At 44.3% G+C, this 57,671-nt stretch carries 51 protein-coding genes, 3 tRNA genes and 1 rRNA gene (1 of these 55 running past the window's edge); 11 read left to right on the top strand and 44 right to left on the bottom strand.

Annotation, left to right across the window (positions count from 1 at the left end):
• The 3 genes in view from HC026_RS08160 to pth are tightly spaced (at most 13 nt apart) and all read right to left on the bottom strand, a layout consistent with a single transcriptional unit that may run on beyond the window.
• Positions 1–519, bottom strand: the beginning of a protein-coding gene (locus HC026_RS08160) for a polysaccharide biosynthesis protein (protein ID WP_168925496.1). It extends 1,068 nt beyond the left edge of the window; only the first 519 of its 1,587 coding nucleotides appear in the window; the start codon lies at positions 517–519; the stop codon falls past the left edge of the window.
• Between the two features lie 7 nt (positions 520–526).
• On the bottom strand, positions 527–4,042 hold the full coding sequence (mfd, locus tag HC026_RS08155) for a transcription-repair coupling factor (RefSeq protein ID WP_408640991.1): 3,516 nt from the start codon (positions 4,040–4,042) through the stop codon (positions 527–529).
• A 13-nt stretch (positions 4,043–4,055) separates the two neighbouring features.
• On the bottom strand, positions 4,056–4,613 hold the full coding sequence (gene pth, locus HC026_RS08150) for an aminoacyl-tRNA hydrolase (RefSeq protein ID WP_168925495.1): 558 nt from the start codon (positions 4,611–4,613) through the stop codon (positions 4,056–4,058).
• Positions 4,614–5,031: 418 nt separating this feature from the next.
• Between pth and HC026_RS08145 the strand changes: the two genes are divergently transcribed.
• The 3 genes from HC026_RS08145 to cbpA all read left to right on the top strand — a co-directional run bounded on the left by HC026_RS08145 (position 5,032) and on the right by cbpA (position 8,459).
• Positions 5,032–5,985, top strand: a complete 954-nt coding sequence (locus HC026_RS08145) for an L-lactate dehydrogenase (protein WP_168925494.1) — start codon at positions 5,032–5,034, stop codon at positions 5,983–5,985.
• A gap of 128 nt (positions 5,986–6,113) precedes the next feature.
• Positions 6,114–7,493 (top strand): L,D-transpeptidase family protein, encoded by a 1,380-nt coding sequence (locus HC026_RS08140; RefSeq protein WP_168925493.1) that lies wholly within the window; start codon positions 6,114–6,116, stop codon positions 7,491–7,493.
• Positions 7,494–7,817: 324 nt separating this feature from the next.
• Entirely contained in the window at positions 7,818–8,459 is a 642-nt protein-coding gene (gene cbpA, locus HC026_RS08135; RefSeq protein ID WP_168925492.1) for a cyclic di-AMP binding protein CbpA, read from the top strand.
• A gap of 126 nt (positions 8,460–8,585) precedes the next feature.
• On the opposite strand, the gene HC026_RS08130 is transcribed toward cbpA, so the two are convergent.
• The 6 genes from HC026_RS08130 to HC026_RS08105 all read right to left on the bottom strand — a co-directional run bounded on the left by HC026_RS08130 (position 8,586) and on the right by HC026_RS08105 (position 14,899).
• Positions 8,586–8,972, bottom strand: coding sequence for a type II toxin-antitoxin system PemK/MazF family toxin (locus HC026_RS08130; protein WP_168925491.1), 387 nt, complete (start codon positions 8,970–8,972; stop codon positions 8,586–8,588).
• 291 nt (positions 8,973–9,263) lie between these two features.
• Positions 9,264–10,373 carry an alanine racemase gene (gene alr / locus HC026_RS08125; protein WP_168925490.1) on the bottom strand — a complete coding sequence of 370 codons (1,110 nt, stop codon included), beginning with the start codon at positions 10,371–10,373 and terminating at the stop codon, positions 9,264–9,266.
• Positions 10,370–10,732 (bottom strand): holo-ACP synthase, encoded by a 363-nt coding sequence (gene acpS / locus HC026_RS08120; RefSeq protein ID WP_168925489.1) that lies wholly within the window; start codon positions 10,730–10,732, stop codon positions 10,370–10,372. The genes alr and acpS overlap by 4 nt, the downstream gene beginning before the upstream one ends.
• Before the next feature lie 176 nt (positions 10,733–10,908).
• Complete coding sequence (locus HC026_RS08115; protein WP_168925488.1) at positions 10,909–12,450, bottom strand: DEAD/DEAH box helicase; 1,542 nt, start codon at positions 12,448–12,450, stop codon at positions 10,909–10,911.
• A 183-nt stretch (positions 12,451–12,633) separates the two neighbouring features.
• Positions 12,634–14,004 carry a UDP-N-acetylmuramoyl-tripeptide--D-alanyl-D-alanine ligase gene (locus HC026_RS08110; RefSeq protein WP_168925487.1) on the bottom strand — a complete coding sequence of 457 codons (1,371 nt, stop codon included), beginning with the start codon at positions 14,002–14,004 and terminating at the stop codon, positions 12,634–12,636.
• A gap of 109 nt (positions 14,005–14,113) precedes the next feature.
• Entirely contained in the window at positions 14,114–14,899 is a 786-nt protein-coding gene (locus HC026_RS08105) for a hypothetical protein (protein ID WP_168925507.1), read from the bottom strand.
• 169 nt (positions 14,900–15,068) lie between these two features.
• Between HC026_RS08105 and HC026_RS08100 the strand changes: the two genes are divergently transcribed.
• The gene (locus tag HC026_RS08100) at positions 15,069–15,527 is read left to right on the top strand and encodes a low molecular weight protein-tyrosine-phosphatase (RefSeq protein WP_168925486.1); all 459 of its coding nucleotides are present in this window, start codon (positions 15,069–15,071) and stop codon (positions 15,525–15,527) included.
• A 68-nt stretch (positions 15,528–15,595) separates the two neighbouring features.
• On the opposite strand, the gene HC026_RS08095 is transcribed toward HC026_RS08100, so the two are convergent.
• On the bottom strand, positions 15,596–16,297 hold the full coding sequence (locus HC026_RS08095; protein WP_168925485.1) for a class A sortase: 702 nt from the start codon (positions 16,295–16,297) through the stop codon (positions 15,596–15,598).
• 166 nt (positions 16,298–16,463) lie between these two features.
• Between HC026_RS08095 and HC026_RS08090 the strand changes: the two genes are divergently transcribed.
• On the top strand, positions 16,464–17,702 hold the full coding sequence (locus HC026_RS08090) for a multidrug efflux MFS transporter (protein ID WP_269814114.1): 1,239 nt from the start codon (positions 16,464–16,466) through the stop codon (positions 17,700–17,702).
• A gap of 227 nt (positions 17,703–17,929) precedes the next feature.
• Here HC026_RS08090 and HC026_RS08085 read toward each other — a convergent pair whose 3' ends face one another.
• From HC026_RS08085 to HC026_RS08065, 5 genes are all read right to left on the bottom strand, one after another.
• A complete protein-coding gene (locus HC026_RS08085) occupies positions 17,930–18,187 on the bottom strand; it encodes a type B 50S ribosomal protein L31 (RefSeq protein ID WP_168925484.1) in 258 nt (85 codons plus the stop codon).
• 104 nt (positions 18,188–18,291) lie between these two features.
• Positions 18,292–19,572, bottom strand: coding sequence for a UDP-N-acetylglucosamine 1-carboxyvinyltransferase (locus HC026_RS08080; protein WP_168925483.1), 1,281 nt, complete (start codon positions 19,570–19,572; stop codon positions 18,292–18,294).
• A gap of 206 nt (positions 19,573–19,778) precedes the next feature.
• Positions 19,779–21,389: a CTP synthase gene (locus HC026_RS08075; RefSeq protein ID WP_168925482.1), complete on the bottom strand. Its 1,611-nt coding sequence runs from the start codon at positions 21,387–21,389 to the stop codon at positions 19,779–19,781.
• A gap of 245 nt (positions 21,390–21,634) precedes the next feature.
• Positions 21,635–22,273: a DNA-directed RNA polymerase subunit delta gene (gene rpoE, locus HC026_RS08070; RefSeq protein WP_168925481.1), complete on the bottom strand. Its 639-nt coding sequence runs from the start codon at positions 22,271–22,273 to the stop codon at positions 21,635–21,637.
• Positions 22,274–22,317: 44 nt separating this feature from the next.
• Positions 22,318–22,761: a DUF1934 domain-containing protein gene (locus tag HC026_RS08065; protein WP_168925480.1), complete on the bottom strand. Its 444-nt coding sequence runs from the start codon at positions 22,759–22,761 to the stop codon at positions 22,318–22,320.
• A gap of 236 nt (positions 22,762–22,997) precedes the next feature.
• Between HC026_RS08065 and HC026_RS08060 the strand changes: the two genes are divergently transcribed.
• The 3 genes from HC026_RS08060 to yidA are packed head-to-tail and all read left to right on the top strand — an operon-like array spanning position 22,998 to position 26,017.
• Positions 22,998–23,822: a lipoyl protein ligase domain-containing protein gene (locus tag HC026_RS08060; protein WP_168925479.1), complete on the top strand. Its 825-nt coding sequence runs from the start codon at positions 22,998–23,000 to the stop codon at positions 23,820–23,822.
• A gap of 23 nt (positions 23,823–23,845) precedes the next feature.
• Positions 23,846–25,195, top strand: coding sequence for an HD domain-containing protein (locus tag HC026_RS08055; RefSeq protein ID WP_168925478.1), 1,350 nt, complete (start codon positions 23,846–23,848; stop codon positions 25,193–25,195).
• A 15-nt stretch (positions 25,196–25,210) separates the two neighbouring features.
• Positions 25,211–26,017 (top strand): sugar-phosphatase, encoded by an 807-nt coding sequence (yidA, locus tag HC026_RS08050; RefSeq protein ID WP_168925477.1) that lies wholly within the window; start codon positions 25,211–25,213, stop codon positions 26,015–26,017.
• 65 nt (positions 26,018–26,082) lie between these two features.
• Here the strand turns inward: yidA and HC026_RS08045 are convergent, their stop codons facing one another.
• From HC026_RS08045 to trpS, 25 genes are all read right to left on the bottom strand, one after another.
• Positions 26,083–26,433, bottom strand: coding sequence for a DUF3899 domain-containing protein (locus HC026_RS08045; protein ID WP_168925476.1), 351 nt, complete (start codon positions 26,431–26,433; stop codon positions 26,083–26,085).
• An 82-nt stretch (positions 26,434–26,515) separates the two neighbouring features.
• The gene (locus HC026_RS08040; protein WP_168925475.1) at positions 26,516–28,387 is read right to left on the bottom strand and encodes a DUF2207 domain-containing protein; all 1,872 of its coding nucleotides are present in this window, start codon (positions 28,385–28,387) and stop codon (positions 26,516–26,518) included.
• Between the two features lie 160 nt (positions 28,388–28,547).
• Entirely contained in the window at positions 28,548–30,881 is a 2,334-nt protein-coding gene (locus tag HC026_RS08035; RefSeq protein ID WP_168925474.1) for an ABC transporter ATP-binding protein/permease, read from the bottom strand.
• 317 nt (positions 30,882–31,198) lie between these two features.
• A complete protein-coding gene (locus tag HC026_RS08030) occupies positions 31,199–31,948 on the bottom strand; it encodes a glucose 1-dehydrogenase (RefSeq protein WP_168925473.1) in 750 nt (249 codons plus the stop codon).
• A gap of 154 nt (positions 31,949–32,102) precedes the next feature.
• Positions 32,103–33,080 (bottom strand): ribose-phosphate diphosphokinase, encoded by a 978-nt coding sequence (locus tag HC026_RS08025; RefSeq protein WP_168925472.1) that lies wholly within the window; start codon positions 33,078–33,080, stop codon positions 32,103–32,105.
• Between the two features lie 59 nt (positions 33,081–33,139).
• Positions 33,140–34,519: a bifunctional UDP-N-acetylglucosamine diphosphorylase/glucosamine-1-phosphate N-acetyltransferase GlmU gene (glmU, locus tag HC026_RS08020; protein WP_168925471.1), complete on the bottom strand. Its 1,380-nt coding sequence runs from the start codon at positions 34,517–34,519 to the stop codon at positions 33,140–33,142.
• A gap of 40 nt (positions 34,520–34,559) precedes the next feature.
• Complete coding sequence (purR, locus tag HC026_RS08015) at positions 34,560–35,399, bottom strand: pur operon repressor (protein ID WP_168925470.1); 840 nt, start codon at positions 35,397–35,399, stop codon at positions 34,560–34,562.
• A 212-nt stretch (positions 35,400–35,611) separates the two neighbouring features.
• Positions 35,612–36,403, bottom strand: a complete 792-nt coding sequence (locus tag HC026_RS08010; RefSeq protein ID WP_168925469.1) for a metal ABC transporter permease — start codon at positions 36,401–36,403, stop codon at positions 35,612–35,614.
• Complete coding sequence (locus tag HC026_RS08005; protein WP_168925468.1) at positions 36,396–37,091, bottom strand: metal ABC transporter ATP-binding protein; 696 nt, start codon at positions 37,089–37,091, stop codon at positions 36,396–36,398. The genes HC026_RS08010 and HC026_RS08005 overlap by 8 nt, the downstream gene beginning before the upstream one ends.
• Positions 37,092–37,196: 105 nt before the next feature.
• Positions 37,197–38,120 carry an alpha/beta hydrolase gene (locus HC026_RS08000; RefSeq protein WP_168925467.1) on the bottom strand — a complete coding sequence of 308 codons (924 nt, stop codon included), beginning with the start codon at positions 38,118–38,120 and terminating at the stop codon, positions 37,197–37,199.
• A gap of 12 nt (positions 38,121–38,132) precedes the next feature.
• On the bottom strand, positions 38,133–38,984 hold the full coding sequence (gene ispE / locus HC026_RS07995; protein WP_168925466.1) for a 4-(cytidine 5'-diphospho)-2-C-methyl-D-erythritol kinase: 852 nt from the start codon (positions 38,982–38,984) through the stop codon (positions 38,133–38,135).
• A 197-nt stretch (positions 38,985–39,181) separates the two neighbouring features.
• Positions 39,182–39,607, bottom strand: coding sequence for a hypothetical protein (locus tag HC026_RS07990; protein WP_168925465.1), 426 nt, complete (start codon positions 39,605–39,607; stop codon positions 39,182–39,184).
• A 27-nt stretch (positions 39,608–39,634) separates the two neighbouring features.
• A complete protein-coding gene (locus tag HC026_RS07985; RefSeq protein WP_168925464.1) occupies positions 39,635–40,714 on the bottom strand; it encodes a hypothetical protein in 1,080 nt (359 codons plus the stop codon).
• Between the two features lie 228 nt (positions 40,715–40,942).
• Positions 40,943–41,200: a Veg family protein gene (locus HC026_RS07980; RefSeq protein ID WP_168925463.1), complete on the bottom strand. Its 258-nt coding sequence runs from the start codon at positions 41,198–41,200 to the stop codon at positions 40,943–40,945.
• 201 nt (positions 41,201–41,401) lie between these two features.
• Positions 41,402–42,286 (bottom strand): 16S rRNA (adenine(1518)-N(6)/adenine(1519)-N(6))-dimethyltransferase RsmA, encoded by an 885-nt coding sequence (gene rsmA, locus HC026_RS07975; protein ID WP_168925462.1) that lies wholly within the window; start codon positions 42,284–42,286, stop codon positions 41,402–41,404.
• A complete protein-coding gene (gene rnmV, locus HC026_RS07970) occupies positions 42,283–42,852 on the bottom strand; it encodes a ribonuclease M5 (protein WP_168925461.1) in 570 nt (189 codons plus the stop codon). The genes rsmA and rnmV overlap by 4 nt, the downstream gene beginning before the upstream one ends.
• 1 nt (position 42,853) lies before the next feature.
• A complete protein-coding gene (locus HC026_RS07965; RefSeq protein WP_168925460.1) occupies positions 42,854–43,630 on the bottom strand; it encodes a TatD family hydrolase in 777 nt (258 codons plus the stop codon).
• A 92-nt stretch (positions 43,631–43,722) separates the two neighbouring features.
• Positions 43,723–45,774, bottom strand: a complete 2,052-nt coding sequence (gene metG, locus HC026_RS07960; RefSeq protein WP_168925459.1) for a methionine--tRNA ligase — start codon at positions 45,772–45,774, stop codon at positions 43,723–43,725.
• Positions 45,775–45,938: 164 nt separating this feature from the next.
• Entirely contained in the window at positions 45,939–46,784 is an 846-nt protein-coding gene (locus HC026_RS07955) for a DUF72 domain-containing protein (RefSeq protein ID WP_168925458.1), read from the bottom strand.
• Positions 46,785–46,799: 15 nt separating this feature from the next.
• Positions 46,800–47,405: a TMEM175 family protein gene (locus HC026_RS07950; protein WP_168925457.1), complete on the bottom strand. Its 606-nt coding sequence runs from the start codon at positions 47,403–47,405 to the stop codon at positions 46,800–46,802.
• Positions 47,406–47,467: 62 nt separating this feature from the next.
• Positions 47,468–48,166: an NAD-dependent protein deacylase gene (locus tag HC026_RS07945; RefSeq protein WP_168925456.1), complete on the bottom strand. Its 699-nt coding sequence runs from the start codon at positions 48,164–48,166 to the stop codon at positions 47,468–47,470.
• 24 nt (positions 48,167–48,190) lie between these two features.
• Positions 48,191–49,150, bottom strand: coding sequence for an IpaB/EvcA family protein (locus tag HC026_RS07940; protein WP_168925505.1), 960 nt, complete (start codon positions 49,148–49,150; stop codon positions 48,191–48,193).
• A gap of 3 nt (positions 49,151–49,153) precedes the next feature.
• Positions 49,154–50,422, bottom strand: coding sequence for a hydroxymethylglutaryl-CoA reductase, degradative (locus HC026_RS07935; protein WP_168925455.1), 1,269 nt, complete (start codon positions 50,420–50,422; stop codon positions 49,154–49,156).
• A gap of 20 nt (positions 50,423–50,442) precedes the next feature.
• On the bottom strand, positions 50,443–51,369 hold the full coding sequence (locus tag HC026_RS07930; protein ID WP_168925454.1) for a Ppx/GppA family phosphatase: 927 nt from the start codon (positions 51,367–51,369) through the stop codon (positions 50,443–50,445).
• Positions 51,370–51,401: 32 nt separating this feature from the next.
• Positions 51,402–52,418: a tryptophan--tRNA ligase gene (gene trpS / locus HC026_RS07925; protein WP_168925453.1), complete on the bottom strand. Its 1,017-nt coding sequence runs from the start codon at positions 52,416–52,418 to the stop codon at positions 51,402–51,404.
• Positions 52,419–52,800: 382 nt separating this feature from the next.
• Between trpS and helD the strand changes: the two genes are divergently transcribed.
• The gene (gene helD / locus HC026_RS07920) at positions 52,801–55,110 is read left to right on the top strand and encodes an RNA polymerase recycling motor HelD (protein ID WP_168925452.1); all 2,310 of its coding nucleotides are present in this window, start codon (positions 52,801–52,803) and stop codon (positions 55,108–55,110) included.
• Between the two features lie 62 nt (positions 55,111–55,172).
• Here the strand turns inward: helD and HC026_RS07915 are convergent, their stop codons facing one another.
• Positions 55,173–56,360, bottom strand: a complete 1,188-nt coding sequence (locus tag HC026_RS07915) for a cation:proton antiporter (protein WP_168925451.1) — start codon at positions 56,358–56,360, stop codon at positions 55,173–55,175.
• Between the two features lie 84 nt (positions 56,361–56,444).
• Between HC026_RS07915 and HC026_RS07910 the strand changes: the two genes are divergently transcribed.
• The gene (locus tag HC026_RS07910) at positions 56,445–56,996 is read left to right on the top strand and encodes an NUDIX hydrolase (RefSeq protein ID WP_168925450.1); all 552 of its coding nucleotides are present in this window, start codon (positions 56,445–56,447) and stop codon (positions 56,994–56,996) included.
• Between the two features lie 53 nt (positions 56,997–57,049).
• Here the strand turns inward: HC026_RS07910 and HC026_RS07905 are convergent.
• Together HC026_RS07905 and HC026_RS07900 are read right to left on the bottom strand one after the other, a co-directional pair.
• Positions 57,050–57,134 (bottom strand) — tRNA-Leu (locus tag HC026_RS07905).
• Positions 57,135–57,187: 53 nt separating this feature from the next.
• Positions 57,188–57,261, bottom strand: a tRNA-Pro gene (locus HC026_RS07900).
• A 130-nt stretch (positions 57,262–57,391) separates the two neighbouring features.
• Between HC026_RS07900 and HC026_RS07895 the strand changes: the two genes are divergently transcribed.
• Positions 57,392–57,464: transfer RNA gene (locus tag HC026_RS07895), tRNA-Thr, on the top strand.
• A gap of 108 nt (positions 57,465–57,572) precedes the next feature.
• Here the strand turns inward: HC026_RS07895 and rrf are convergent.
• A 5S ribosomal RNA gene (gene rrf, locus HC026_RS07890) occupies positions 57,573–57,671 on the bottom strand; the annotation flags it as partial.

Below are 57,671 nucleotides of genomic sequence, written 5' to 3'. Positions count from 1 at the left end.
CCAGTAGGCCACGCACAGAATCACGCCTACCCGGATAGCTTGCTCAACCAGCTGGGATAAAGCCGTGGGTCGCATCTCGTATTGGCCCTGAAAATAACCACGGCTCACGGCCAAAAATGGTGAAAACAAAAATAACCAACTCACGGATCGAATAATCGGGGTTAAGCCGGGATCACCCATTGCCCCAGCAATAGGTAACGCAAAGACTTGCAGTCCCAAAAACACCACTAATGAGAAACCAGCTAAAATAATGAAGATTCTGGAAATCAACGACCGCTTAACTTCACCGCTATCACTTTCGGCCACCAATTTAGAAATAAACATTGGTAGGCCACTCAGCGCGAAGGTCATCCCGATTCCATAAATAGGATAAATTTGTTGATACACGTAAAAACCGGTGTTGCCGACCATGTTCTGGAAGGGAACCCGATATATTGCACTCAAAATTTTTGCAATCAACGATGCCACCGAAAGTAAAAGTGCACCTTGCATCACTGTTTTCATCGTTTTACGTTGCATAATCCACCTATTTTGTCGTTGCCTCAGCAGCCATTTCACTTAGTGCCTTCACAAATTGATCCAGTTCATCCATCCAATTCTTAGGCGTCATCTTAGGCTGAATGACCAACTTAACAACTAATTTATCATTAGACAAGCCCACACTTGCCTTCAACTTGGTATCGGATAGCGCCTTAAACACGTTTTCACCGCTGAACCGTTCCGTTCCCTTACTTGAGAAGGTGACTTCAATCTGGTCTTTAATGCGGTGAATCTTTTCAATCAATGCGTCATCCGCTTGAAGTTTCACCTGACTGATTGCCAATAAGTTTGTCACTTCAATTGGATATTCACCAAACCGATCAATTAAGTCATCCTGAACTTCAGTGATGTCATCTGGTCCTTCAATCTGGCGAATTCGCTTATACATTTCGATTTTTTGCTGCTGATCACCAATGTACGTATCTGGGAGGTAAGCTTCTAGGCCAAGTTCAACTGTCGTGTCAGTCTTTGGCTTAGCCTTTTTACCCTGCTTCTTCGAGACTGCCTCTGTCAGCATTTGAGTATACAAATCATACCCCACCGAATCAATAAAGCCACTTTGCTGCTTACCCAGCAAGTTACCTGCCCCACGAATTGACAGGTCTCGCATGGCAATTTTGAACCCAGAACCTAATTCGGTAAAGTCTTTGATGGCCTCCAACCGTTTTTCACTCACTTCTGTCAGCACCTTGTTCGGCTGATACATAAAGTAGGCGTAAGCCACCCGGTTGCTTCGGCCAATTCGACCACGCAACTGATAGAGCTGTGACAATCCCATATGATCAGCATCTTCAACAAACAGCGTATTGGCGTTTGGAATATCCATCCCGGTTTCAATAATCGTCGTGGTTACCAGCACATCGTATTCACCACGAATGAAGTCGTATAAAATACCTTCCAGCTGCGCTTCAGTCATCTGTCCGTGAATATAGGCCACTTCAGCATCCGGCACTAGCGCTTTGATCTGACTGACCGTCTCTTCAATGTCGCCAACCCGATTATGCAGGTAAAAGACTTGACCACCACGCTGCATTTCACGCCGAATACCATCCTGAAGCGCGCCGGCGTTTTGTTCCATCACATAGGTCTGAATAGGAAACCGGTTTGCTGGTGGGGTTTCAATAACGGAAAGGTCTCGAACACCAAGCATTGACATGTGCAACGTTCTTGGAATTGGCGTGGCAGTTAACGTCAAAACATCCACTTGTGACTTCATCTGCTTCAGCTTCTCCTTATGCTTTACACCAAACCGTTGCTCCTCGTCGACTAACAAAAGGCCAAGATCTTTAAACTTCACGTCTTTAGATAATAAACGATGTGTGCCAACGACCACGTCAATACTGCCGTCCTCTAGGCCATGGATAATCTGATGAACTTCTTTAGTCGTCTGGAACCGTGACAGGATTGCTACATTGACGGGGAAACCTTCGAAACGGTTGGTCATGGTATCGTAGTGTTGTTGTGCCAAAATCGTCGTGGGCACCAAGAAAGCAACTTGCTTACCAGCTTCAATTGCCTTAAAAGCGGCTCGTAATGCCACTTCGGTTTTACCGTAGCCAACGTCACCAACTAACAGGCGATCCATTGGTTTGTTTTTTTCCATGTCATGCTTTATTTCTTCAATACTGCGTAATTGGTCGGGTGTTTCGGAATACGGAAACTCATCATCGAACTCTTTTTGATAGCTGTCATCACGAGGGAAAGCATAACCCTTTTCTGAATCCCGCTTAGCATAGAGTTCAATCAAGTCGTCAGCGATATCTTCAATCTTAGCGGCGACCTTCTTCTTCGTCTTGGCCCAGTCGGCACCACCAAGTTTGTTAATATGCGGTTTCTTATCTTCTGACGAAACGTATTTTTGAATCAGGTTGAGTTGCGTCACCGGAATGAAAAGTTTGGCATCACTCTGATAAGCAATTGTCATGTAGTCTTGGTGAACACCGTCCACTTCTAGCGTCTGCATCCCCTCAAAGCGACCGATCCCGTGGTTAACGTGAACCACGTAGTCACCTGGTTTCAAGTCTGTATACGACTTTAACCGTTCAGCGTTTTGCATCGTTTGCCGACGACGATGATGTTTCGTCACCTGCTTGAACATTTCCGATTCGGTAATGATCACTAATTTAGCATCCGGTAACTCGAAGCCGCTTTGACTAGAATCCGGAATAATTTGGACCACGCCGGGTTGGATATCACTGGCTTTTGTCATCACGGCATTGATACCGAAATCATCCAGCGTCTGTGACACCTTGTTCAATCGTTCCTCGTTTGCCATCATCATCACGACGGTTTGCTTAGATGCCTGCCAGCGGTTGATTTCCTGCTTCAATAAAGGCATCTGGCCAAAGAACTGTTGCATCGCTCGCGTTTTGATTTCAACCAATTGATCAAAACGCATGTTACCCATGCCCTTTTGGAAGAGCGCAAAGAACACCTCAGCGTGCTGGTCGCGTTTCAGTACGTCTTGAAAATGCAAGCCAAATTGCTGGTCACTAAAAACTTGATGAGCTCTTAGCTTATCAACCATCCAGTTTGCTTCATCCGTTTCCAGCTGCTTATTGGCATCCCGCAATCTCGGGTAATCATCAATCAGCAACAACCCGTTGTCGCTTAAATAGTCCAAGAGGTTCGTTTTGCCAAAAAAGTCGTTGGCAAACAATCTCAATTCAGCTGAAACATCCCCCTTGGTTAAAGATTCAATCAGGGGGGTGATGCTATTGGCTAATAAATCGCCATCATCATCGGATAGTTTTTTTCGTTCCTTGGCTAACTTCTTATTTAATTCGTCGGCCGCTGTTTGACGTTGTTCTGGTGTCATTAACATGTCGCTAACGGGATGAATGGTGACGGAATCCACATTTTCAACGCTTCGCTGCGTGCTGGCATCAAAATAACGTAATGAATCGATTTCAGTATCAAATAAGTCCACTCGAACGGGGTATTCTGTATCCAACGGGTAAATGTCGATAATCGACCCTCGAATGGCAAAATCGCCCGGAGCGTCAACCAGCTTTTGCCGGACATAACCCATCCGCTGCAGCCTTGCAGCAAGGTCTTCTAGGTCAACTTCACCATCGGTCTTTAGTGGGATTTGCGCCTGACTAAATAACTCAGGTTGAGGCAACTGTCGGCGCAAACCGGAAACTGACGTCACAATGACCGCTGGCTTTTGTTGCGTCAATGCACTTAACGCCTGAATCCGCTGACTTTGAAAATCGGGCGAACTGGTGGCAATTTCCGCTGCTAATAGCTCCTCAACTGGAAATTCATACAACTGATCATCAGTCAGTTGCCCGCTTAATTCGTCGGTCAGCTGATCGGCATGATACATCGTGTCAGTCACAAAAATCATCGGCCTTTGTTCCTTTTGCAACAGGGTCGAAATTAGCAGTGATCGAGCTGAGCCCGCAATGCCAGTCAATAGTGACCGGTGTGACCCATCAAAACCAGCAACTATTTTCTGATACTGTGGCATATTTGCAAAAAAATCTGCAAGTTGCACTTAACCTCACTCCTTAATTGTATTGATTCTCTAAATCGGGAATTGATTTCCCATCGACCCAATCAAATAATGCAGCAACCGCGTGGTCAGCTGCAACGTTGAAGTCGACTTGCTGTTCCTCCGTGAATTTGCCCAGAACGTAGTTGACCACCGTACTCTTTTGAGGGTGTTGAATGCCCACCTTAATCCGGTTAAATTCACTTGTTCCTAATGCTGCAATAATGCTTTTAATGCCATTGTGACCACCAGCAGAACCCTTTGGCCGAATCCGGATCTTTCCTAACGGCATGTCCATATCATCGTGAACCACGATTAAATCATCAATATCCAGTTTGTAAAAGTGCATCAATGCACCAACTGCCCGACCGGATTCATTCATAAACGTCGTGGGCTCAACGAGCATGACTTTTTCACCATTCACTTGGCCAGTCGCCAGTTTCGCTTCCATCTTCCGACTAGTAAACTCGAGCCCGGCCTTCTGTGCAAACTGCTCTACGACCATAAACCCAGTATTATGCCGGGTTTTCTTATATTGTGGCCCAATATTTCCAAGGCCAACGATCATCTTCATCTCTAAATTCGCTCCCTATTTCTCTTCGTCTATACATTAAAACATGCAAAATAGCTGAACGGTAGTCTCAACCGTTCAGCGTAAAAAATTCTTACGAACTAATTTATCACTCAATATCATGTCAAAGTATAGCATATGTCCCTCGCGGATGCATGCCATCTTACTCTGAAAGAAGTGGGTTAAGTTCAGCCATGTATTTGATCAGCCTTATTATAATCAGCTTATTATGAGTTTGTGCAATGAAAATTAACTAGTTGGTCTATCCTTTTAATAGTAGCAGTTCCGTACCACACCTGCTTTCACAAATCAGCCCAATGAAAGTTCCAATTTCATAATGTTAAACAGTTGTAAGCGCTTCCCATTTCATGATAAACTATCTTATGGTAACAGTTTAATATTCTGAAAGAGGTGGGTACTAATGACAAAGAGTCATCAAAAGGTTGTTCTTGTTGGCGACGGTGCCGTAGGATCGGCATACGCTTTTGCATTAATGCAACAAGGATTAGCTGAAGAACTGGTTGTTGTCGATGTCATCAAGGAACGAACCCGTGGGGATGCGCTTGATCTTGAAGATGCACAAGCATTTACAGCGCCCAAAAAAGTCTATTCAGGCGAATACAGCGACGCAAAGGATGCAGACCTGGTTGTCATCACGGCTGGCGCACCACAAAAACCTGGTGAAACCCGACTTGACCTCGTCGACAAAAACCTGAAAATTCTAAGCTCGATTGTCAAACCAATTGTGGATTCTGGTTTTAACGGGATTTTCTTAGTTGCTGCTAATCCAGTAGATATCCTGACATATGCTACCTGGAAATTCTCAGGTTTCCCAAAGAACCGTGTCATTGGTTCCGGAACTTCTCTCGATACTTCTCGTTTACGGGTTGCTATCGGTAAAAAACTCAACTTAGACCCACGTAGCATTGACGCCTACATTTTGGGTGAACACGGTGATACCGAATTTGCTGCTTATGATGAAGCGACAATTGGTTCGAAACCGCTTCGCCAAGTTGCAAAGGAAAATGGGATCACTGATGCAGATCTTGACGAAATTGAAGATCAAACCATGCATAAGGCATACGAAATTATTAACTCCAAGGGCGCGACCTATTATGGTGTTGCTACCAGCCTGATGCGGATCACAAAAGCAATCTTCCATGATGAAAATGCGATTCTGCCAGTTGGTGCAGCCTTAGATGGTGAATATGGTCTTGATGACATCTTCATTGGAACACCAGGAATTATTAACGCATCTGGCCTAGCTGGCGTCATTGAAGTACCACTAAGCGAAGCAGAACAAGCAAAGATGAAAGCATCTGCAGAGACTTTAAAGAAAGTTACGAAAGATGGTTTGGCAGCTCTCAATAACTGATAGCTCGCTAAAACACGCAGCATCAAGTCTGGCGCCTCCTATTTAGGGGGTGCTTTTTTGACTAAGATAAATTGAGTTTTGGCCGAATATGCCTTATCCTTATAGATGACCATAAGGAGGATCAGAACATGACACATCGTTCACGTTGGGTCTCCGCGGGCTTAACTGTAATTGCAATTCTTGCGATTGGTTACGGTTGGCGAACGGCCCATTATAATAGTCACTTCTTGAGCGACACCCAAATTGGTGGCATTCAAGTTGGTGGCCAGACCGCTGAACAAGCAGCCCAAACATTAAAAACAAAACTGTCTAATCAAACTTATACAGTCAAGGAACATTCAAAATCACTAGCTCAATTTACTTCACGTGAAGCCGGTGTGAAGGCTTATTCGACAACTCAGCTTAAACAAATGATTGCCAAGCAAAATGCGTTTAGTTGGCCAGCCCATATCATCAGCGCTTCAGCTGATGATAAACGACTGAGCGCTAGTGCACTAAACGATGCCGATTTAACCACTTTGGCAACTCGAATCGTGCAAACTGCGGGCACAAATCGGACGTCAACTCATAACGCCAAGCTGGCTTACAAAGGTCATCAATTTACCATTCAAAAACCAGTTTATGGGACTGAAGTTTCGCAAGCATCTGTTAAGTCTGCACTTGCAGATGCCATTGAAAAACACCAATCAACCATCAACTTGGCTCGGGCTTACGTCAAACCAACTGTAACTGAGAAGAGTAAGGCACTGGTCAAAGCGAAAAATCAGGCAGAAAAATTAGCTAAAAATCAGATCACCTATCACATTACCAACCACTCTATCAAAGTTCCAAGCGACACAATTGCCAGTTGGTTAACCAGCAAAAATGGCAAGATTGCTGCTTCAAATAGTAAAATTGAAGCCTATTTAACCAAACTAAGTTATCAGTATGGCACCATTCACAAGACTCGTCATTTTAAAGCTCACGATGGTAAAACAGTAAAAGTGCCAGCCGGTATCTATGGCTGGAGCATTAAAGTTGCCTCTGAAACGCCGATCCTTGCTAAAGCAGTTTTGGCTGGCAAGTCAATGACGCGAACACCAGTCATTCAAGGCACGGGCTACCACAAAGATGGTTCCGACCTTGGCAGTACCTACATCGAAGTTTCGAAGTCTGCTCAGCACATGTGGGTTCATAAGAACGGCAAAGTCATTATCTCCACGGCTGTTGTCACCGGTAAACCGGTTTCTGGAACTACGCCATCAGGGGTCTTTGACGTTTGGAGTAAGCAGCGAAATGCCACCTTGCGTGGAAAAAACGATGATGGTTCCAACTATGCATCACCAGTGAAATACTGGATGCCTATTGACAACACGGGTGTCGGCATTCACGATTCACCATGGCAACCTCGCTACGGTGGTAACTGGTATTTAACTCATGGCTCACATGGTTGTGTGAATACCCCGCCTTCTGTTGTTAGCAAAGTGTTTGCTGCGGTACCATTACACACACCGGTTGTCATTTATTAGTGATCCTGTAACAAACAGTATTTAAAACAAAACATGCCTATTTCAACGATCTTTGTTGGGATAGGCATGTTTACGTTAAACGACTGGAATTCGTGTTTGGACGCCCAATTTCTAGCAAAAGGCCAGTTCCTCGGCGGTTAAAGATAAGTAGTTCTCCATCGCCATTAACTTGTTATGCTGACCAGCAAAAATTCGGCGGATTTTAATTTACCAAATTGTTGTTTTTCCTTAATAACTCGGTATTCATATTGTTTATCGGGTAAATTTTATGTTATGATATTTTTAGTTTATTAGAGAGTTCTAATTATTAGGAGGTTACACTCAATGTTGTTGAAATCCTTGATTAAGCCCAAAGAGCGATTGGTGACAGTCCAAGAAAACGTCACTTTAGAAGAAGCTCTGAAGGTGCTTGAAGATTCCGGTTATCGCTGTGTACCAATTTTAGATGAAACCGGGACGATTTTCCGGGGTAATATCTATAAGATGCACATTTATCGACACAAATCTCGTGGTGGTGATATGCAACTGCCAGTGACGACGTTATTGAAAAACGCCACCAAGTTCATCAAAATCGACGCCGCGTTTTTCAACGTCTTTTTCTCAATCAAGGATCTTCCGTATATCGCGGTCCTGGATGCAGAAAATAAATTTTACGGTATCTTAACCCACACTCGATTAATGGATATGCTTTCGCAATCATGGAACGTCAACATTGGTTCCTACGTGTTAACCGTTGTTTCACCAGGTACTCGTGGCGACTTAGTTGGTATCGCTAAGATCATCACCAAGTACACCAACATCGCCAGCGTTATCAGCCTTGATGCCCAGGATGGTGAACTCGTTCATCGGATCATGTTCACCCTACCTGCTGATGTGGACAAGAATAAACTCGATCGCATTGTTCATGCATTAGAACGAAAAGAATTTAGAGTGCCAGAAATTGAAAATTTAAACAATGAAATCTAGTTGTTAAACGTCAACTTAGTATAAATAAACGAGTCTCATTCCGAATGCTAATCGGAACGAGGCTCGTTTGTTTTGGTTAAAAGTAATAGAATCAGTCGTACTCTAAATTATGTAAGTTAACAAAAATTAAGCTCGTTTATGCTGCTTATGGTCATTTTTCTTAGTTAAACCGATGCTCACTTCTAATGCGTGATCAACCTGTTGCATGGTTGCATCGTCTAACTGCGCCACGTGATCCTTCAATCGCTGCTTATCGATTGTGCGAACCTGCTCCAACAGAATCACCGAATCTTTTTCGATGCCTGTATGATGGGCTTTAATCGGCACGTGAGTTGGCATTTTGGGCTTAGATATTCTGGCCGTTATCGCAGCCACAATCACTGTAGGACTGTAATGATTACCAATATTGTTCTGAACGATCAATACCGGCCGGACACCACCCTGTTCCGACCCAACCACTGGGGATAAATCGGCATAGTAAATATCTCCCCGTTTGATCTCGTCATTCGCCATCCATTCATCCCCTGTCATTCGTCACTATCAGTTATGAATCCTCCTACTATAGCTGAGTGGCTTATTATTCGTAGCCGGTGATCAAAGATTCCGTCAGATCCGTTAAGCCGATAACAATCGGTACTTGAAAAGTTAATACTTAGACAACTTTCCCACTAATTATACTTAGTAAGTTATAACTTTCCTTGATAGACTCCTATTTCTCCGTTACTCATTCTTATAATTCTACCATTGCAATCATAAAAAAAGAACCCCTTGCCCGGTTTTGGTCAGGCAAAAGATTCGTACGAGTTACTTATAAGTTCGCTTCAAACGCTGTGTGAAACCGCAGGCAATTTCATAATGAATCGTACTGCAATAGTCTGCCACGTCCTGCAAACTAATTGTTTTTCCATGATTCTCACCAACTAATGTCACTATGGTTCCTACCGGATATTCGTGAGGTAATCGAATCATCATCTGATCCATGCAGACCCGGCCAATGATTTCGCAATACTCGCCGTTAACGAGCACATGAAAGCCTTGCAATCGTCTCTCATAGCCGTCTGCATAACCAATTGGTAACGTGCCTACCCACTCATCTTGTTGTGCAGTGTAGGTCGCACCGTAACTCACAGAATAACCTTTGGGCAACTCTTTGACAAACGTCATTTTGGTGGTCAAGCTCATGGCCGGTTTCAAATCAAATGGGACGGTCAATTCAGTGCCTGAAGGATTCAACCCATACGCCGCCACTCCGTAGCGAATCATATTGCCATTGCAAGCGTCGTGCCAAAGACTAGTGGCTGAGTTAGACACGTGAACATATTTTGGCCGGGTAGGTAAAACGGCCATGAAAGCTTCCCACCGGCCAATCTGCTGCTGAAAATAAGCGGTATCCGCAGAGTCGGCTTTGGAAAAATGGGTAAAGATCCCCTCGAAATCAAACTGGTTCTTGCCCTCAAGGTACTCAACGGCTTGGCTTAACTCTGCAGGGTGCTGAAATCCAATCCGTCCCATACCAGTATCTAGGGCTAAATGAACGGCTAATTGATGTGCATCAGCCAAATACCTTGTTGCTTCTTCCAACCACTGAATTGACCCAACAGTGGCCGAAATATGCTGAGCTGCCATTATATCGGCATACTGTGGTTCCATAATGCCCAATACTAAAATTGGCTGCATAAAACCAGCCTCTCGCAGCGTTAATGCCTCGTCTAAAATGGCAACACAAAAACCAGTGGCACCAGCTTTTTCCGCTACTCTGGCAACTTGGATGATGCCGTGACCATAACCATTAGCTTTAACAACTTGAAACAGCTCAACCCCGGGCTTTAGCCGGGACTTTTCAGTGGCAATATTTTGAAAAATAGCTGACTGATCAATGACCAACTGAGTCGGCCGATGAATACCAATTGTCATTTCACTGCATCTCCTTCTAGCAGAACTTGAGCCATCACTAATTCACGAGTGTGCGAGATTGAGACGAAGCCATGGCCATTAAATGGGTGTTTAACTAGTTCTGGCTTACCCGTAGCATCATCTAATATCTCCACATCTTGAAACGAAACCGCCACACCAATACCAGTTCCCAATGCCTTACTATAGGCTTCCTTAGCAGACCAACGACCAGCAAGAAATTCTGCGGCATGCTTTCCGCTTAAAGTCTGATACACCGCAGTCTCTTTTGGGGTCAGTACCTTCTTTACGAACCGTTCTTGATCGGATACCTCACAAATCCGGCTAATTTCTTCAATATCTACTCCAATTCCGTATATCAAGCCGTGGCCTCACTTTCGCACTGTTTTCGTGCTCTAATTTTAACACATTCACTTAGCTGGTAACATGATACCTACTCACGCTGAGTTGATGCATTTTCACTCGCTAATTTTTAATAAAAAAGACCAAAAAAAGATTCTTCAGCTCACTGACTGAAGAATCTCCATTTGTTTTAAAATTAGTCTTTTTTACGGATCGTAAAGCCGTGCTTGGTACCTGAACCAGCGCTGCTCTTACGACGATCACGACTACCACCATGATCCCGATGATCCTTGTTAGAACCACCAAAGCGACGGTGATTGTCATTACTCTTGCCGTAACGACGGTTGTTACCGCCACGACCATGGCCACCGCCATGACCGCCACGATAGTTCCGGTTACCGCCGCCACCCTTGTGACGAGGTAATGGCCGTTCTGGCGTAATCTTAACGGGTACTTGATTAGAGTTATCCTTGGTTAAGTCGTTCAAGAGTGCAGCAACTAAGTCCACTGCTTCGTACTGATCAAGCAGCTTCGAAGCAACGTCAGCGTACTTTTCAGTATCAGTCTTTTCAACCAAGTTCTTAACAGTCTCTTCAGCATTGCTTAATTGACCGTTAAAAGCTTCGGCTTCCGAAGGTGGCTTCAATGGCAACATCCGCACCTTAGTTAACTTCTCGATCTCACGCAAGTAATCCATTTCGTTTGGTGTCACGAATGTTAATGAAACACCATGGTGTCCGGCACGGCCAGTACGACCGACACGGTGCACGTAACTATCTGGATCTTGAGGAATATCGTAGTTAAAGACATGTGTCACATCTTCAACATCGATCCCACGAGCGGCAACATCGGTTGCTACTAAGATATCTAACTTACCGTGCTTGAAACGGTTTAAGATTTGTGAACGACTCTTTTGAGTCAAGTCACCATGAATTCCAGCAGCATTATAACCACGGGCTTCAAGGCCACGAGTAATCTCATCTACCCGACGTTTTGTCCGGGTGAAAACAATACTCAGGTCAGGTGCTTGGACATCAAACATCCGAGTCATGACATCAAACTTTTCGTAGTCCTTAGCACGGACGTAATATTGTTCAATTAAGTCAGTCGTTAATTCTTTTGCTTTGATCTTCACGTGAGTAGGATCGTGCATAAACTGCACACCAACACGCTTGATCTCTGGTGGCATTGTCGCCGAGAACAGCATGGTTTGCCGTTCAGTTGGCGTTGCCTTGATAATAGATTCAATATCGTCCAAGAATCCCATGTTTAACATCTCATCGGCTTCATCTAAGACCAGCATCTTAATGTGGTCTAACTTCACCGTCCGACGGTTCATGTGATCCAACAGACGGCCTGGTGTTCCGACTAAGACTTGGGGATGGTTCTTCAAGCTGTTGATTTGACGACGAATATCGGCACCACCGTAGACAACCTGAACCTTAGCATGTTCTTCTCGACCCAATTGGAAAATCTGTTCCTGGGTTTGAATCGCCAATTCACGAGTTGGTGAAATGACTAATGCTTGAACGTTGGGATCATCCCGGTCGATGTTTTGCAAAATTGGTAATGCGAAGGCCGCAGTCTTCCCAGTTCCTGTTTGTGCCTGACCGATAACGTCTTTACCTTCCAATACCATTGGAATGGTTTCTGCTTGAATGGGGGTTGCCTCCTCGTACCCGTTTCGTTCAACGGCTTCGAGTAAAGCTTTTGTTAACCCGAGTTCTGAAAACTTCAAATAAGTATCCTCCTAATAGGCTTTTACAAAGGAAATAAGACTATGAGAAATCCGTCTCGTGTTGCGTCTTATTTCCCGTTTTAACAAACGATAGTTCAAAAGAAATACAACTAAAGTATCATACATCACACGACCAATAAAAGCAACAATTATTATCTTAGCGGTGAAGTCATCACTTTCTATTTACTGTAAAGCTGCCAAAACATTCTCAAGATGAATGCCGTGACTGCCCTTGATCAGCACAATATCTTCTGGTGTCAGATCGCTTTTTAGCTGGGTAATCAATTTGGCCTGTTCATCTGTACCGTACAGGTGGAGATGAGCCTGATCAAATCTGTCCAGCAACGCCGTATACAGGGCCTTCATGTGGGGGCCAACCAAATAAACGTCGCTCACGAGCTTTGAATCAAATACTGTTTCAAGGCTTGCGTGTAGGCTATCAGACTGGTCACCTAATTCCAGCATGTCTCCCAGTACCACCCGCCGCTTACCGTTAGTAGCAACTGCAGAGAAAGCTGCCATGACTTCTTTGACCGCGGTTGGATTGGAATTATAAACATCACTTAAAATTCGTTCTCCAGCACTGCCTTGAACCCACTCCGCCCGATTTTCTGTCAAATTAAGGTTAGTGAAGGCACCAGCTGAGGCTTGAGGGGCAATTCGGTAGAGCTTGGCAACACTCAGTGCAGCTAAGGCATTATTGACGTTATAGTCACCAATCATTGGAACAGTCATCTCTTGATCTGGCCACTCATTAGCGAAAAACGTTGTCTGAGTATCTGTTCCCTTCACGTTTAAAGCATACATATCATCGCTTTCCTGCCGGCCAAACGTTAATTGGCGCTGGGAAACCTGCTTTGCGCGCTCAACGAGTAATGGCTCATCACCATCATAAATAAACGTGCCGTCCTCTTTCAAGCCGTGCGTAATTTCCAGCTTGGCATCAGCAATCTTATCCCGTGTCCCAAAGAACTCGATGTGGGCTTCTCCGATCATTGTGATAATAGCAACGTCAGGCTCAACCAGGCGACTTAAGAAGTCCAACTGTCCTGGCCGATCCATCCCCATTTCAATCACTAACACCTCGGTATTAGGTTCCATTGACAAAATAGTCACGGGAACACCGATTTCATTATTAAAGTTATCCATTGTTTTTGTCACGTTAAAATGAGTTGCAAGGATAGCGGCCACCATGTCTTTAGTCGTGGTCTTCCCATTAGAGCCAGTTACTGCCACCACTTTAGGGTTGATTTTAAGCAGATAATGCTGACTAAGTGCTTGTAGGGCAGCTAATGGGTCATCTACAACCAGCACTGGCAAGTCAGCAGGTGCTTCTCCGTGATCCGCTTTCCAGAGTGTGGCAACTGCACCGTTTTTACCTGCGTTTTGAACGAATTCATGTCCGTCCCGCTCTCCTTCTAGAGGGACAAACAACGCCCCAGCGGAGAGATGACGACTATCAAAAGCGACACTTGAAACCTCAATCTCGTTCCAGGCACTTGTATCATTTTGAGCAGAAACCGCACTGGCGATTTCACCAAGTTGCATCTTCATTGAACACAATCTCCTATTTTGTCTCTTTTTTATTTCACGCCGAATATTATACCACGGTCACATCTGAAAAAGGCGAGGATCTCTCAAGCATTCACTTGAGAGATTCCGCCTATAAATCCATTTCGTTTCCTGTAAAGGGGGATTCATCGGTGATTTCAATCCCCCACTGTTTTTGTTCCACATCGTAACTCAGCGTGCCAACTTGACGGGTCGTTTCGTACACGTCCATCCGGTCGCGCCACCAGTTTTGCCGTTCTGGGTGTTCCTGAAGCCGCAAAGGAATCAAATATCGCCGGCGTCGTTCAACGGCTTGATCAAACGCAAAGACCAATCCTTCCGAAAAAGCCGTTCGCACCTTTTGAATGATTTCCACTGGCACATCACTAACTGAGAATGGCCGGTTAAACATCATCCAACGGTTACTGTGCAACAGCCTTAAATGACGTTTTAATGAAACATCCAAAATGTGTTCAAACGTTTCCATCTCACGGTAGTAAACTTTCACGAAGCCAGTATGAGTGCTTAAATAAGCATACGCATTTTGTAATTTCGAGTAGAGCGGGAGGTGATAGTGCGTACCCATATGTGCCATGTATAAGAGCTCAGCAATCTCGCTAGGCATCATTAAATCAAGGTCATCACCTTCATGATAATCTAACCACATCTTGGGTGACTCAGTCCGTGATAGTAAAAATTCCCGGACCGCATTCTGACCAGTTACCGTCTGAAAACGGGTGTGATTATTGACCTGGTTTCCTTCAAGCTGGCCGTCAATCAGAACGATTCGTTGGGGAACATCTGGTATGCCGTTCACAAAATCAGCTGAAGAAATCCCGTACGAAATCACGAGATTGTTCACCTGCTCCCAATTGATATAGACAAAATTCCCTTGCATCACTTTTCCCACACTCTCTCAATTATAGACATTTTTATTGTACTACGAATTTCATCTGAAAAGGACGTTAAACGATTAATCGGCTAAAATTTATTATGCCGGTCACGTCTCTTGACGGGTTGCTGATTATCAAATAATATGGGGGAAATACTCAAAAGGAGTTTCCATTATGACGAACGTACTCTTTGTCTGCTTAGGCAATATTTGCCGATCACCAATGGCTGAGGCAATTTTTAAAAACTTGGTTGCAAAAGCTGGTCTGCAGGACCAAATTCAAGTGGACTCTTGCGCCACTAGTAGCGAAGAAGAGGGAAACCCACCCCATCCAGGCGCCCGTAAAGTAATGGCTGCCCATGGCCTAGACTACAGCTATATGCACTCTCGCCCCATCACCGAACAAGATTTCAACTGGGCTGATTACATCATCACCATGGATAATCAAAACGTTTTTAACCTGACGCAGATGGCCCCAGCAGCTGATCGGAACAAGATTCACCTCTGTTTGGATATCTTGCCAGACAACCGTGGTCAAGAAATTCCCGACCCTTGGTATACTCACCGTTTTGAGTATACCTACCAGGTGTTACAATCCGCCCTGCCCGCCTGGTTGGACAAAATTACTGGCTAACTTTGACATACTAAAAAGCCGCATGACCGGTCCTTTGAGGCCAGTCATGCGACTTTTTCGATACTCGACTACTTGTTATTGAATTTCGCGGCAAATTCTCTTTGGACTTTAACCGGTGTATCTGAATATTTTGCAGTTTGTGTCAGCCGACCACGAATCATTAACCGACGAGCACCCGTTGCATCACAAGTGATCAACGTAATGATGTTTGACTTGGTCTGGTTCACCACGTCGATTCGAGTGGCATCAATGAACTCACGCCGGTAAACTTTAAAGGTATAAACCTTTTTCATATCAGTGGTGTAAATCGTGTCACCCACTCTGGTTTTAAAATACAGTGGTGAGAACAGGATATCTTTTCGCACCATGTGGTGACCAGCCAAGGGGTAGTTACCGTGGCCCATCTTTTGATCAGACCGCATTGTCCCGGCAGCAAGTGCTAACGTGGTGTTGGCAACCCCTTTGGCAATTGGTAAATGGACGTCGGACTTTGGGACTAAGATCTGTCCAACCGGCAGAATCTTTTTCGCATTCATCCGTGCTTTCGCCACGGTCGAAAAATTCAGGGACTTGGCGTTCTTAAAGTTAAAATTAGCTTTCTTTTGATCATTATTTGCGGCTGACTTCGCCGTAATTTTTGGCTGGTATGAACTCACCATGTAATTTTTGATCTGTTGATTGAATATCAGTCCCAGTGAAACTAGTAACAGCAGCACTAAAACAATTCGGTACAACCATTTTGAAAATTGGTTACGGCTTTTATTTTTCATTTTATCTCCCCATTATCCCTATTGAATCACTGATGAAAGCGGTCCAACGCATTTAGCACGTCATTGGTATACCCTTGGTTACAAAAGGAAAACGTGCTACCCTTAATATTACTGCTATATTTTACTCGATTGAAGGCATTTTTAAAAGAAAGAAGATTGATATTCATTGACTGAACCAGAACCCGCTGCCACCAAACCTACTCGGCCCGTCTGGCGCCGCAACTTATTCGTCCTGTGGTTCGGTACTTTCATGGCTGGCCTTGCTTTTAGTGAAATCATGCCATTTTTATCCCTTTACGTGGATACACTTGGTAACTTCACCAAGGATCAGCTTAACTTGTATTCAGGGATCACCTTTTCAGCCACCTACCTCGTCACCGCGGTTGCCAGTCCTTTGTGGGGCCGGTTAGCTGATCGGAAGGGACGCAAGCTGATGCTGATACGAGCCTCGCTGGGGATGGCAGTTGTCCTCGGTCTGATGGGTGCCGTAACAAACGTGTGGGAATTAATGGCATTACGCTTTATCCAAGGTATTTTCTCAGGTTATATTAGTAACGCCAACGCATTAATGGCGACCCAAGCACCAAAGAGCAAAAGCGGTCAGGCACTAGGCACTTTATCTACCGGCTACGTCGCTGGCTCACTATTTGGCCCGCTAGTCGGCGGTATTTTAGCCGAAGTATTCTCATACAGAGTCACTTTTTTCATTACTGGTGCACTCTTACTATCCGTCTTTTTCGTCAGCTACTTCTTCGTCACAGAATCGTTTACTCCCGTAAAAAAGGAAAACATGTTGTCTAGTAAAGAAGTCCTGGGTGTCATTCATCATCCCAAATTAATTCTAGGGATGTTCATTACTACATTGATAATCCAAGCTTCTAACATGTCTATTTCACCCATTCTATCACTGTACGTGCGAGAAATTATGCCGAAGGGCTCCGCAATCACGTTATTTAGCGGTGTCGTTGCAGCTATTCCAGGGGTTGCTACCCTCTTCGCGGCTCCTCAATTAGGCCGCCTAGGTGACCGAGTCGGCACCGAATTAATCCTGTCGATTGGCTTTATCTTCGCTATTATAGTCTACCTACCAATGGCGTTCGTCACAAATGTTTGGCAGCTGATGTTCTTACGATTCCTGATTGGCGTTTCAAACGCGACGATGCTTCCGGCTGTGCAAACAATTCTCTCGAAGAATACGCCCCCAGAAGTTACGGGTCGCATTTTCAGTTGGAATCAGTCTTTCCAAGCGGTCGGCAGCGTGTTAGGCCCAATGATTGGCTCGGTAGTATCCACAATATTCGATTATTCAGGGGTCTTCATCTCAACATCGATTCTAGTCCTGATGAACTTCCTGCTAGTGTGGCATAATACCGCTAGTTTGAGGAGAAAACATTTAAATAGCTAGAGTGCGAAGGCAAGCGGTTAGGGAGCGGAGTGCAGGGGACTTATGGTATAAATCCCGAACTTGGATTTGTGCCGTAAGTCCCCTGCATGCAGCTCCCTGCATGCCTGAGCACGTTTACTCAATAAAAAAGCAGAGCGCCACGTCCAGTATGACTGGACGTGGCGCTTTTAATCTCCCCTGAAAATTAAAAAAACCACCTATCCCAAAAAAGATAAGTGGTTCACTGATTAATTTTGGTCGTTTTTTAAACCGTACTTCTTGTTGAAACGATCCACAGCACCATCTGCTTGGGCAAACTTTTGCTTACCAGTGTAGAAAGGATGTGAGTCAGAAGAAATTTCAACACGAATCAATGGATAAGTGTTGCCATCTTCCCAGTCGATTGTTTCTGCAGAAGTTGCAGTTGAACCTGACAAAAATTTGTAACCGGTACTTGAGTCTTGGAATACCACTTGGTGGTAATCTGGATGAATTCCTTTTTTCATAATGTTTCGCTCCTTTGCCCTGAATCATATACTGAAACAGAGATTGATTGTTATCGTCAACCTAAATAGAATATCATAAGAATTGGTCTAATTCAAGTCAACTCTTATAATTCCTCTACGCGATCGCTGCTTTCAATTCTCACGTCAGCATTTAGCGCTGTGAGTTTATCAACAATACTGCCATAGCCGCGTAAAATGTTTTCTGCGCTGGTAATCGTTGTGGTACCTTCAGCCATCAATGCTGCAATCATTAACGAAGCCCCAGCACGAATTTCACCCGCGTCCACGGTTGCCCCAGCCAGATGTTCAGTGTGATCAACGACGATCATGTCTTTTTCCGGTCGTATCTTTGCGCCCATTTTTTTCAGTTCAGGCACGTGCTTCAACCGTTGAGGATAAATGGTATCCACAATGATACTGCTCCCTGAGGCCTTCAGTAACAAGGGTGTAATGGGTTGTTGCAAGTCCGTGGCAAAGCCTGGAAACGGCATCGTTTTAACTTGAATGGCCTTTAAATTACGAGATTCACCAACGTATGCTGAATCTTCGCCAATCTGTAGGTCAACACCCATTTCAATCAGTTTAGCTGTAAAGGACTCCAAATGCTCAGGAATAATGTTATGAATCGCCACACCATCTCCCATTGCAGCGGCCATTGCCAAAAAAGTACCGGCTTCAATCCGATCGGGAATGATGGTATGAACATTGGTGGCACGCAAGACGGGCACCCCTTCGATTCGAATAACATCCGTTCCGGCGCCACGAACATGCGCACCCATATTATTTAAGAAGGTTGCGATATCAATAATCTCAGGTTCCTTGGCCGCATTTTCAATGGTGGTCAGACCGTCAGCCTTCACCGCTGCCAAAATTGTATTGATCGTGGCGCCAACTGAAACAACGTCCAAGAAAATTCTGGCACCGTGTAATCCCTTATCCCCCGTGGTAATACGGACGGTTCCATGATTATCTTCAACCTCAGCACCAAGCGCTTTAAACGCCTTAATGTGCTGGTCGATCGGTCGTGGCCCAATGTTATCACCGCCAGGAAAAGTTAGCGTGGCACGACCAAATCGGCCAAGTAGCGCACCCATAAAGTAATAAGAAGCCCGTAAGCTTTTAATCGCTTTACTGGGCATAGGTGCCTCCACGATTTCAGTGGGATCAATGGTTAATACACCATCAGCAAATCTGGAGTGCACGTTCATGGACTCCAAAATCAGCATCAGATTATGAACATCTAAAATATCTGGTACCATATCAAATTTAACTGGTGTATCTGCCAGGATTGCCGCTGGTATGAGTGCGACCGTGCTATTTTTAGCACCACCGATGTTGACGCTGCCTGACAGGCGCTGTCCACCGTGGATTATCATTTTTTTCATGACGTCATTTTCCTCTACTATAAAGTCGTGCGTGATGCAGTCTTAACTTATGATAAATAATGAACAGTTAAAATACAATAGTTTAACGTCGATTCTCTTAAATTGTAATATTTGAGGGTTAAGCTAACCTTAATTGAAAAGGATATCTGTCTCAACAAAAAAAGCCACCCGATCGCAATGACCGCGTGGCTTCAATGCTATTTAAATTACTTTTCGTCGTGTTGGTGGTTTGCAGCTGCGACAAAAGCTTTGAATAACCCTTCAGGACGGTTAGGCCGTGAGAGGAATTCTGGATGATATTGTGCCGCAACAAAGAACTTATTAGTTGGCAACTCGATCACCTCAACCAAGTGATCATCAGGAGAAGTTCCCGCAAAAACCAACCCTTTTTCAGTCATCTCTTTACGGTAAGCATTATTAAACTCGTAACGGTGACGGTGCCGTTCCGAAATTTCAGTTTGATTGCCATAAGCTGCAGCTGCAACGGTGTTAGGCTTCAGTTTGCAAGGATAAGCACCCAACCGTTGAGTACCACCCATATCCTCAACATCGGTTTGATCGGCCATGAGGTCAATCACCTTATGAGTCGTGTTTGGATCCATTTCAGTCGAGTTGGCATCCGTATAGCCCAGCACGTGGCGGGCAAATTCAACACTGGCCATTTGCATCCCTAAGCAAATCCCTAGGAATGGCAAATTGTTCTCACGCGCATATTGGATAGCCGTGATCATCCCTTCAATTCCTCGATCACCAAAACCGCCTGGCACTAGTAAACCATCAGCATCTTTCAGCGTTTCGGCGACGTTTTCTGGAGTGACCTTTTCAGCGTCGATCAGTTGTAGATCAACTTTAGCATCCAATGGATAGCCCGCATGTTTTAAGGCTTCTGCCACGGAAATGTAAGCATCTTGGAGGCTAACATATTTACCAACCAAAGCAATCGTAATCGTCTTCTTCAGGTTGTCGATCTTGTTGATCATGGTCGACCAATCAGCCATGTCGGCTGCCGGTGCATCCAAGTGGAAATGGTCTAGTACGAGTTGATCCATCCCCTGTTTTTGTAGTCGCAACGGGATTTCATAAATCGTATCGACATCCATCGATTCCACAACCGCTTCAGGCTTAACATCACAGAATAAAGCGATCTTATTACGCATGGATTCAGTAATTGGCTTTTCAGTTCTTACCACTAAGATATTAGGTTGAATCCCCAATCCTCTTAATTCACGCACACTGTGTTGGGTTGGCTTAGTCTTCATTTCGCCAGCTGCATGTAAGTAAGGAATCAACGTGGTGTGAATGTAAATCACGTTTTCGTCGCCTACTTCAGCCTTCATCTGTCGAATGGCTTCAAGGAACGGTTGTGATTCAATATCACCAACGGTCCCACCAATTTCAGTGATGACGATATCCGCGTTCAATGTTTTCCCAGCTCGCATAATCTTTTCCTTGATCATGCCAGTAATATGCGGAATCACTTGAACGGTTGCGCCAAGGTAATCACCATGACGTTCTTTTTCCAGTACTTCTGAATAAATCTTACCAGTCGTGACGTTAGAATACTTATTGAGGTCATTGTCAATGAACCGTTCGTAGTGGCCAAGATCCAAATCGGTTTCGGTCCCATCATTCGTAACGAAGACTTCACCGTGTTGATATGGGCTCATAGTACCGGGATCGACGTTAATGTAAGGATCAAATTTTTGAATGGTCACATTTAACCCACGGTTCTTAAGCAAGCGTCCAAGAGATGCCGCAACAATTCCTTTACCAAGTGAAGAAACCACACCGCCAGTTACAAAAATATATTTGGTCATTGTATAACTCCTCATAGATTAGTTTTGGGAAAACAGACGTAAACCAATAAAAAGCTCCCTATTCATGACGAATAGGGAGCGGTTATTCCGAACGTTGACCTCACGATTCCTCGTAAGGTGCCCAAAAAACATAATAACAAGTTGTTTCAGTTGCGTCAAGCCCGAGTACTCAGATTGAACCTAAGAGCTTAATATCCCACAAACGAAGGCACAAAAAAACTCAGCTAACAGCTGAGTTATCTCTACTACTTATCTGATTTTTCGTCGTCATCATCGTCGTCGAAATCATCATCATCTTCGTTAAACTCTGATAATTGACCTTCAATACCATCTGGCATGTTGTCGTCATCATCATCGTCATCACCGTCATCGATATCAGCTAAATCATTCTTGTACTTACCAAGTTCTTTAGTGCTATCATCGGTTTCGTCGTCATCATCTTCATCATAATCAGCGTCAAGATCATCGTCATCTACATCAACGTCGTCTTGATCTTCAGGATCATCGTCATCATAATCGATAACGTCATCGTCATCGGCCGAATCAGCTAAGAAAGCATTAACCTTCTTATGCTTCTTCTTTGGATGTTCCTCATCCTCTTCGGCACCAACAGTAGCTTCATCAATTGATTCGAAAGGATACCAGGTCCGTAAACCCCAGACGTTGTCACCTAACGAAATGAAACTGCCATCAATGTTCAAATCAGTATAGAATTGAGAAAGCCGCTCGCGAATTTCCTTATCCGAGTCGCCCAGGTATGTCTGTACCTCATTGGCTAAGTCAACAAACGGCATGGCATCCCCGCGCTCAGATAAAATGGCGTGAGCTACTTCAATCATCGATAATTCGTTTTTGTTTTGGCCTTCTAAGACTTTTAATTCCAAACTGGTGCACGTCCCTTCCACAGTCTACGAATCACTATACTAGATTAAACCGTAAATTGCAATCTAATCTCGTAATTTCCTAACAATTGTTCCCCAGCATAAAGTAGGTAGTCAATTGATGCCGAACCACCAAATGGTCTTTCGTGGAAACCTACCCGCAGTTGCGGTGTTACCGTTTCAACTGGCACTAAACCATAGGGTGTGCGATACGTTGCACGAATTCGCTTGCCGGCACTAAAATGCATCCGTAACCGATTAGTCCCGCTGCGAGTCAATGTCACGTCTCCGTTAGGCAAAAATTTTATCGTCACCGGCACGTTGCCGTCCTCTTCGTCAGATTCTGGTTCCTGGTATCGTAAATAAATTGTCTCACCGATTTGAACAATCTGGCCTTCAACATCAATTGCATAATCAGAAGCTTGACCATCTTGTACGGTATGAGTCGTCAAGTGAATGCCAACTGGAATGCTGGTTGACAAGTCATCCATAGCAACCCTTCCTTTCCATTTTTAGTACGCTGTGTTTATTATAACGCTTTTATTCGTGAATTTGCACGATTAACCTCTGGCTGAATCTCGCGTAAAAATGAAACAATTCGACGCTCAAAATCCCATTGTGAGCCGCTTTTTCTGCTAAAATAATGGGCTAGTCCAAAATTAGTGACGGCTGGCTTGATTTCCGTTATAATGAACAAAGAATTGTTCTTAGATCAACGAGGGATATTATGAAAAGACAACCATTGTTTTCATCTTTGCAAGTCATTGACACACCTTTGACTCGGGACAACCAATTGGCAGCATTTGGGATGACCAATGCCCTACTGGATCTCTGTGGTAGTACCAACCGTGCACTATTGCACTTTTGGACGTTGCCACCAACTTTGATTCTTGGCTTAAAAGACCGCCATTTACCGGAACTAGAGGCGGCCTTAGCCACGGTCACTGATAACGGGTATGCTCATTTCATCCGTAATTCCGGTGGCTTGGCGGTTGTGAGTGATGGCGGTGTACTGAACGTGTCACTATTCATTCCGCAAACCGCCTCGCGCCACCTTTCCGTAGATAATGGGTATGAGCTCATGAAACAGTTACTTCAGCAGACTTTTCCTAATCTGACGATTGAAAGCTATGAAATCACCCACTCCTATTGTCCTGGCGATTATGACCTCAGCTTTAATGGAAAAAAGTTTGCGGGAATTTCACAACGGCGTAGCACCAATGCACTGGTGGTCATGGCATATATCAGCATTTTAGGCGATCAGACTTTTCGTGGCACTTTAGTTCGTGATTTTTATGATGCAGGCTTGGCTGGGCATCAAAACGAGCTTGGTTTCCCCGACGTTTGGCCTGACACGATGATCAACGTTGCCGATGCTATGCAACAGCCACTCACCATTACCGAAGTAAAAAGTGCCATTTTAGCTTCGTATCAGCAACAAGATGTGCAACTTGATTTGACCACATTGATGTCTAGTACCCAGTCACCTGAATTTCAGGAAATCTATAATAAAGAACTCGCTAAGATGCAAAAAAGACAGCTTGGTATTTAACCTTAAAGGAGGCAGTTTAAAAATTGCCATATTCAGCAGAACGGCTTCCCCGCGAAAAAGTTTTTCGTGATCCCGTTCATAACTATATTTATATTCAACACCGGATCATTTTAGATTTAATCAACACCAAAGAATTTCAACGGTTACGGCGAATCAAACAGCTGGGAACGGCCTCATTAGTCTTTCACGGTGCCGAACACACCCGTTTCACCCACTCACTAGGCGTATACGAGATTACGCGACGGATCTGTGACAATTTTCAACGTAACTTCCCTACTCAAACTCCAGGCGACGGTCTCTGGGACGACAACGAGCGACTGGTCGCATTGTGTGCAGCGTTGTTGCACGATATCGGCCACGGACCATACAGTCACACTTTCGAACACATCTTTCAGACTGATCATGAAGCGATTACGGTAGCCATTTTAACTTCGCCCACAACGGAAGTTAATCAAGTCCTACGTAGCGTTAGTCCTGAATTTCCAGAGCAGGTCGCTTCCGTCATTAAAAAAACTTATCCCAATCCACAAGTGGTTCAGATGATTTCTAGCCAAATCGACGCTGACCGAATGGATTATCTGTTACGAGACGCGTATCACACCGGCACCAAGTACGGTACCTTTGACCTAACCCGGATTTTAAGGGTGATGCGGCCCTATAAGGATGGTATTTGCTTTGAAGTGAGCGGGATGCATGCCGTGGAGGATTACATCGTCAGTCGATTCCAAATGTATCAACAGATTTATTTTCACCCGGTCTCCCGTTCTATGGAAGTCATCTTAAACCATCTCTTAAAACGGGCAAAAGAGGATTATGAAAAAACCAGCAACAAAAACGAAGCTGCCGCACCGTATCTCTTGTTCCCCTTCTTTGACCATGAGTTTAATCTGGATGACTACCTATTACTAGATGATGGTACATTGACGACCTACTTTGCCCACTGGCGGCAGTCTAGTGACCCTATCCTCGCTGATCTCGCACACCGCTTTTTGGATCGGAAACCACTAAAGTCCGTGAAATTTGATGAGCAAACTAAGGCAGAAATACCTGAACTCAAGCAACTTATCGAGAAAGCAGGTTTCAATTCAACCTACTACACGGACACGAACAACAGCTACGATCTGCCATACGATGCATACGATCCCAATATGAAGAATCCCATGACTCAAATCGAACTCATGCAGTCTGATGGTCATCTGATCGAACTCTCCACCGTGAGCGCTTTGGTCAGTGCCATCACAGGGAAATTCTCCGGGGATCAGCGCTTCTTCTTCCCAAAGGAAATGCTCGCTTCAACAGACGGTAACGTTGAACTGTTCGACCCCGTTTATAAAGCTTTTCAAGCCCATTTACACAACGACTACATCATTTAATTAAGGAGCTTACACATGGCAATCAAACTTATCGCCATCGATATCGATGGCACTTTAGTTACCGACAATAAAGAACTCACACAACATACGATTGACACCATCACCAAGGCACGTCAAAAGGGCATCAAAGTTGTCCTGTGCACCGGCCGACCAATTACGGGCGTGCAACAGTACTTAAACCCCTTGGACATTAGTGGTGATGACGAATACGTTGTCACGTTCAACGGTAGCCTGGCTCAGACGATTGCTGGTACCCCAATCGTTAGCCATAACATCACTTTAGAAGACTACATTGACTTAGAAACGCTTGCACGTAAATCTAACATCCACTTCCATATGGAAACCCTGGATCATATTTACACTGCCAACCGTGATATTAGTCCATACACAATTGCTGAATCATTTATTGTTCGGATGCCAATTCGCTATCGAACACCCGAAGAAATTACGGACGAATTAACGATTTCCAAGGGTATGTTTATCGATGAACCCCAAAAATTGTCCGCCTTCATCGAAAGTTTCCCTGCAGATCTAAAAGAACGTTTCTACGTTGTACAAAGTGAACCTTACTTCTTTGAAGCAATGAACAAGAAAGCCAGCAAAGGTAATGCCATTGCAGAATTAGCAACCAAACTTGGCTTTACGGCAGATGAAGTGATGGCACTTGGTGATCAGGGCAATGACCTGACCATGGTAAAGTACGCCGGTACTGGTGTGGCAATGGGTAATGCAATTGATGAGGTGAAAGCCGCTGCTCAATTTATTACTCAAACTAATGAAGAAGATGGCGTAGCATATGCCATCGAGAAATTCGCGCTTTAATCAATCAAAAAACAGGCTAGCGCTTAGTTACTACAACTAAGCGTTAGCCTGTTTTTTTACGTCATTCACACGGTAAAAATAATCCCCAACGCAATCAAGCCGATGGCGTTGATCAAACAAAACCAGGCGTACTTGTTTACCACAATTGGCGCGTTCTTAAGCCGCCCAACTTCTCGTGCGGGTACTTTTTCTTCGGGCAACGGTTCCTCACCTTTGTGCCGTCGTCTACGCCAGCCAGCAAATAGATGCCCTTTTTCCAAGATGAAAAACGCAGCACCCATTAAAAAGACCAATCCCAGCATAAACCAAAAGTTAGCCACAACCATGATTGATTGCCATGGTAGGGTCAGTAGGCCCGCAATAACAATGACTGCCAGTGTCAGTAACGCCCAGCGATTCTGTTTTATATTTTTCAATTCAACTCACCTATTCAACTCTTGATGTGCTCAAGCATAGTTGGAATTTCACTTCAGTGCAAGTACTCTTCAGTCTGCGGGGTTAAAAAGCACCCCCACCGGAGCCACCACCGAAGCCACCGGAATTACCGCCGCTAAAGCCACCGGAGCCACCGCTGCCTGATGAAAAATCAGAACTGTCACTAGTGCTCGTATCGGCACTAGCCGCAGTGAAAGTTGATGTGAAAGCAGTACTGAAATCAGCACCCGAATATTGATCATCCAAGTACATTGGGTAATAGCTCTGGAAAAATGGCGTTAATTCAGCAGCGCTAAAGTTAGCCGCCATTGCCTTCAACACCCGTTTAGCAAGCCCGAATGCAACCGCGTATGGTAGCATCCGTTCCCACAAAATCAAATCACCAACTTGTGAACGATCAAATTCCCCAATATCATGCAACATACTACGGAAATTACGAATTTGACCAGCTGCGTCCTCGCCAGCTTGCGTGTAATGCGACAAATGACGCATGTACTTAATTGCCACTGCAATACTGGTAACGATATAGCCAACACTTACGATCACACCTGCGACACGTAAAACGGGAAGTGTCAAGAAGATAGCAGCCACGGAACTGAAGCCGCCAAGAATCACACTAAACACGATTAACAGCCAACCCTTAGTTCCAACATCATCAGTCTGATGATTGAAAAGCCCTAGTGCATCCGTTTCCTCGTAAGATGTCTTTCGCCAAGCCGTGAATTTTTGGTTCAACGTCAATGAATTAGGATGATTGAGGTTATAATCATGAATTTCACTTAAAGTAAACGTACGGTCAGGCTTATTCCCTTTGCCCACTGTGTTAAATAAGAATGCCAATAATGGATTGTTTTGATGTTCCACCTTCATCTTGGGCGTTTCTGTAATCCGGTAAGTGGTCGAAAAACGATCCTTATCTGGTTTAATAGTCAATTCGCCATCGGCAGCTAATTCCATGAGCCAAGCTGTAAAGGCCTTGGCATCTGGTTGACTCTCAGTCAAGATACTTTGACTGGTCACAGCCGAATAACTGGGAATTTCAAAGTTATGAACCTTTGGTGTTTCTTTGACCGGCGAACCAACGTGCTTTTTGAACCAGCGCAATCTGCTTAGCAGATAGAAAATGCCGATTCCGAGTAAAACCACCATCACACCAAGTGGTATCAGCAGCGCCTGAAGCCGTTTCAGATTAGCTTGCTTGGCTAGCTTCGCTTCTTGTTTTTGAACTGTTGCTAAACGTTTTTTATCAGAAGTCCTCGTATTAGTTGATATGACTGTGGTTGGAAAAACCATGTGGCTTTCAACAAAGGTTTTCGCTGGTACTTTAGCGACAGTCATCGTCACTTTACCAGCTGCTCGATTGACCTGAGTGTGACCACTCAAGGGACCATGTGTCCAAGCCTGCAACTGCTTCACGTTTTTCTCCGGTAGTTGAACCGCAATTTGAACGTGATTCAATGGCACCGTCCAGCCTCGACCAATAATTTTCCAATTGAGTTCAGCTGTATCGGCATAGTTGACAGCCACGTTGCGAATCCGATACTTGTATACGTAAGTCACGGTCTCGTCAGATGCCAAATGATAGACCTTAATTTGGTAAATTTTACCCGAATCTGAAGTTTCATAAGTGTCAGATTCACCTGAATTTTCTGGCTTAACGGCAGTCTCATGACCGTGGGTTAAAATTGACACAGTCGGCTTACCTGCAATGCCACCGGTTCCCGCATAATCCTGTTTCAGGAAAACCCCGTGAAATAAATCATCAAAGTGATACTTGATCCGTTGTGTGACATCCGCGTCACCATTCTTTTGGATATCGACGTTGATGTGATAGCGGTCAATACTATAACCTGCTGCACTCGCTGTACTATTCCCCCATCCCCAAAATAGCACAGTAAAAATCACCGTACATAAAAATAACAGTCGCTTTTTCAAAATGACGTCCCCTCCTTAATCATTCATTATTTTACCAGACTATTCCCTAACTTACCGCTGTATTTTGAGATAAGTTCATTGCCGTAAATCATAAAACTGGCAGACACTTAGATATACTAAGCATCCGTCAGCTTTCGTCAACACTATTCAACTGAATTAGTTATTCGCTTCTTAAGGCCGTTGCTGCATCCTTCTTGGAAGCCATCCGGGCTGGGATGTGCCCGCCAATGATGGTCAGCACCGTACTGATAATGATCAGAATCACTGCAGCTACCAGACTCAGCTGAGCAACGTTATTGAGATTAGTTAAATTCTTAATAACCGCGTTGATTGGGAAGGTTGCTAACCAAGCAATGACAATCCCGATTACACCTGAAGCAACACCCAGGATGGCTGTTTCGGCATCGAAGACCCGTGTGATGTCCTTTTTACGCGCACCTAAGGCCTTTAACACCCCAATTTCTTTGGTCCGTTCAAGGACAGAGGTGTACGTGATGATACTGATCATAATCATACTGGTTATCAGCGAGATTGCGGCAAAGGCAATCAAAACGTAGGTAATCGCGTTCATCAAGCCACCGGTCAACTTAGAAACTGACCCCGCCATATCAGTATAAATAATCTTATCAGCCTTGGACTTGCCCTTATTATAACCATCCAGATAGCTCAGCACTTTGTCCTTGTTTTGGAAAGTATTCGGGTAAATCATAATGCTGGCAGGCATCTTAGAACCGCCTAAAGCGTTGATAACTTGGTCTTTAGCCGTACTACCAGTTAAAGTCTGTCCCGTTAGAACGTTGCGTGAACTAGCTTTTTGGGCCTTCACAATTTTAGAATCGGCGTTTTGATCAACCATTTCCTTGGTCAGGCGGTCACTGTAAACAAAGCCAGGTGCTAGGATGTTTTCCTCATTAGCTGACTTGACCCGCAGTACGCCGGCAACGCGGAGGGTCTTATTACTGCTATTATCGTACATTGACTTGTAATTGTTGCTTGGTAAATACATGCCCATCCTTTGCGTGTAATACGTATCATTATTAACTGCTTTAACGGTGGTACCAACGATTTTATTGAAATTGATTTTTTGGCCGTTTTTAACGTCAAAGCCTAAGTTCTTCAATCCGTTGATGTTTGTCGAGTTGTCCTTATTGATCACAAGTACGACATCCGTTGGCTTACTTGGAAATTGACCAGCCATCACCTTATAATGTTTATGCAGAAAACTGACTTTACCGTTATTATCAGTCGGATATGACGAAACACCTACTCCAACTGAATTGGCCATCATACTGGAAACATCAGGCCCATTGGCGTTCTTCTGGTTTTGGTTGGAGAACTGAACTGGTTTGACCTTACCATTCACATGACGTAGCAAATTCATGCCAGTGGTATAGGTGTAGCCAATATTTTTACTGTATTTCGGATTTAATTTTTTAACATAGTTAACGTATTTTTGGGAGATCTTATTCGTGTGCTGCGCTTTGTCTGCCTCACTTGTTTCGGCAGTTACAGCCTTATCCTTAGAAAAATGCTCTTTCTTTTGACCGCTATCAGCACCGTTTTGAGACGATGCCATTTGCGAAATCGTTACTGGGTATTGTGCCAGCGTATTAGACTGAGTTTTATCGATCTGCTTTTGAAACCCGTTGGAAAGTGCCAAAACAATGGCAATCCCAATGATCCCAATACTTGAAGCAAAGGCCGTTAGAAATGTTCGACCCTTCTTGGTACGAATATTGGTGAACGATAACTTCAATGCGGTCCAGTAGGTCATCTTCGTTTTCTTCAACGAAAAAGTCTGATTTTCTTCCTGTTCATCGTAGGCATCAGTATCAGACTGAATCTTTCCGTCAGCAAAGCGGATAATCCGGTCAGCGTACTGGTCAGCCAGTTCCGGGTTATGGGTGACCATAATAACTAGCCGTTCCTTAGACAGGTCTTTGATGATCTGCATAATTTCCTGGCTGGTTTCAGTATCCAGTGCACCCGTTGGTTCATCACACAGCAGGATTTCTGGATCATTCGCAATCGCACGAGCGATAGCCACCCGTTGCATTTGCCCACCAGAGAGCTGGTTGGTCTTCTTATACATATGTTCTTCCAGACCAACCCGTTTTAAGGCAGTAATAGCGCGTTCCTTTTTTTCTGAAGTAGAAACACCACTCAGTGTCATCCCTAATTCAACGTTATCAATGATCCCTAAATGACCAATTAAATTATAACTTTGAAAAATGAAGCCGACAGAGTTATTCCGGTAAGCGTCCCAGTCTGATGCTTTAAATTCCTTGGTAGATTTTCCCTTAATGATCAAGTCGCCAGAATCATAAACGTCTAAGCCACCAATATTATTTAACAGCGTTGTTTTCCCGGAACCACTAGGACCTAGGATTGCAACGAATTCTTGCTTTCGAAAAGCCACTGAAACATCATCCAGTGCCTTGGTAATCGTGTCACCGACATGATAATACTTTTTTAAATGTTTAAGTTCTAGCATTCTTGAGACCTCCATAGTATAAAGGCGATTATAGACTAAAATTGATAGAGTCAACTATTGATTAATATTTAATAATTGTCCTTCGACTTCGCCTAGATGACTGATGAGCAACTTTGCCCATTATGCGCTTTTATTTCAGATTCTTCTTCTTTCTCAGTTACATTTTATCAGAGTCTGTCTTCTTTTACTGCTAAAATCTGATTGGTAGCAATCAATTGATACTCAAAAGATTTAATGCAAAGTAAAAACAACACTATTTTGACCAAATTAACGGCCATTAAATAGTGTTGTTTTCTAGAATTAGACTATTGGACGCGTTAAGCTCTCACGCCACCATCGACTGTAAATTCACCACCGATAGCATACTTGGATTCATCACTGCCAAGATAGACACAAATTTCACCAATATCCTTCGGTTCGCCAAGGTGACCAGCAGGAATCGTCTGAATAATCTGAGTCTTAGCGTCTTCCGGTACAATATTCGTATCAATCCAGCCAGGGTGAACTGAATTAACCCGGATTTTGATGCCGCGACGTGCCAGTGAAGAAGCAGCCGCACGAGTCAGCATCCGGCTACCGCCTTTGCTGGCAGAATAATCAGGTGCCATTGGCAACCCAACCAATCCCGCAACAGAGGAAACATTGATAATGGATCCGGTAGCATTATTCGTCTTCTTCATGGCGTTAATGCCGGCTTTCATACCAAGAAAGTTACCGGTTAAGTTGATATCAATCACTTGCTGCCAGTCAGCTAATGGCTTATCTTCGATTGGCTTGCCATCCCCACCAACACCAGCATTGTTAACCAAAATATCGAGTTTCCCAAATTTAGAGATAGTCGCATCAATGACCTTTTGCCAATCAGCCTCTTGAGAGACGTCTTGTTGCACAAATAACGCCCGGTCATCACCAAACTTTGCCACCGCTTTTTTGCCGCCTTCAACGTTGTGATTGGCGGTGAGTACTACGTTAGCACCTTCTTCGATGTAACATTCGGCAATTCCCAAACCAATACCTGCAACGCCACCTGTAATGATAGCAACTTTATTCTTCAAACGATCAGTCAATACGACCACTCCTTAACCTTATTTTTTAAACTTAACTTATTGTACAATTTCACACAATCATTCACAAACTTTACGCTTTCTGATAAATGATATTAGTCATTCCGGCAAAATAAAAGCCACAATCATCAAAAGACGATTGTGGCTTAACGTTCAATTATTCTGCGCCGTGAAAACGGTTGTGGAACAGTGGACTAACTGGTCGATTTTCGTGAATGCGAATGATAGCATCGCCAATTAGCGGTCCAACAGAAATCTGTTTAATTTTATCTATTTGTTTTTCCTTCGGTAACTGAATCGAATCAGTCACAATCAATTGCTTGATAGCGGAATTCGAAATTCGGTCAATGGCTGGTCCGGAAAGTACTGGGTGGGTTGCACTGGCATAGACTTCAGTAGCGCCAGCATCGATTAAAGCTTGCGCACCAAGAGTAATGGTCCCTGCCGTATCAATCATATCATCAATCATGATGGCACGCTTGCCCTTAACGTCACCAATAATGTTCATGATCTCAGCAACGTTGGCTTTTGGCCGTCGTTTATCAATGATGGCAATCGGTGCCTTCAAAAACTCAGCCAATGCACGAGCACGGGTAACACCCCCATGGTCAGGAGAGACCACGACCGCATTATCTGCAATACCATGATTAATAAAATAATCCGCTAACAAGGGGGCACCCATCAAATGGTCAACTGGCACATCAAAGAATCCTTGAATTTGGGCGGCATGCAAGTCTAGCGCAACAACTCGACTGATACCAGCCTTTTCCAACATATTGGCAACCAGCTTGGCCGTAATTGGTTCACGAGAACGTGCTTTACGGTCTTGTCGGGCATAGCCGTAATATGGGATAACCACATTAATCGTCGCTGCACTAGCGCGACGAAGTGCATCAACCATAATCAACAGTTCCATCAAATTGTCATTAACGGGTGCGGAAGTCGATTGAATAACAAAAACGTGGCAACCACGAATACTCTCTTCAATGTTGATCCGGATCTCACCGTCACTAAAACGGTCAACTGACGTTTTTCCAAGACTAACACCAACTTCATCAGCAATCCGCTGGGCAAGTGGCTTGTTGGAATTTAACGCAAAGATTTTCAACTTTGGGTCATTATATTTCTCTGACATGGGATCCTCCAATGGCTTAATTCTAGATACATTCTACACTAACTAACAAATTCAGTACATTACTTTTCTGGGTCATACGGTAACTTTTTGAAATACCCAGGTTTGTTGGTTTGCCGAGAACGGGCAATAGCCATGTCGTACTGGCTCACTTCGTCGGTAATGGTTGAACCCGCGGCAATAAAGGAATGATCTGCCACCGTTAATGGTGCAATCAAGTTAGAATTACTGCCAATAAAGGCGTCATCGCCAACCGTGGTTTCATGCTTGTGGGCGCCATCATAGTTAACAAAGACCACACCACAGCCAACGTTGATCCGTTTGCCTAAGTGCGCATTACCAACATAGGTCAAGTGTCCTACCTTAGTACCCTCATCAATCGTCGCCTTTTTAACTTCAACAAAATTACCCAAATGAACGTGTTTACCAATATGTGAATCTGGCCGTAAGTGACTCATTGGGCCAATATTGCTGCCATCTTCCATCTCAGAATCTTCCAAATAAGAAGATGTCACCGTCACATTATCATGTAAAACAGTATCATGCAACTCAGAATGCGCGCCAATGTGACAATTTTCGCCGATCACTGTTTGACCCTTTAAAAGTACACCCGGTTCAATGATTGTATCAGCGCCAATCTTGATGTCAACATCGATATAAGTATCTTCAGGATTGATCAAAGTCACACCGTTATTCATATGGTACTCGTTTATCCGACGTTGCATAACTTTAGTAGCTTTGGACAGCGCAACCCGGTCATTAACACCCATTGACTCCTCAAACGATGGCATCCGATAAGCAGCCACAATATCGCCCTGCTCCTTCAAAATCTGAATCACGTCCGTGAGGTAATACTCACCCTGAGCGTTGTGATTAGAAGTTTTATGAAGCGCAGCAAAAAGCGCCTTGTTATCAAAAACGTACACACCAGTATTGATCTCGTTGATCTCTTGTTCTTGCTTGGTGGCATCTTTTTGCTCGACGATTTTTTCAACAATGCCAATGTCGTTGCGAACGATTCGACCATAGCCGGTTGGATCCGGTGCTTGAGACGTTAAAATGGTTGCAACGGCCTTCTTGGCTTCGTGATATTGAAATAATTTTTCGAAGGTTTCCGCCCGAAATAATGGGGTGTCACCACTCACCACTAGAGTAGTCCCATCCTGATCCTTTAACAGCGGTTCGGTCTGCAAAACTGCGTGACCCGTCCCAAGCTGTTCCTTTTGCAGGACGTACTTGGTACGCTTACCTAAGGTTTCTTCAACCTGTTCTGCACCATACCCAACCACCGTTACGATTTGATCCATGTGGGTCTTTTCCACTTGGGTCAATACGTGATCAACCATTGAGCGACCACAAACTTGATGTAAAACTTTATACAGTTTCGATTTCATTCTTGTTCCCTTGCCAGCAGCAAGAATAATCGTATTTCTAGTACTCATTTAGACAAACTCCTTAACGTTTTATTCGAACCCATAAAATTTAAAATTGTGCCAATCGCTCTGGCGTATAGATTTGTTCAACAAAGTTCCCTGCAGTCACATCAACGTGGTCATTAGTTGCATGAATGTTGAGTAATGACGTGTACTTAGGCACCTTTCTTTCACCTTCAAAAGTGCCTTCTGCAAATACGGCAACACCGGCAACTTCCGCGTCAAATTCCTTAACTAACGACTGCATACCGCCGACAGTTCCGCCGCCCTTCATGTAGTCATCGACGATTAGAACACGAGAACCGGGGGTGAGGCTCCGCTTTGACAGTGCCATTTTTTCAATTCGACTGCTTGAGCCAGAGACGTAGTTGACACTAACAGTAGATCCTTCAGTAATCTGAGAATCATGCCGAGCAATCACAAACGGCACGTTTAAATAGTCCGAAATACTTTGGGCAATCGGAATTCCTTTGGTTGCAACGGTTAACACCGTATCAACTTCATCTTCTAAGTACTGAGTGGCCACTAAGCGACCGACTTGCCGTAAAACGTTTGGTCGACCAAGTAAATCTGACATGTAGACGTAACCGCCGGGTAAAAATCGCTCAGATTCCGATAACGATTCAATCACACCATCGACGAAGTCCGTCGCCTCTTGTTGAGGAATATACGGAATAAACTGTGCACCGCCAGCTGCACCAGGAACCGTTTCTAACAAACCCGTCCCCCGAGCTTTAAGCGTTCGTTTTAAAATCGTCAAATCTTCACTGATCGAAGATTTTGCTGATCCATATCGCTCAGAAAAAAAGGTCAACGACACTAATTGATGGGGCCGCTCCAATAAATACCGGGTCATATCAATTAGCCGGTCGCTTCTTCTTACTTTCACTTTGGTTTCCTCCATGTCACATAACTTCAGATTTAATATTATTATTTTAGCATAAATGTTCGGGTTTAAGGGCTAGTTTCTTTGAATCTCATAGTTTTATTAAGAAACATCTGAAGTTTACTCGTTTTACCTCTTGTTAAATTCTCGAGATATACGGATAAGGTCACGAAAAAAGCCACGGTGCAGATTGCCGTGGCTTGCCTTACTTTGTTTTACTGGCACATACGCTGATAAATCAGCGCGCTAAAGTAAAAGATCACTTCAATGACAGCAATGAAGAAACTGACGGGCCAGTTTGTCATGTAACTGAGGTAAAGCCCCAACCAAACGCCAATTAATGAAAAAGCTACTGCTACGCTGATCATCATGCCAACAGTATGAGCAAAATACTTCGCCGCAGCTGCCGGTAATGTCAGCAGAATAAAAATCAATAACGAGCCCACGATTTGAGCAGCCACGCTAACTGAAAAGGCCAGCAGAACCAAAAAGACGACTGACAAAGTTCGGGTCCACAATCCCTTAACTTGGGCGCCAATTGGATCAAAGGAATCAAACTTCAAGTAACGGTAGATCACCATAACAATGACCAAAACCGAAATGGATAGGATCATCATTTGAATCACGTTTGCGCGACTAATACCAATCACGCTACCAAATAAAATTCCCGTAGCGTAACTGGCATTACTGTCAGCTAAGGATAGAAAAAGGATGCCTAAACCGATTGCTAAAGCTGAAATCGCCGTAATGGAATTCTCTCTCCTGGAGGATTTTGCTCCAAGCTCACCAACGCCAATTGAACTGACTGTGGTGAATAACAACATCCCATTTAACGGCTGCCACCCCATAAAAATACCAAAAGCAGCTCCCGCAAAGCCAATTTCAGACAAGGTATGCGTTAAAAAGGACATATTCCGCGCAATCACAAAGACACCCATGATCCCTGAAATAATTGCGATTAATGTACCGGCCATGTAGGCATTTTGCATAAAAGGATAACTAAGCATTATTCATCGCGCCTACTTTCTCGTTAGTCAGTTCTGCGATATTACCAGCCTCATAGTGTCCTGGTGTCAAGAACAGGTAATGGTCGGCATATCGGCGAGCTAGGGGAATATCATGAGTCACAAAAATCACCGTTAGCTGCTGGTTTTCATTAATTTGTTTGACCAAATCAAGCAGCTCAGTTTTAGCCACTGGATCCAGGCTAGCCGTCGACTCATCCAAAATCAGCAAACTGGGCTGGTCTAACAAGGCTTGGGCTAAATAAGCCTTCTGTTTTTCACCGCCTGAAGCCTGTCCCATCGGTCGTCTCCGGATATCATACAGTTTGGTCTCATGTAAGATTTCATTGACCCTTGCACGTTCTTTGGCAGTTAACCAAGGCAGCCCTACTTTGGCGAAATTCAAACCGACAAAATCCTGAATACTCAGTGGGTATTCCACGTCAATATTGCGAAATTGTGGCACGTAGCCGACTGGCACAGCTTGTCGGTTAGGTAAAAATTCTAGACTGCCACTGGTCGGCTTCAGCTCTTGTAAGATCAACCGCATCAACGTCGTCTTTCCGACACCATTTTCACCAACAATGCTTAAAAAGTCACCACGTTTTAAGTCATAGTTCAAATCGGTCAGAACTTTCTTATCGGGAAAAGAGAAGGATAATTGTTTTAATTGTAGTATCGATTCAGTCATAGAAGCTCCTCAATAAAAAAAGCACATGATGTGCTTTTTAGTTTACTGCAAACAGTAATGATTACTATTTTATTGTAAAGGTTTCTATGGAGAAGTCAATCTCTTTTAAACATATTGCGATAAAAAGTCGCTTAGTACTTGCTGATAGTGTTCAGGATCATGGGCATACGCCTGAATATGTTTTGCGTGCGGCACGATATAGGCTTTTTTAGGTCCCTTAATAGCCTCATACAAAACTTTGGCGTGCTTGACTGGTACCACTTGGTCGTCCTCTCCGTGAATAATCAGCACCGGTACCATTGCACGCTTGAGTTGGTCATCCACCCGCTCCTGGCTTAACCGGGAACCAGTCCGAAAACGGGCCAACCAGTCGGCAATCGGCACAATTGGATTCGCCGGCAAATGAAAATCACGACGTAAGGTAGTTTTAGCCATTTGATAAATTGAGGCGAACCCGGAGTCAGCAACTACCGCTTTGACGTTTTGCGGCAAATGTTCACCGGCAGTTGCTAACACGGTAGCAGCTCCCATACTCAATCCCATCAAAACAATTTTGACGTTATCCCCTAATTCACTAATCACTTTTTCAATCCAGCCAAGGTAATCTTTCCGATCTGGCCAACCGAAGCCGATTCGATGACCGTCGCTTTGACCCTGCGCCCGTGCGTCAGGCATCAAAACGTTGTAACCATGATCATGAAATAATTTTGCCAGTGGAATCATCTGTTCACGAGCATGATTAATGCTATGAGCCAGGATCACCACCCGCAGACTTTTACCCGCTGCTGGGATATAGCTGGCACGCAAAGTCAGACCATCCGGTGTGGTTTGCCGCCACTCTTGAATGGGCTGTTTTAGATACCAGACATTATCGGCAGCCGTGTTCTCTGACACTGCTTTGTGATGGCCCTTTTCTTTTTCCGAATCGCTGATATGGGTCAAATTATGATAAACTGCGACACTTGCTGCCACCGCGGCTGTCACGCCAGTCGCTACTGTAGCAGCCGAAATTTTAAGCCATTTGGACAAATCAATCACTCCTTATAATGAGCGGACAAGATAAGCTTCGGGACAAAAGCCCCGAATACTATTAAACACCCGTTGAGCCCGGGATTCTTTATTAAAAACTGAAAATACAGTCGGTCCAGTGCCACTCATCACAGCACTCTGCGCGCTAAAGCCTTGCATGCGTTCTTTGATCTGTTGAATCTCTGGATAGCGGTGAACTGAAATTGGTTCCAGTGCATTACCCATGTTCGTCACCAGCTGTTGGTGGTCACCTGTGGCAATGGCGTCTAGTACACCTTGAATATTGGGATGAGCCAGTGCATCATAATCAATCTGACGCAAAATACTAGGGGTGGACACACTGACATTAGGCTTAGCCAAGACGATCCAAACCGGTTTTAACGCCGGTTTCAGTACCTCAATCTGCTCGCCCAGTCCGGTCACATGAGCGGTTTTACTATACACACAATAAGGTACGTCTGAATCTACCTTCAAACTTAACTTAGCTAATTCTGCGATTGGTAAATTAAGCTCCCATAGTTGATTCAAAGCGCGCAAAACCGCGGCGGCGTCAGATGAACCACCACCCAAACCAGCTGCTACTGGAATGTTTTTTTGGATCTTAATATGGGCACCATGTTTAACTTTAAACGTGCGCTGCAGCAAAGAAGCTGCTTGAAACGCCAGGTTACGCTGATCATTCGGCAAAAATCCCGAGTTGGAAGAAACGACGATCGTACTCGAGCCGGTGGAACGGACCTCCACGTAGTCAGCAAGGTCAATGGATGTCATCACCATGTCCCATTCGGGCTGACCATCAGCGTGGCGAAACGGTGTATCTAAACCAAGGTTGACCTTGGCCGCTGCCTTTTCCACTACTATCAAATTTTGATCACCTACACTTCAATTGAGAATCGTTTTCTTATACTTACTGCTCCCTCAAGTTTTGTTATTAGGGATATTATACTCGAAATAAACAAGCTGTTAAAGAGGCTTAAAAAAGCACTCACCAGTTTTTCCTGATGAGCGCTTCATACTTTAAAGGCTATAAAATTTTAAATTTTGCAAATGTGCGATAAATTTCACCTGACCGCAGAACCTTTATACTTTGGAAAGTGATAGAACCTGGTCATTGTTTCATAGCGACTAGAACCCGTCTTTACCTTAAACTTAGTTGAACTCAATTTTTTAATCGTAAAATACTGGCTTCCCCAAGCATTTTTAGTCCGAATGGTGTAGGTTGAACCTGACTTTTTATACGACGCACTCCCGCCGCTACCATCGGCTTGAGCAACTTTATAGATAAAGGATTTTTTGGAGCCATAAACATAGTTAAACTGTGGAACACCAGCGTAACCATGCTTAATCGATGTCCGATAGTATTTGTGAATCAAAAAACTGGGTGTGCCCTTATGCCATGAACTGGCAGATGCTGTTGTACTGGTGAGCCCTAATGCAGCTGCAAAACCAAATACCAGCAGCAGTCTAAATATGGTTGATTTTTTCAACGTCTCAATTTCCTCCCAGACAAGTGATTAATAAGCCGTCGTGCTTCGCAGAATTTCGGGGTCCCGGTTACTTAACAGCATCCCGTGACCGCTGTTATCAAAGTTTAGAGATTCAAATTCACGATGAGAATTAAATTTGGAATACTTAAAGTCACTGGCTTTCAATGAACCATTGCCGTTCAGCTTCTTAGCTGGAAAACTCGTGATAGAATCGTCGGCAACCAGATACAGCCGGCCATTGTGACCGTTATAGCCCATTGCTTGTTCATGGGTGCCTGGACGGTGGTCAAACAGCTGCTTAGTTAAACGGAAATGAACTGACTTAGATCCAATCGTCCCTTTATAAACTTTGACTTTGGAGCCAGAAACGGTCCAGTAATAAGCGTTACCACTGTGGTCAAAGGTTAAATCGTGGCCACCAGGCACGTTAGCACCATGATTGGTCATGTGGAAGGTAATGGCTTTATTAGGCTTCAATGAAGAGGTGCTAATTCGTTGCAACGTCGAGGTCCGAGTGGCCCCTAGCGTGGTATCACGCCACATATAAAGTGAATGATGCTTTTTATCGTAGGCTAATGATTGACCGTGACCGGTGGTAAAGATCCCACCGACTTTAACAGCGGAACTACCAGATTTACCGTTCATTAAGGATTGCTGTTTAGCGTGTGACATCCCCTTGAGCTTGTTAAGGTCATACCGGGCAACAAACCCCTTGTTAGTCATTCCCTTGGTGTAGTGTGGCTGATAGACGACGTACAGATAGTGACCACCATCATAAGCAGCTGATTGCGGATTAGTCATATCGTACTTAGAACTTCCCTTAGCAGTATGCGTATTGGGCAACTGGTAAGCTGTTTTTAATGTCCATTTTTGATTGCCACTAACACTTGCAATCGTATTGCTGCCACCAGGATTCTTGGCAAACGAGTAGGAACCAGCCTTAACAAACCCAGTTGCTTTATTGTTGACCGTCCGTAAACTACCTGAAGAATATTGCGAAATGGCATTACTCTTTTGCGTATACGAAGCAGCATTAGCAGTTCCCACAAAACCAAACAGTGCCACTGTCCCAGCAATGGCGCTTGTCATCAAACTTATACGTTTCATCTAAAAATCTCCCCAGAATTTAGTAGTCGTACTTTCTCTCCCTCGCAGCTGATAGTGTAACCCGAAAAACTTCAAAAAGCTGTTCAAAATTGATGTACGTTATCATAGTATCACAAATGTCATGGGTCAATTCAATACAAATAAAGCGCACCAGACTCTGTCAGCTATGAACAGAAACTGGTGCGCTTCAAAATAATCCAATAAAAAAAGGCCTTACCGACCTATTTTTTATTGATTGTCATCCTCATTATTGTTGCCAAAGTCAATCTGAATATTTTGTGTCAAAATATCAGTATAACTGTAGGAAACACGTTCGAATGAATTTTCATCTTGGTCCAGATCCACAACGAAAACAGCAGGATACGTTTCTTTAAGAATTCCGTGCCGTTCAGTTGTTTTTTTGCGCCCTGCCTGGGCGACTACCATAAGTTCCTGCCCAATATGCGTTGAAAGCCGGTCCTTAATAGTTGCTAAACTTGTTGGCATGACCTCACCCCTTGTGTGAAACATTTTATCACGGTTTCACAGGAAAGTCAAGATTATACCACAACCATTAATTTACAACAAGTATTTTGTCATGAAAAAATAGATAAAAATCCTTTCATGATAGGATTTAAGCTATATTGTGACCAGCTCTCCAACACGGTAAACTGATTGTTGAATTAGCTAGAGTTAAAATAGTTTTCTCTAAAGTAAACCTTCCACGTGCAAAGCGTTCGTCAATTCAATAAACTGTTCAATTGTCAGCTTCTCAGCCCTAATCTGTGGGGAAATTCTGACCTTACCAAGGACGTTAGTGATGCGATCTTTGATATCCTGATCCTTACCGAATATCGCGCAGAGGTTATTCCAATAGCTCTTACGCCGATGCAGGAAACTGCCTTTAACAAATTTTGAAAAGACCTTTTCATCAAAAGGCGCTGGATCAAACGGTGCGCGCTTCTCCATGGTAACAATGGCTGAATCCACGTTAGGTTGCGGAATAAACGCAGTTCGTGGCACTGTAAACGCCACCTGAGCATCCGTTTGATACTGAACGGCAATCGACAAAGAACCATAGGCTTTCGTTCCTGGAACAGCCACTAACCGATCAGCCACTTCTTTTTGCATCATAACGGTGATCGATTCAAACTGAATGCCACTTTGTAAAACGTTCATCAGGATTGGTGTCGTAATGTAGTACGGCAGATTTGCGACCAGTTTTAGCGGCCGGTCAGTATCAAAGTTTTCTTTGATCACCTGGGGCAAATTAGCCTTCAAAATATCTTGATTCAGAATCGTAATGTTGTCGTACTGTGACAGGGTTTCGCCTAGGATGGGAACCAATTGTTCATCAATTTCAAACGCTAAGACGTGATGGCTGTTTTGAGCTAAAAATTCGGTTAAACCGCCGATTCCAGGACCAATTTCAATGACATTATCCTTCTCGGAAAGGTCAGCTGCCTGAACAATGTGTTCCAAAATATTAATATCAGTCAAAAAGTTTTGTCCGAGACTTTTTTTAACGTTCAACCCATATCGGTTAATAATCGCCTGTGTTCTTGCGGGACTAGCAATCAATGGTGTACTCATTGGCGTTCACTCTCCTCTTGGTCGATCAGTTGAATCGCCTGCCAAAATGTTTCTTGATTGATTTGAAACATCTGCAGCCGTTTCTTAAGCTGTTTACCATTCACATAGCCGATTCGCAATTGTTCACCTAAAGCTTCGCGGCGAGTCTTTGCCTCTGGCGTACCCACTAATCGAGCTTTGATTAAATCAGCCTGTGTAATTTGCTCAACGGTTGAATCACCTTCAGTATACACGTGAGCTAACGCTTCGCGAATTGCTTCTGGACTAGCGTGTTCCACGCCTAAGGATCCACCAGTCTTGGTCGGAACCCCCTCAGCTTTTGGTAAAAAAGCATGTTTGGCATTGGGAACCACTTCGGAGACAATTTTGCGAATTTTTTCCCCCGAAAAATCGGGATCGGTAAAAATGATGATACCGCGTTTTTTGGCCACTTCTTCAATTAAATCAAGCGTTTCTTCTGGGACGGCCGATCCACGAGTTTCAATCGTATCGGCGTTCACGGCTTTAGCAATTTGTTTCGTATCATCCTTGCCCTCAACCACGATGACTTCTTTAATGGTTTTCAATCTAGGACTCCTTAATCTTAAAAAATCGGTGTGCGTTTTGCCACGTTGCTGCAGCAATTGCTTCTGGCGTCGTTTCCCGTTCTTTAGCTATAGCTTCTACGGTATACCGGGTGAACCCGGGCTCATTCTGTTCTCCTCGATGAGGCTCTGGCGTCAAATAAGGTGCATCCGTCTCAACCATCATCCGGTCCAGCGGCGTTGCCCGAACGGAATCGTGAACCTCGTGGGCATTTTTAAAACTTGCCACCCCGGAATACGAAATCATCATACCCAGGTCCAGAAATTTCTGCAACCATTCTGGATCACCGTTAAAGCTGTGCATAACACCGCCTGTTTCTTGAATGCCCACTGACTTAATGATGTTATACGTGTCCTCGAAAGCATCCCGGTTGTGGACCACAATTGGCAACCCATGGTCCTTGGCAATCTCAATCTGGCGTTTAAACACCCGTCGCTGTACATCCTGAGGAGAACTATCCCAGTGATAGTCCAACCCGATTTCACCCAACGCAACGACTCGGTCTTCTTCTAGTTGTTGTTCCAACACCTTTTCTTTATCAGCATCATAGAACTTGGAATCTTCCGGATGCCAACCAACCGCCGCGTGAAGTTGAGGATATTCCTGAGCTAAACGAACCGCTTGTTTGTTTAACTCAGTGTTAGACCCAACAATGGTCATTTCCACTACGTCTAAATCAGCTGCCCGAGCAATATAGCGCGGAACATCATTAATAAATTCTTCGCTATTTAAATGAGTGTGTGAATCAAAAATTTTCATAACCTTTATTCTCCTACATTGAAACAAAAATCCGAATATTCAACAACTGAATATTCGGATTTCGCCTTCCGCTCATCGCGGAATTTCAGTAACTATTCGACTGTTGACCCGTTGGCAATACTTTCAGGCACCGTCACGAGTTGGACCTTACCATCAGAATCCTCAGAGGATAAAAGCATGCCTTGACTCACTTGTCCGCGCATCTTACGCGGTTTCAAGTTGGCTACAATAATGACTTTTTTCCCAATCAGATTTTTAGGTTCTGGGTAGTATTCAGCAATCCCAGATAAAATTTGGCGATCATCAGAATCACCAGCGTCCAAGCGGAACTGCAATAGCTTATCAGCACCTTGAACCTGTTGAACATCAATGATTTCAGCAACCTTCAGTTCAATCTTTTCGAAGGCATCAAACCGAACCTCTTTTTTGTCGCTCTTCAATTCTGTGTTTTCAGGATTCCAGACACCGGAATTAGCTGCCTCCTTAGCAGCTTCCATGGCAGCCCGACCTTTTTTCTTATCGGACTTGGTCATTTGAGCGGCGATAAAGGCCACTTCTTCGTCAGCATCGCGGCGAGGAAAGATTGGTGTTCCTTTACCAACTACCCGACTATTCTTAGGGAGACCTGCCATTGTCAATTCTTTCAAATTAACCTCATCGTCAAATGCCAACCCCAATTGAGCCAAAATTTGCTTTGGCGCGTGAGTCATAACTGGACTTAAGAAGTAAGCGATGATTCTTAGACTTGCTGACAAATGTGCCATCACAGCGGCTAACTTCCGCTTACTGTCATCATCGTCGTTTTTTGCTAAGATCCACGGTTCAGTTTCATCGATATACTTGTTTGTCCGGGCAATCAACTTCCAAATTTCAGCTAAGGCATCTGAAAAATGCAGATCATCCATTAACTTGTGGTAGTTGGCCATGGTGGTTTCGGCCACTTCTTCCAAGGAAGCATCAAAATCCGTCACGCCGGCTTCATAAGCTGGAATAACACCACCCTCATACTTGTTGATCATGGCAACGGTCCGGTTAAGCAAGTTGCCTAAATCGTTAGCGAGATCATAGTTTAAACGGTCAACGAAGTCTTCTGGCGTAAAGGTACCGTCATTACCATAAGGCATCGCCCGGATGAGATAGTAACGAACTGAGTCCAAGCCGTATCGATCAACTAAGGTCTCTGGGTAAATCACGTTACCCTTAGACTTAGACATTTTACCGTCCTTCATCAATAACCAGTTGTGGCCGAAGACGGTCTTAGGCAGCGGCAGGCCAAGGGCATGCAGCATAATTGGCCAGTAAATGGTGTGGAAACGAACGATTTCCTTACCCACCATTTGCACATTAGCAGGCCAGAACTTCTTAAATAAGCTGTCATCTTCACCATCATAACCAAGTGCCGTAATATAGTTGGTCAAGGCATCAAGCCAAACGTACACAACGTGCTTAGGATTAGACTTAACTGGGATCCCCCAATTAAACGTGGTCCGGGATACCGCCAAATCTTCCAAACCGGGCTTGATGAAGTTATTGATCATTTCGTTCATGCGGCTTGCTGGTTGGATGAATTCTGGGTGTTGCTTGTAATAATCTAACAGCCAATCGGCATACTTCCCCATCTTAAAGAAATATGATTCTTCCTTAACGAGTTCAACTTCATGACCACTAGGCGCCTTACCACCAATGACCTTACCGTTATCATCACGATATACTTCAGCTAGTTGCGTTTCGGTGAAGTACTCTTCATCGTCGACTGAGTACCAACCTTCATACTCACCCAGGTAAATGTCACCTTGATCTTGCAGTTGTTGAAACATCTTTTGGACGGCCTTTTCGTGATAATCATCCGTCGTTCGAATAAACTTATCGTTGGAAATTTCTAGCGTCTTCCACAGTTTCTTGATACCGGCAGCCATCTCATCCACATAACTCTTAGGATCGGTTCCAAGCTGTTCAGCCTTTTCTTCGATCTTAAGTCCATGTTCGTCAGTTCCAGTCAAAAAGAAGACATCGTTGCCGGTTTCTCGCTTGTAGCGGGCTAAAGCATCACAGGCAATCGTGGTGTATGAGTTTCCAATGTGTAATTTCCCAGATGGGTAGTAGATTGGTGTCGTTATGTAATACGTAGGTTTGGTTTCTGTCATGTTAATCAACAGGCCCCTTTCAATTAGGTTTATTTTTTAATTTTCATTCAGTTTTGCTTCTAGAAAGTCTTCAACATTATAGCATATCTGACCCGCCGGAGAAATAACTCTCAGACATCAACGGCCGGTTTTTGAGCTAATTTTCAGCCAATTCAGCTCAGCTATTAAAATAAGCTCATCTGCTGAGGACCTAATCCCTGCCAGGATAAATGCAGTAGATCTCTTAATGCCAGAGCGTTGGGAGCGGCATCTCGGCCAGAATTATTATTAAAAATAACGCAGACTTCCTGCACCTGATCAGATAAACTGGAAACCGTTTTGGCAAACCCAGTTAGTTCGTCGTCGTTGTATTGATACAGCGTCCGAACGCCACGCCAATCTTTGCCTTGATTAAACCAGCCCTGCTCGTTGCGCCCGTGTAGTCGTAATAATGCCAGTCGATCATCTGCCACTTCTGCCACGAAGGGCACCCCATCGTTTAAACGATGAGGTTCATCCACAATGACATGTGTCATATGAAGCCCCTTTAAGTAGCGCATCAAGTCCTCCGTTAAGTCAGGATCGTACCAGCTAGGGTTACGAAACTCGACTGCAATCGGCAAATCAGCCATCTGATCGCGAATTTCAAATAACCATTGAAGATTCTCTGTGGTTCGCTGAAAAAAAGGAGGAAATTGGAATAGCACCGTTTTTAACTGGTGGGATTTAACCAACGGCCGCACCATTCTACGATATTCAGTAAAGGCCTGCTGCCGCTCTTCATCGCTGGCTTCTTCTTTGCCAAAATCGTGTTTGGTCATGAGTTTGTTTGCTTTAAGGATAAACTGGAACGTGGCCGGTACTTGTTTTTGCCAATTAGCGACCGTGGAAGCTCTCGGAATACCATAAAACGGCGTGTCTAACTCAACGACGGGCAAAATTGCGGCGTACTCTGGTAAAGTCACATCCCGTTGTTGATCTTGTATTAAAGCTGGATGCTCTTTCCAGGTTGTTAAACCAATCGTAATCATCAAAACACACCTCGCTTACTTTTTTAACGATTGCTGCCGACTCTTTTTCATTAAATAACGGTCAACCCGGTGATCTGGAATAATCCAGGGAATCAGTGAACCGAAACAGAGAATTGCAGAAGCTGGTGGCCAGACAGACGATAACGCAATGCCAATCAGAACCATTAACATTGAATACCAGGACTTCCGCTGACCCTTACCAAAGAACTTCGTAAACACCGAATCAGGCTCATGAGCAGCTAAAAGGCTTTTAACTAAAACGTAAAAACTAATATTGACCGCTAAAAAAATAATTCCCATCGTCGCCTCTGGTGCTGTGTATTCAGTATGGCTGCCCGCCCAGGCCGTCGCAATCGGCATTAAACTGATGGTTAGCAAAAATAAATTATTTGCCCATAGCACTGACCCGCTGACTGTTTCGGTAATCTGGAACAAGTGATGGTGATTGTTCCAGTAGACTGCCACCGTTAAAAAACTCAGTAAGTAAAGAATCAACTTATAACGTAACGGCCATAAAGCAGCAAAAGTTGTGCCGTCTGGTTCTGGAATCTCCAGCACTAAAATCGTGACGATAATGGCCATGACGCCATCGGTAAATGCTTCCAACCGCGATTTACTCATTGACGGTTCCCCCTATATTTATGTACTGACCGGATGAACCGGTCAAAAGTGATTAGTGATACTCAGATTTTCAGTTGATCATAAAACGTAGCCGCATCTTCTTGAACCATTTCAAAGTTAAATGAAAAGGACAATGGTTCGTTATTAACAACAATAACTGGCGCCGTAGGATTGCGATAGTCCAATAACCCGGCAAAGGGATACACGCGCATGGAAGTACCGGTAATCACGATTAAATCCGCGTTTGCCATGGCATTGACCGCGTTCGAGATATTGGTTTCGTTTAAACCCTCTTCGTACAGCACAACATCAGGTCGTAATTGGCCACCGCACCCTTCATGTACCGGACTTTTCAGGTAGTCGTGCCAGTCTACTGGCTGATGACATTTTTGGCAATAAACCCGGTAGAGGTTGCCGTGAAATTCAACCAAGTGCTTGGCTCCTGCTACCCGGTACAAGTTATCGATGTTTTGGGTCACGATCGTTGCTCGGTCCTGTTGGGTCAGCGCAGCTTGTTTTTCATGAATCACGTTGGGTTTAGCGTCTGGCTTGTACAAGTTCGTCTTGACGTAATCATAGAACACATCTGGCTCCTGAGTTAAACACGTGTGACTCAAATAATATTCTGCGTTCTTATGATGGGTATATAACCCATTATTTGAGCGGTAATCTGGTATGCCAGAAGGTGTCGAAACACCAGCCCCCGTTAGGAAAACGATGTGCTTAGATTGTTCAAACGCCCGTTGAATTGTTTCATCCATTGTAAGACCCCCTCATCACCCGTATTAACGTAAAATATACGGCATTTCCAGTTTCTTAAATAGTGCTTCAACTGATAACGAATAAATGGCTTTATAGTACTCGGGATTATCGTTGGCTTTGGTTGGCGCAGAAATCACAAATGAGTTCTGCCCGTCAGCTCGGTTAATGCCAACGTATGCTCGCCGCTTGCTCTTAATATCAACCATATCAGAATGGTACAGTTCAAACATTTGACGAACCTCCAAGCGCAATTGCCGCTCAGACACCACATTGGAAACGGTGGCAAATTCAGTCATGTTAATTGGCGGCAACCCCCAGGCTTTCAACTGTTCATCAAATGCCTTAAAGAGTTTCACAATATTACGGCGAAGGGTAAATGGTGAGTCTACAGGTTTTTCAGTAATCAGCGCGTATAATTTTTTGGCAGCTGCAAACGAATTTGGATAATCCTTTGCAAGCTGATCGTTAACTTTTTTATTCCCGTCACCGAAAAAGACGAGTGCATCCGTCAGTGTCAACAACCGTAACGTCATTTTATCATCGACTGGTGTTGGTTCAGGCTGAATCGTGGCTTGCACACCTTTCAGATACATCTGTTCGATTTCATCAGTGATTAGTCCGTGCTTGCGTTGCTCACTGACCACTACGATGTGTGAAACGGTGTCATAGAGTTCTGTACCAAGCATCATTAACTGCTGGTCCAGCTGTTCTTCGCCAGTGGAGATGGCAAAGAAAATTTGTGGGAAACCACGCAGCGTCATTAAGAGGTGCAAGAGCTCATGGGAGGCCGTGTAATCCGGTGCTGAAAGATCACTGATTTGAACCATAATATTATCCTTGTCCTGAACGGCCTGAGCCTGATCATGACGGACGTAGCCGTTTTGCAGCTTCCCGATGAACTGTAATTCTACTTTTCCAGGGAAAATTTTATTGACTGCATCTAATAAAGATTGCGTTTCCGGATTGATCTCTACGTTTTGCATCATTCATGTCTCCTTGTTATTTCTAATTTGTTCCAATAAGCGTCTAGCACTAGCTTCATTCGGATCACTGGCTTTTATTAACTGGTTCACCAGAGCTGGCACTTCCACCGCACTTGCGCCCACAGACATGGCCAAAGAGCGCAGTTGCATCTTCATATGCCCCTGTTGAATACCGCTGGTCACCAGCGCCTTAAGTGCAGCAAAGTTTTGGGCAAGCCCCACTGAAACAATCACCATCATGAGTTCCTCTGGCGAATCGATACTGGCAATCTTTTGATTAATGCCGACTAGTGGTAAAACCTTTGTTGCACCGCCGACCGTTCCAATCGGCATCGGCAAGGTCAAGGTTCCCGTTAACTGGTCATCCTCAAGCTGCCACTGACTCAACCCGCGATATTGCCCATCTACTGCTGCATAAGCATGAGACGCACTCTCGATTGCCCGCCAGTCATTCCCCATTGCAAGGACCACCGCGTCGACACCATTCATGATCCCCTTATTGTGAGTAACTGCCCTCATAGGGTCTAGTTGCGCAATGCGACTAGCCTGTGCGATTCGAGTTGCAACTTGTTGGGCTTTTTGTTGTTCATCAGCCAATTGAGCAACTGGGACTGATACCGTTGCCGTTGTGAGGCTCTGATCACCAGCATTTGATAGGATACTAAATAAGGTCGTGTGGTGCAGTTTATTTTGTACAACATCCGCAACTGCTTCCAACATCGTGTTCATCATATTGGCGCCCATCGCGGCTTTCACGTCAACGACTAGGTCAATTGAAACAAACCCTTCACCTAAATCACGCGTTCGAATTGATTTTGGACCACCACCACGCTTAACGATAGAAGGATGTGCCTGTCTTGCAGCATCCAGTAATTCATTTTGGTGCAATGCCACCCAGTCATCGATAGAAGCAAACACTTTCACATCACTGAGAACCACTTGACCCGTCAGCAAGCGGGAATTGACTGTAGCCTTAATTCCCCCCGCCTTCGCTAACTGTTTAGCGCCGTTGCTAGCTGCCGCAATCACACTTGGTTCTTCTGTGACCATTGGTACCACGTAATCGTGATCATTCACGCGAAAATTTACCGCGATGCCCTCTGGTAACTGATACGTTGTCAAGTAATTTTCAACCAGTAACGATAAATCATCAGCTGTTGCATGCTGCTTAAGCACTTGTTGCTCAGGCTTAGACAACCCCAGCTGATCTGCTATTATCGCTAACCGCTCCTCCGGTGTCCGCTTGTAAAACTGTGAATACCCCGCTTCCATGTTCACCTATCCTTGCTCTCTTAATTATAGTCGTGATTGAGATATGCGTGTATGATACCTTCCCGCACACCGCTTTCCGAGAATATCACTCGGTCTGAATCTAACATTTGCAATAATAATACCAAAGGCATAATACCACCAACGATGATGTCAGCCCGATCCGGTTCAAGGCCAGATATTTCCTGTCGTTCAGCCAGACTCTTGCTTAATAACATGCTAAAAAGTCTGAAAACTTCTGGACTGGTCAGCTGGTAGCCGTGAATTTGTTCAACGTGCAGAATTTGCTGCTGACGCCGACTCATCCGTGCCAGCGAACGATTAGCACCGCCCAGCAAAATTAAGGGCTTGTTCTGTGCTTCGTGCAACCACCAAATATCTCGCAGTCGTTTTCTAAGAAAAATTGACGCGTTAAAAAAGTCAGCTGCGAACACTTTATCTGCCAAATGAAACTGTTCGGACAAGTTAACGGCTCCAAAGGGGATACTGATCAGGTTGCTTTCTTTACCGGATTGAATATGCACCATTTCTAGGCTAGCGCCACCCACATCAAGCATGAGTGCATCTGCCACCCGCAAACGATTCTTAACCCCCAAATAATCGTAATAAGCCTCATCATCACCAGATAAAACGTCCAATTTCAGGCCAACTGCCTGTTCAACTCTTTTTAGAAATTCCGCCTGGTTGCGTGCCTGGCGCACGGCTGCCGTGGTAATTGCTTTAACCGTTAAATGAGGGAGTGCTTCATAATAAGTTTTAAATTTACGAAGCGCGTCTAATGTCCGTTGAATGGCCGGTTCTTGCAGCTCTTTTTCATCGCCCATTCCCTCAGATATCCGCGAATCTTCCTTATAACGGGCCACTTCTCGAAAGGTTTTATCCGGCCGAATTTCATTAATCGTCATCCGGACTGAATTAGAACCCAAATCAACGATCACTAAATTATCCATCACCCGACACCCCTTATTGTATCAACCAAATTTTAACCGAAGTAGTTTAGTCCCATTTTTTCGACAACTTCTTTTAACGTCTGGTTGGCCACTACATTCGCTTTTTCACTGCCGTCCTGCAAAATCTGGTAAACACCAGGAATGTCTTGTGCATACTGTTCACGACGAGTTCGAATTGGCTCTAGGACTGCTTGTAAAACATCGTTTAAATACCGTTTAATCTTAACATCTCCAAGGCCACCATGTTGATATTGTGCCTTCAAATCGGCAACTTTCTGTTTATCATCGTCAAAGATGTCAAGGTAAGTAAACACGGTGTTCCCTTCGACATGACCCGGATCCTCAACGTGCACGTGAGTCGGATCGGTGTACATTGACATCACCTTTTTTTGTACCGTATCAGCATCATCAGACAGATAAATAGCGTTGTTCAACGATTTACTCATCTTAGCGTTACCATCTAGGCCAGGAATTCGGCCTTCGCCTTCTGGTGGGAAGTAGCCCTCAGGTTCAACCAAAACTTCACCATAGATACTGTTAAAGCTCCGCACGATCTCACGAGTTTGTTCCAGCATTGGTTCTTGGTCTTCGCCAACCGGGACAGTAGTTGCTTTAAAGGCAGTAATGTCAGCAGCTTGACTAACCGGATAGATGAAGAAGCCGGCAGGAACACTTTGACCAAATTCTTTTTGCTTAATTTCGGTCTTCACGGTAGGATTCCGTTCCAAACGCGAAACCGTCACCAAGTTCAAGTAGTGCATCGTCAACTCACTCAGTGCTGGAATCTGTGATTGCACAAGGATCGTTGACTTCTTAGGGTCAATTCCCACGGCCAAATAATCTAATGCAACTTGAATCAGGCTATTACGAATCTTTTCGGGATCACGGGCGTTATCTGTCAGTGCCTGTTGGTCTGCAATCATAATATAGGATTCATAATCACCGGAATTTTGTAGTTTAACCCGGTTTTGCAAAGAGCCTACATAGTGGCCAATGTGAAGCTTGCCAGTTGGTCTGTCACCAGTTAAAATAATTTTCTTATCGCTCATGTTATTAATCTCCCTTTCAATTGATGTCCCTATTATTGGTGCCATGATACCTCATAAAAAAGACGCCCCATTGCGCATGCAAAAGGACGTCAACCGCGGTACCACCTAAATTTGTGACCAAAAGTCACCACTCTCACCGATAAGGAGGCACCCTAAAATTCACTTGTCAGCTCCAAAGTGATCATTGCGACCATTTTCAGCAAACATGGTCTCTCTGTAATGATGATCTAACGCACTGACGAATTCTATCTATATAATGGTTTCTATTTTAAGCATTTTAACGGTTGTTGTCAAAGTTGGCATGTGCTGAGCTTTTCCAATTGACACAACCACCTAATCACACTAGAATGGTTCAAGCACATTAAACGAAAGAGGCGTTTTTTTGGAATCACGGGAACAAAAAGTTGAACAGCAGCGCGTTGATTCGGTGATCAATCAAATTACCGCAAAAATCAAGTCAGTCTCGCTGGAGTACAGTAAGGCTCACGCGGAAATGAAGTCGGTTCAGCAAAATTACAGCGCTAACACTTCTGTTAACTACGTAGAAGTTGATGATCGGATTGATACTTCTGCCGAACTGCAACAGCAACGGGCCTTAGCATCTCGGCTGATTGAAAACGAACAGATTATCTCGAATCAGTTACACGTCTACAAAGACCTGGAACAATCACCATACTTCGGCCGAATTGATATTCAAGACCCTGGTGAAGCTGAGCAAGAGAAACTCTATATTGGCACGGCTTCGTTTACCGACGATGAGTCTAACTTTTTAGTCTATGACTGGCGGGCACCCATCTCAGCCATTTACTATAACGGGACTTTAGGCGATGTGACCTACGACACTCCCGCTGGGAAACAGCTCACTACACTGACTAAAAAACGTCAATTTTTGATTCAGAACGGCAAGATTGAATCTATGTTTGATACTAACGAAACCGTTGGTGACGAAATGCTGCAACATGTTTTGGGTCAACAAAACGATGAGACCATGCAAAATATCGTGGCGACAATTCAGCGTGAGCAAAATGACATCATTCGCGACACTCGTTCTGACCTCCTAGTGGTTCAAGGGGTCGCTGGTTCTGGTAAGACTTCTGCCATTTTACAGCGGATCGCTTTTTTGCTCTACCATAGTCGCCGGGAATTACAAGCAGACCAGATTGTTCTTTTCTCACCCAACAAACTGTTTAGCCACTACATTTCAGATGTTCTGCCAAGTTTAGGCGAACGAAACATGCGGCAAGTCACTTTGGCGGATTTTCTTACTCAACGGCTTCAGGGCCTGAATGTGGAATCACTATTCGATCATTACGAAAAGGATGTTGATTTATCTGCTGACCAACAAGCGTTAGTTGATTACAAATCATCTTCACAGTACATGCATCAAATCGCGGACTATTGTCAAAATTTGGAGCCAACTCATTTTAAGTTCAACCATATTTATTTTGACGGCCGAATTTTCTTCAATAAGGCGGCTATCGAAAAAATTTATCAAGGGTTGCCACACTTACAGCCAGCTGAACGGTTCTTAAGAACCAAAAACATCCTCATTAAGCAATTAAAACGCCGAATTAACCAGGAAGCTAAATCAGACTGGGTAGCTGAAGAAATCGATCAATTATCTGATGAAGAATATCATAACCTACTAGGTTCAAAACGCCTGCACGATTTTCAGGAAGTCGATGCTGAAACCAATTACATTGCACGCAAAATTGTGACTCGGCGACTACGAAAAGTTTACGATGCCATTTACAACAACTACTTCTTAGATATCTACAGCCAGTACGCGGACTTTATGGACACGGTTGCGATTCCTGATAACCTGCCTGCAACCGTGATGGCTGCAAGTAAGAAAGCCTTTTTACACGATATTGAATTTCACAAATGCGAATTAGTGGACGCTGCCCCGTTGCTTTATATCCGTGACATTCTCACTGGTGGCGGTCAGAATCACGCCATGCATCATTTATTTGTGGATGAGATGCAAGACTATTCGATTGCGCAACTACAGTATCTACACCACGCGTTTCCAAAGGCTCATATGACTTTCCTGGGCGATGCTGAACAAGCCCTGTTCAAAGCAGTACAGACTCCTGAAGGCTTACTAAACAGTCTGCGTGATGCCTTCCACGTTCATCATCCTCGTTTGTTGAAGCTCAATCGTTCTTACCGATCGACTTTACCAATAACGACCTTCGCTAAGGCACTGCTGCCAGACGGTGACCAGATTGAAGCATTTAATCGTCCTGGCCAACTGCCGCGACTAGTCATTCGTTACGACACCGAAAGTTGCTATGAGGCATTGGAGGATGAGGTCACCAGCTTACGATCTGGTAATGGCACCGTAGCTATTCTGACCAAGAATCTCGAACAAGCACACGAGGTTTATCAAAAATTACATCACGAGAACAACGATGTGACTTTAATGACCGATGCCGACTTATCGTTACCCAAGGGAACCCTTGTAATGCCGATCTACCTGGCTAAGGGATTGGAATTTGATGCGGTGATTGCTTGGAACGTTTCTGCCGCTAACTTTCCCGATGACCGGTTCACTGGCACCTTATACACAATTGCTACGCGGGCAATGCATCAACTGGTGCTCATAAGCTTGGGACCAGTATCCCCCTTAATTGCGTCGAATAAAATGCCAAAATCAGTCTTGCAGATTGAACATGAATTAACGAATTAATTGAACCTCAAAAACACCAGCATCATCACTCGCAAATCGACTGATGATGCTGGTGTTTTAAATTATGGTTTATCACTGACTGGATTTGGTTCCTGCTTATTTGGCTTCAACGCTTGCTTCAGCATAAACGGTGCAATGATGGTTGCCAGAATAATCACCAACACCATTTTAGAATAAGTCGCATTCGATAGTAGCCCCGCCTGTAACCCAATTTGAACGGTAATCATTCCCATCTCGCCACGAGAAATCATTCCTGTTCCAACCACGTAGCTGCTGTGCCAACTAAAACCGGTGAGTCGAGCGCCCAACCCGCAACCCAATAATTTAGTCAAGCAGGCTAATAGTGTCATCACAATGATCAGGCCAAGAGATTGGCCCAAATACTTAAAGGACATACTTAGCCCAATACCAACAAAAAACAGCGGAACAAAAGCCGCATACCCAATCGGTTCCGTATGGGCTTCAACGACTTCCCGATAAGGCGTATGAGCAACTGCGATTCCTGCGAAAAAGGCACCTACCGCACCACTCAAGCCGACTGCATCTGCAACCCAGGCCATTCCTAAACAAATCACCATGGACATGATGGTGACACTGGAGTTCATCAATAGTTTTTCGCTGATTCCCATTAAATAGGGTGCAATCCATCGAACGACCAAATAAGTCCCACCGAAAAAAGCCATTTGTTCCAGTAAAATCAGAATAATATTTGTATTTTGCCCACTAGTCTTCAACCCCTGTGTACCCATCAAACTGATCATGACTGACAATAAAATCACACCCACGATATCGTCTGCCACCGCTGCACCAAGAATTGTCGCCCCTTCAGAAGTATCGAGAGCATGGTATTCACGTAACACTGCCACGGATATGGAAACCGATGTAGCACTAAAAATAACTCCTATGTAGGTTGCCTCAAAGGCGGAAAAATGAAAGGCCATGGCAGTGCCACCCATTAGTGCTACGGGCATGATGACACCACACAGTGCAACGACAATTGCTGGCTTAAAAAAGCGGCGTAGGAGAGCGAGATTACTCTCTAATCCACCGATAAACATCAGCAGAATAACGCCTATGTCTGAGAAAACGTTCAATAACTGATTGGGTTGAACCCAGTTAAACATAGCTGGTCCAACTACGATTCCCACTAATATTTGACCAATAACGGATGGAATCCCCATTCGGTTTGAGAAGTGTCCGGCAAAGGTCGTCAAAACTAGCAGGAGGCATAAAGTTCCGATAAAATTCACACTAACCACCTCTTGTAGTAAAATAGTGCTGCATAATCCAGCACTAACTAAAATATAACACTAACCAGAAGGGAAATCTTGTCCATGTTTAAAAATTGGCATCAAGCTGGTCACATCAAAAAACAAACGAAGCAGTATCAGGGACCCGTCTTTTCAGTCATGCAATGTGAAATCGATACGCCGGATGGCCTTTCGGTTGAGCGAGATTTAATCCATACCGCCCCAACGATTACTATTTTGGCGCTAACCGATGATGATCAAGTAGCACTAACAAGTGAGTACCGCGTTGGCATCAACGCTGATTCAGTTTCTTTACCCGCTGGCATTATTAATCCAGGAGAAACACCAGAAGCAGCAGCCAGGCGTGAATTTCAAGAAGAAACTGGTTATGTTGCTAAGTCAGTTCAGGTCATGACAACCGTTACCTCTTCCGAAGGATTCATGGATCAAACTGCAGCCTTAGTTTTATTGCGGTTTGATCCGACAAAACGGACTGCTACTCATTTCGATCCGGATGAGTTTGTTTCGGTTCAACTATTTGGGTTAAACCAGGTGATTGAATGGATCAGAATGGGGAGAATAAATACAGCACAGGCATTAGCCGCAATTGGTTTCTACCAGCTTTACCTGGCTTAATCGTAAAAAAAAGCAACCTGCTATAAAAAGCAGGCTGCTTCTTGGTGTTTTGATACCGGAGGTGGGGTTCGAACCCACACGTCCTCAACGGACACTGGATTTTGAGTCCAGCGCGTCTGCCAGTTCCGCCACTCCGGCATGTTCATGAAAAAATGTAGCACTTCATATCTATCCAAGATAATTGATTGCTATCGGGAAGACAGGATTCGAACCTGCGACCCCCTGGTCCCAAACCAGGTGCTCTACCAAGCTGAGCTACTTCCCGATGTCGTTTTATAAATTACCAACTATATTAGTATACTACTCCGAATTAATTATTACTAGTAAATTTTGAGGTCAATTTTGTCGCCATGAAACTTTCCAAGAAGCCTAAAGGATGTAGTATAATATGAGTTGCCGCTGTAGCTCAGAAGGTAGAGCACTTCCATGGTAAGGAAGAGGTCATCGGTTCAAATCCGATAAGCGGCTTTCTTTCAAAACGATAGACAGCATTCCATGAGTCAATGTAATAAATGGATTGTTTTATATCTTCAAACGAAAAAAGCAGCCACCGATTACACGATGACTGCTTTATTTGCGTGGCAACGTCCTACCCTCGCAGGGGGCGATCCCCCAACTACTCTTGGCGTGCTGAAGCTTAACTACTGTGTTCGGCATGGGAACAGGTGTATCCTT

Origin of the sequence: Secundilactobacillus angelensis (assembly GCF_012641075.1) — a bacterium.
Classification (GTDB): Bacteria; Bacillota; Bacilli; order Lactobacillales; family Lactobacillaceae; genus Secundilactobacillus; species Secundilactobacillus angelensis.
This window is presented reverse-complemented; position numbering and strand designations above follow the sequence as displayed.

Coding starts and splice junctions, on each gene's coding strand:
- cbpA (WP_168925492.1), top strand. CDS start 7,818: ATGTTGTTGAAATCCTTGATTAAGCCCAAAGAGCGATTGGTGACAGTC.
- HC026_RS08060 (WP_168925479.1), top strand. CDS start 22,998: ATGAAAAGACAACCATTGTTTTCATCTTTGCAAGTCATTGACACACCT.
- HC026_RS07935 (WP_168925455.1), bottom strand. CDS start 50,422: ATGGAAGCGGGGTATTCACAGTTTTACAAGCGGACACCGGAGGAGCGG.
- HC026_RS07945 (WP_168925456.1), bottom strand. CDS start 48,166: ATGGATGAAACAATTCAACGGGCGTTTGAACAATCTAAGCACATCGTT.
- HC026_RS07940 (WP_168925505.1), bottom strand. CDS start 49,150: ATGCAAAACGTAGAGATCAATCCGGAAACGCAATCTTTATTAGATGCA.
- HC026_RS08100 (WP_168925486.1), top strand. CDS start 15,069: ATGACGAACGTACTCTTTGTCTGCTTAGGCAATATTTGCCGATCACCA.
- HC026_RS08095 (WP_168925485.1), bottom strand. CDS start 16,297: ATGAAAAATAAAAGCCGTAACCAATTTTCAAAATGGTTGTACCGAATT.
- HC026_RS08140 (WP_168925493.1), top strand. CDS start 6,114: ATGACACATCGTTCACGTTGGGTCTCCGCGGGCTTAACTGTAATTGCA.
- HC026_RS08145 (WP_168925494.1), top strand. CDS start 5,032: ATGACAAAGAGTCATCAAAAGGTTGTTCTTGTTGGCGACGGTGCCGTA.
- HC026_RS08025 (WP_168925472.1), bottom strand. CDS start 33,080: ATGTCAGAGAAATATAATGACCCAAAGTTGAAAATCTTTGCGTTAAAT.
- HC026_RS07965 (WP_168925460.1), bottom strand. CDS start 43,630: ATGAAAATTTTTGATTCACACACTCATTTAAATAGCGAAGAATTTATT.
- HC026_RS08065 (WP_168925480.1), bottom strand. CDS start 22,761: ATGGATGACTTGTCAACCAGCATTCCAGTTGGCATTCACTTGACGACT.
- HC026_RS07985 (WP_168925464.1), bottom strand. CDS start 40,714: ATGAAACGTATAAGTTTGATGACAAGCGCCATTGCTGGGACAGTGGCA.
- HC026_RS08085 (WP_168925484.1), bottom strand. CDS start 18,187: ATGAAAAAAGGAATTCATCCAGATTACCACCAAGTGGTATTCCAAGAC.
- HC026_RS08075 (WP_168925482.1), bottom strand. CDS start 21,389: ATGACCAAATATATTTTTGTAACTGGCGGTGTGGTTTCTTCACTTGGT.
- HC026_RS07980 (WP_168925463.1), bottom strand. CDS start 41,200: ATGCCAACAAGTTTAGCAACTATTAAGGACCGGCTTTCAACGCATATT.
- HC026_RS08105 (WP_168925507.1), bottom strand. CDS start 14,899: ATGCAAGGGAATTTTGTCTATATCAATTGGGAGCAGGTGAACAATCTC.
- HC026_RS08130 (WP_168925491.1), bottom strand. CDS start 8,972: ATGGCGAATGACGAGATCAAACGGGGAGATATTTACTATGCCGATTTA.
- HC026_RS08035 (WP_168925474.1), bottom strand. CDS start 30,881: ATGCTAGAACTTAAACATTTAAAAAAGTATTATCATGTCGGTGACACG.
- HC026_RS07955 (WP_168925458.1), bottom strand. CDS start 46,784: ATGATTACGATTGGTTTAACAACCTGGAAAGAGCATCCAGCTTTAATA.
- HC026_RS07950 (WP_168925457.1), bottom strand. CDS start 47,405: ATGAGTAAATCGCGGTTGGAAGCATTTACCGATGGCGTCATGGCCATT.
- HC026_RS08080 (WP_168925483.1), bottom strand. CDS start 19,572: ATGAAAAAAATGATAATCCACGGTGGACAGCGCCTGTCAGGCAGCGTC.
- glmU (WP_168925471.1), bottom strand. CDS start 34,519: ATGAGTACTAGAAATACGATTATTCTTGCTGCTGGCAAGGGAACAAGA.
- yidA (WP_168925477.1), top strand. CDS start 25,211: ATGGCAATCAAACTTATCGCCATCGATATCGATGGCACTTTAGTTACC.
- pth (WP_168925495.1), bottom strand. CDS start 4,613: ATGAAGATGATCGTTGGCCTTGGAAATATTGGGCCACAATATAAGAAA.
- HC026_RS08010 (WP_168925469.1), bottom strand. CDS start 36,403: ATGCTTAGTTATCCTTTTATGCAAAATGCCTACATGGCCGGTACATTA.
- HC026_RS08005 (WP_168925468.1), bottom strand. CDS start 37,091: ATGACTGAATCGATACTACAATTAAAACAATTATCCTTCTCTTTTCCC.
- rsmA (WP_168925462.1), bottom strand. CDS start 42,286: ATGAGTACACCATTGATTGCTAGTCCCGCAAGAACACAGGCGATTATT.
- alr (WP_168925490.1), bottom strand. CDS start 10,373: ATGACAATTGGTATTCATCGGCCGACTCAGTTGGTCATTGATCAGTCA.
- HC026_RS07910 (WP_168925450.1), top strand. CDS start 56,445: ATGTTTAAAAATTGGCATCAAGCTGGTCACATCAAAAAACAAACGAAG.
- HC026_RS07930 (WP_168925454.1), bottom strand. CDS start 51,369: ATGGATAATTTAGTGATCGTTGATTTGGGTTCTAATTCAGTCCGGATG.
- trpS (WP_168925453.1), bottom strand. CDS start 52,418: ATGAGCGATAAGAAAATTATTTTAACTGGTGACAGACCAACTGGCAAG.
- metG (WP_168925459.1), bottom strand. CDS start 45,774: ATGACAGAAACCAAACCTACGTATTACATAACGACACCAATCTACTAC.
- HC026_RS08110 (WP_168925487.1), bottom strand. CDS start 14,004: ATGAAGATGCAACTTGGTGAAATCGCCAGTGCGGTTTCTGCTCAAAAT.